The sequence below is a fragment of the Micromonospora sp. C51 genome, from assembly GCF_018070435.1.
Classification (GTDB): Bacteria; Actinomycetota; Actinomycetes; order Mycobacteriales; family Micromonosporaceae; genus Micromonospora; species Micromonospora sediminimaris.
Genome location: NZ_JAGPXQ010000035.1, coordinates 1 through 57671, shown reverse-complemented (window position 1 = coordinate 57671; position 57671 = coordinate 1). Strand labels below are relative to the sequence as shown.

Annotated in this window: 50 protein-coding genes, 1 tRNA gene, 1 rRNA gene and 3 pseudogenes; 16 read left to right on the top strand and 39 right to left on the bottom strand. The window is 70.0% G+C overall.

Translation table 11 applies throughout. The features are described from left to right. Positions 1 to 113 precede the first annotated feature (113 nt). Positions 114 to 1049 (bottom strand): hypothetical protein, encoded by a 936-nt coding sequence (locus KBX50_RS25735; RefSeq protein ID WP_210940255.1) that lies wholly within the window; start codon positions 1047 to 1049, stop codon positions 114 to 116. Positions 1050 to 1930: 881 nt separating this feature from the next. Here KBX50_RS25735 and fxlM point away from each other — a divergent pair. The 10 genes and pseudogenes from fxlM (at position 1931) to KBX50_RS25685 (ending at position 12207) form a co-directional block, all read left to right on the top strand. After that, on the top strand, positions 1931 to 3169 hold the full coding sequence (gene fxlM / locus KBX50_RS25730) for a methyltransferase, FxLD system (RefSeq protein ID WP_210940254.1): 1239 nt from the start codon (positions 1931 to 1933) through the stop codon (positions 3167 to 3169). Between the two features lie 13 nt (positions 3170 to 3182). Further along, positions 3183 to 3329: an FxLD family lanthipeptide gene (locus tag KBX50_RS32995; protein ID WP_281582658.1), complete on the top strand. Its 147-nt coding sequence runs from the start codon at positions 3183 to 3185 to the stop codon at positions 3327 to 3329. Positions 3330 to 3405: 76 nt separating this feature from the next. After that, positions 3406 to 6150: a lantibiotic dehydratase gene (locus KBX50_RS25720; protein WP_210940252.1), complete on the top strand. Its 2745-nt coding sequence runs from the start codon at positions 3406 to 3408 to the stop codon at positions 6148 to 6150. After that, on the top strand, positions 6147 to 7226 hold the full coding sequence (locus KBX50_RS25715; RefSeq protein WP_210940251.1) for a lanthionine synthetase C family protein: 1080 nt from the start codon (positions 6147 to 6149) through the stop codon (positions 7224 to 7226). Before KBX50_RS25720 ends, KBX50_RS25715 begins: the two co-directional genes overlap by 4 nt. A gap of 13 nt (positions 7227 to 7239) precedes the next feature. After that, entirely contained in the window at positions 7240 to 8154 is a 915-nt protein-coding gene (locus KBX50_RS25710) for a thiopeptide-type bacteriocin biosynthesis protein (protein ID WP_210940250.1), read from the top strand. A gap of 55 nt (positions 8155 to 8209) precedes the next feature. Continuing rightward, positions 8210 to 8452, top strand: coding sequence for a helix-turn-helix domain-containing protein (locus tag KBX50_RS25705; RefSeq protein WP_247674423.1), 243 nt, complete (start codon positions 8210 to 8212; stop codon positions 8450 to 8452). A gap of 160 nt (positions 8453 to 8612) precedes the next feature. Then, a complete protein-coding gene (locus tag KBX50_RS25700; RefSeq protein ID WP_210940249.1) occupies positions 8613 to 9635 on the top strand; it encodes a hypothetical protein in 1023 nt (340 codons plus the stop codon). Next, complete coding sequence (locus KBX50_RS25695) at positions 9632 to 10558, top strand: aminoglycoside phosphotransferase family protein (RefSeq protein ID WP_247674422.1); 927 nt, start codon at positions 9632 to 9634, stop codon at positions 10556 to 10558. The genes KBX50_RS25700 and KBX50_RS25695 overlap by 4 nt, the downstream gene beginning before the upstream one ends. A gap of 127 nt (positions 10559 to 10685) precedes the next feature. After that, positions 10686 to 11759: an asparaginase gene (locus tag KBX50_RS25690; RefSeq protein WP_307871068.1), complete on the top strand. Its 1074-nt coding sequence runs from the start codon at positions 10686 to 10688 to the stop codon at positions 11757 to 11759. Then, positions 11752 to 12207: pseudogene (locus KBX50_RS25685) on the top strand (PPC domain-containing DNA-binding protein). The gene KBX50_RS25690 and the pseudogene KBX50_RS25685 overlap by 8 nt, the downstream one beginning before the upstream one ends. 99 nt (positions 12208 to 12306) lie before the next feature. On the opposite strand, the pseudogene KBX50_RS32990 reads toward KBX50_RS25685, so the two are convergent. The 4 genes and pseudogenes from KBX50_RS32990 to KBX50_RS25670 all read right to left on the bottom strand — a co-directional run. Then, positions 12307 to 12502, bottom strand: a pseudogene (locus KBX50_RS32990) (hypothetical protein); the annotation flags it as partial. Positions 12503 to 12698: 196 nt separating this feature from the next. Further along, positions 12699 to 13232, bottom strand: coding sequence for a hypothetical protein (locus tag KBX50_RS25680; protein ID WP_210940246.1), 534 nt, complete (start codon positions 13230 to 13232; stop codon positions 12699 to 12701). A 762-nt stretch (positions 13233 to 13994) separates the two neighbouring features. Then, the gene (locus tag KBX50_RS25675) at positions 13995 to 15317 is read right to left on the bottom strand and encodes a hypothetical protein (RefSeq protein ID WP_210940245.1); all 1323 of its coding nucleotides are present in this window, start codon (positions 15315 to 15317) and stop codon (positions 13995 to 13997) included. Between the two features lie 21 nt (positions 15318 to 15338). Continuing rightward, the gene (locus tag KBX50_RS25670) at positions 15339 to 15710 is read right to left on the bottom strand and encodes a hypothetical protein (RefSeq protein ID WP_210940244.1); all 372 of its coding nucleotides are present in this window, start codon (positions 15708 to 15710) and stop codon (positions 15339 to 15341) included. Positions 15711 to 15846: 136 nt separating this feature from the next. Here KBX50_RS25670 and KBX50_RS25665 point away from each other — a divergent pair, with 136 nt between their 5' ends. After that, positions 15847 to 16629: a transposase family protein gene (locus KBX50_RS25665; RefSeq protein ID WP_210934479.1), complete on the top strand. Its 783-nt coding sequence runs from the start codon at positions 15847 to 15849 to the stop codon at positions 16627 to 16629. Here KBX50_RS25665 and KBX50_RS25660 read toward each other — a convergent pair. Further along, on the bottom strand, positions 16617 to 19160 hold the full coding sequence (locus KBX50_RS25660; RefSeq protein WP_210940243.1) for an NACHT domain-containing NTPase: 2544 nt from the start codon (positions 19158 to 19160) through the stop codon (positions 16617 to 16619). The genes KBX50_RS25665 and KBX50_RS25660 overlap by 13 nt on opposite strands. A gap of 253 nt (positions 19161 to 19413) precedes the next feature. On the opposite strand from KBX50_RS25660, the pseudogene KBX50_RS25655 reads away from it, so the two are divergent. Next, positions 19414 to 19625: pseudogene (locus tag KBX50_RS25655) on the top strand (macro domain-containing protein); the annotation flags it as partial. Between the two features lie 208 nt (positions 19626 to 19833). Further along, complete coding sequence (locus KBX50_RS25650; RefSeq protein WP_210940242.1) at positions 19834 to 20184, top strand: Lsr2 family protein; 351 nt, start codon at positions 19834 to 19836, stop codon at positions 20182 to 20184. 192 nt (positions 20185 to 20376) lie between these two features. Here KBX50_RS25650 and KBX50_RS25645 read toward each other — a convergent pair whose 3' ends face one another. From KBX50_RS25645 to ald, 17 genes are all read right to left on the bottom strand, one after another. Continuing rightward, the gene (locus KBX50_RS25645) at positions 20377 to 21264 is read right to left on the bottom strand and encodes a PfkB family carbohydrate kinase (protein ID WP_210940241.1); all 888 of its coding nucleotides are present in this window, start codon (positions 21262 to 21264) and stop codon (positions 20377 to 20379) included. A gap of 87 nt (positions 21265 to 21351) precedes the next feature. Next, positions 21352 to 21906 carry a GNAT family N-acetyltransferase gene (locus tag KBX50_RS25640; RefSeq protein ID WP_210940240.1) on the bottom strand — a complete coding sequence of 185 codons (555 nt, stop codon included), beginning with the start codon at positions 21904 to 21906 and terminating at the stop codon, positions 21352 to 21354. Then, on the bottom strand, positions 21903 to 23519 hold the full coding sequence (locus KBX50_RS25635) for a helix-turn-helix transcriptional regulator (protein WP_307871071.1): 1617 nt from the start codon (positions 23517 to 23519) through the stop codon (positions 21903 to 21905). Before KBX50_RS25635 ends, KBX50_RS25640 begins: the two co-directional genes overlap by 4 nt. A 229-nt stretch (positions 23520 to 23748) precedes the next feature. After that, positions 23749 to 24024: a hypothetical protein gene (locus KBX50_RS25630; RefSeq protein WP_210940238.1), complete on the bottom strand. Its 276-nt coding sequence runs from the start codon at positions 24022 to 24024 to the stop codon at positions 23749 to 23751. Beyond that, complete coding sequence (locus KBX50_RS32985) at positions 24021 to 24629, bottom strand: hypothetical protein (RefSeq protein WP_247674418.1); 609 nt, start codon at positions 24627 to 24629, stop codon at positions 24021 to 24023. Before KBX50_RS32985 ends, KBX50_RS25630 begins: the two co-directional genes overlap by 4 nt. Further along, entirely contained in the window at positions 24626 to 24961 is a 336-nt protein-coding gene (locus KBX50_RS25620; protein ID WP_247674417.1) for a PadR family transcriptional regulator, read from the bottom strand. Before KBX50_RS25620 ends, KBX50_RS32985 begins: the two co-directional genes overlap by 4 nt. Positions 24962 to 25783: 822 nt before the next feature. Further along, positions 25784 to 26935, bottom strand: coding sequence for a hypothetical protein (locus KBX50_RS25615; protein ID WP_210940237.1), 1152 nt, complete (start codon positions 26933 to 26935; stop codon positions 25784 to 25786). A 90-nt stretch (positions 26936 to 27025) separates the two neighbouring features. Then, a complete protein-coding gene (locus KBX50_RS25610; protein WP_210940236.1) occupies positions 27026 to 27985 on the bottom strand; it encodes a tyrosine-type recombinase/integrase in 960 nt (319 codons plus the stop codon). A gap of 113 nt (positions 27986 to 28098) precedes the next feature. After that, positions 28099 to 28172 (bottom strand) — tRNA-Pro (locus KBX50_RS25605). Positions 28173 to 28435: 263 nt separating this feature from the next. Beyond that, positions 28436 to 29836, bottom strand: coding sequence for a ribosome biogenesis GTPase Der (der, locus tag KBX50_RS25600; RefSeq protein WP_210940235.1), 1401 nt, complete (start codon positions 29834 to 29836; stop codon positions 28436 to 28438). Next, a complete protein-coding gene (gene cmk / locus KBX50_RS25595; RefSeq protein WP_210940234.1) occupies positions 29833 to 30513 on the bottom strand; it encodes a (d)CMP kinase in 681 nt (226 codons plus the stop codon). Before cmk ends, der begins: the two co-directional genes overlap by 4 nt. A gap of 147 nt (positions 30514 to 30660) precedes the next feature. Then, positions 30661 to 31431 carry a pseudouridine synthase gene (locus KBX50_RS25590; protein ID WP_210940233.1) on the bottom strand — a complete coding sequence of 257 codons (771 nt, stop codon included), beginning with the start codon at positions 31429 to 31431 and terminating at the stop codon, positions 30661 to 30663. After that, entirely contained in the window at positions 31418 to 32476 is a 1059-nt protein-coding gene (scpB, locus tag KBX50_RS25585; protein WP_210940232.1) for an SMC-Scp complex subunit ScpB, read from the bottom strand. Before scpB ends, KBX50_RS25590 begins: the two co-directional genes overlap by 14 nt. Further along, complete coding sequence (locus tag KBX50_RS33865) at positions 32473 to 33705, bottom strand: ScpA family protein (protein ID WP_374224733.1); 1233 nt, start codon at positions 33703 to 33705, stop codon at positions 32473 to 32475. Before KBX50_RS33865 ends, scpB begins: the two co-directional genes overlap by 4 nt. 139 nt (positions 33706 to 33844) lie before the next feature. Next, on the bottom strand, positions 33845 to 34768 hold the full coding sequence (locus KBX50_RS25575) for a ParA family protein (RefSeq protein WP_093409734.1): 924 nt from the start codon (positions 34766 to 34768) through the stop codon (positions 33845 to 33847). A 269-nt stretch (positions 34769 to 35037) separates the two neighbouring features. After that, a complete protein-coding gene (locus tag KBX50_RS25570; protein WP_210940262.1) occupies positions 35038 to 36024 on the bottom strand; it encodes a site-specific tyrosine recombinase XerD in 987 nt (328 codons plus the stop codon). A gap of 8 nt (positions 36025 to 36032) precedes the next feature. Continuing rightward, positions 36033 to 37148, bottom strand: coding sequence for an alanine dehydrogenase (gene ald / locus KBX50_RS25565; RefSeq protein WP_210940231.1), 1116 nt, complete (start codon positions 37146 to 37148; stop codon positions 36033 to 36035). Between the two features lie 229 nt (positions 37149 to 37377). Here ald and KBX50_RS25560 point away from each other — a divergent pair, with 229 nt between their 5' ends. Further along, positions 37378 to 37698: a TM2 domain-containing protein gene (locus tag KBX50_RS25560; protein ID WP_307871069.1), complete on the top strand. Its 321-nt coding sequence runs from the start codon at positions 37378 to 37380 to the stop codon at positions 37696 to 37698. A gap of 96 nt (positions 37699 to 37794) precedes the next feature. Here the strand turns inward: KBX50_RS25560 and KBX50_RS25555 are convergent, their stop codons facing one another. The 13 genes from KBX50_RS25555 to KBX50_RS25495 form a co-directional block, all read right to left on the bottom strand. Next, entirely contained in the window at positions 37795 to 38400 is a 606-nt protein-coding gene (locus KBX50_RS25555) for an NUDIX hydrolase (protein ID WP_093409744.1), read from the bottom strand. Between the two features lie 70 nt (positions 38401 to 38470). Further along, on the bottom strand, positions 38471 to 40210 hold the full coding sequence (locus KBX50_RS25550; RefSeq protein WP_210940229.1) for a CTP synthase: 1740 nt from the start codon (positions 40208 to 40210) through the stop codon (positions 38471 to 38473). Positions 40211 to 40345: 135 nt separating this feature from the next. Next, on the bottom strand, positions 40346 to 42616 hold the full coding sequence (locus KBX50_RS25545) for a hypothetical protein (protein WP_210940228.1): 2271 nt from the start codon (positions 42614 to 42616) through the stop codon (positions 40346 to 40348). Further along, entirely contained in the window at positions 42616 to 43740 is a 1125-nt protein-coding gene (locus KBX50_RS25540; RefSeq protein WP_210940261.1) for a glycosyltransferase family 4 protein, read from the bottom strand. Before KBX50_RS25540 ends, KBX50_RS25545 begins: the two co-directional genes overlap by 1 nt. A 159-nt stretch (positions 43741 to 43899) precedes the next feature. Further along, a complete protein-coding gene (gene murJ, locus KBX50_RS25535) occupies positions 43900 to 45534 on the bottom strand; it encodes a murein biosynthesis integral membrane protein MurJ (protein WP_210940227.1) in 1635 nt (544 codons plus the stop codon). 1 nt (position 45535) lies between these two features. Next, positions 45536 to 46402 carry a hypothetical protein gene (locus tag KBX50_RS25530; RefSeq protein WP_210940260.1) on the bottom strand — a complete coding sequence of 289 codons (867 nt, stop codon included), beginning with the start codon at positions 46400 to 46402 and terminating at the stop codon, positions 45536 to 45538. A 175-nt stretch (positions 46403 to 46577) separates the two neighbouring features. After that, a complete protein-coding gene (locus KBX50_RS25525; protein WP_210940226.1) occupies positions 46578 to 47519 on the bottom strand; it encodes a copper transporter in 942 nt (313 codons plus the stop codon). A 27-nt stretch (positions 47520 to 47546) separates the two neighbouring features. Further along, positions 47547 to 48725 (bottom strand): putative cytokinetic ring protein SteA, encoded by a 1179-nt coding sequence (steA, locus tag KBX50_RS25520; protein ID WP_210940225.1) that lies wholly within the window; start codon positions 48723 to 48725, stop codon positions 47547 to 47549. A 118-nt stretch (positions 48726 to 48843) separates the two neighbouring features. Then, complete coding sequence (gene recN, locus KBX50_RS25515; RefSeq protein ID WP_210940224.1) at positions 48844 to 50601, bottom strand: DNA repair protein RecN; 1758 nt, start codon at positions 50599 to 50601, stop codon at positions 48844 to 48846. Between the two features lie 57 nt (positions 50602 to 50658). After that, entirely contained in the window at positions 50659 to 51543 is an 885-nt protein-coding gene (locus KBX50_RS25510) for an NAD kinase (RefSeq protein WP_093409756.1), read from the bottom strand. Positions 51544 to 51714: 171 nt separating this feature from the next. Then, positions 51715 to 52575: a TlyA family RNA methyltransferase gene (locus KBX50_RS25505; protein WP_210940223.1), complete on the bottom strand. Its 861-nt coding sequence runs from the start codon at positions 52573 to 52575 to the stop codon at positions 51715 to 51717. 16 nt (positions 52576 to 52591) lie between these two features. Then, positions 52592 to 52813 (bottom strand): hypothetical protein, encoded by a 222-nt coding sequence (locus KBX50_RS25500; protein ID WP_210940222.1) that lies wholly within the window; start codon positions 52811 to 52813, stop codon positions 52592 to 52594. Beyond that, entirely contained in the window at positions 52810 to 53382 is a 573-nt protein-coding gene (locus tag KBX50_RS25495) for a phasin family protein (protein WP_210940221.1), read from the bottom strand. The genes KBX50_RS25500 and KBX50_RS25495 overlap by 4 nt, the downstream gene beginning before the upstream one ends. Positions 53383 to 53493: 111 nt before the next feature. Here KBX50_RS25495 and KBX50_RS25490 point away from each other — a divergent pair, with 111 nt between their 5' ends. Then, on the top strand, positions 53494 to 53832 hold the full coding sequence (locus tag KBX50_RS25490) for an SCP2 sterol-binding domain-containing protein (protein ID WP_093409767.1): 339 nt from the start codon (positions 53494 to 53496) through the stop codon (positions 53830 to 53832). A gap of 5 nt (positions 53833 to 53837) precedes the next feature. Here the strand turns inward: KBX50_RS25490 and KBX50_RS25485 are convergent, their stop codons facing one another. Together KBX50_RS25485 and KBX50_RS25480 are read right to left on the bottom strand one after the other, a co-directional pair. Continuing rightward, complete coding sequence (locus KBX50_RS25485; RefSeq protein WP_210940220.1) at positions 53838 to 54854, bottom strand: HAD-IIA family hydrolase; 1017 nt, start codon at positions 54852 to 54854, stop codon at positions 53838 to 53840. Next, positions 54851 to 55891: a tetratricopeptide repeat protein gene (locus KBX50_RS25480; RefSeq protein WP_374224732.1), complete on the bottom strand. Its 1041-nt coding sequence runs from the start codon at positions 55889 to 55891 to the stop codon at positions 54851 to 54853. The genes KBX50_RS25485 and KBX50_RS25480 overlap by 4 nt, the downstream gene beginning before the upstream one ends. Here KBX50_RS25480 and KBX50_RS25475 point away from each other — a divergent pair. Next, positions 55796 to 57451, top strand: a complete 1656-nt coding sequence (locus tag KBX50_RS25475) for a hypothetical protein (RefSeq protein ID WP_210940218.1) — start codon at positions 55796 to 55798, stop codon at positions 57449 to 57451. The two genes, KBX50_RS25480 and KBX50_RS25475, sit on opposite strands and share 96 nt — an antisense overlap. 94 nt (positions 57452 to 57545) lie before the next feature. Here KBX50_RS25475 and rrf read toward each other — a convergent pair. Further along, positions 57546 to 57662, bottom strand: a 5S ribosomal RNA gene (gene rrf / locus KBX50_RS25470). Positions 57663 to 57671: the final 9 nt, after the last annotated feature.

Here is a 57671-nt window from a genome sequence, read left to right as displayed (position 1 = left end):
GGTCGACTGATCACCCAAAGCTATGGGGCGACCACGGAGAGGATCAAGAGCTTATATAGCGATAGATATCACTGTGTCCTGGTGTTGCCATCTGCTGTAGTCCACTGGCAGGGTCAGGCAGCCCGGCGTCCCCAACCCGGCCGGACGGCTCCGCCAGCCAACAGCGCCGCTCCTCCCAGGGCGCAGGCTGCGGCCACCCCAGCCGCGACATCGACACCACTCAGGCTTCCCCCGGCGGCAGACGTGCTGACGATCCCAGCCCCGGCGCTTGTCGAGGGCCAGAAGGACGACCAGGTGACCCACTCGTTGATGGATGCGTATAGAGACAGCGCCGCCCATACCTCGAGCAGGACCGCCCCTGCCGGCACCAGCCAACAACGGTCGGCGTACCGCATCGAAACCACGGCGGCGCCGAAGGCAGCCAAGGCCACAAGGACCATGGGCCAGGCCGTGCGCCACATTTCGGCGACCTGGCCGCTGCCGACGGCGACAGGCACCGCCACCACACCAAACAACAGAACGGCGACCGCAACTGCCAATGTCGTCTGGGCCGCCCGCGATCTGCGCCTCGTCCCCCCCGGTAGCAGCGCTAGGCCGACGGCAAGGGCTAGCAGGCCGACCAGCTGCACCAGCGCCATCACCCACTCCCTACCGCTCACCGCCAAGGGCGAACCGCCCGCACTCTCGATGCCCGGCCCGGCAATAACCACACGCTGTCCCAGCCCTCCAGCAGCCTCGGTGCCCCACCAGAAGTCCGCCGCCCAAGCCACAGCCAACAGCCCTAAGCCAATGCTGATCAGTCCCCGTGCGCGTGTGGTGCCTGCCCCGCCCGCCACAGCCACGCAGTAGGACAGGATCACCAATGCGATGCTCCCCAACCGCGACGATTCCCGGTCGTCGAACAGAGCCACAATCACGCAGGCTGCTCCGACCAGACCGAACAGCGGCACCAAGACCCTGGCTGAACGCACACCCGAATACTGGCACATCTTGTGCCTGACCCGAGTAGATGCGGACCGCAGTTCGCGACCGCCCAGCCAGATCGTCACACCTCCTTGGCACTGAACGTTGACCGTTGTCGCGGTCGATGCGGCAAGTCCGGAGAGCATCTGCGCTCGTCGATCAGACTGAGAGCATCGAGGACCTACCCACCGGTGCTGATGGAGCCTCTCGGGCCGAACATGAGTCACGCGACGGGGCCGCGCGGCCCGCTCGAACTGCTCAACTACCTTGATCTACAGGGCAAGGGCAGATCATCAGCACCGTTGCCACCCTGGCGTCGGCCGACGGTCACCGACAGCCGGCAAGTAGATCCCATGCAACTGGTCCCGTCGAGTGGCTCAGCGCCTTCAGCGGTACGCCGTCGGCCGGCACTGTCCGGTGTCGAGAATTGGTGTCGAGGGTGTTCGACATCGGCAGGCAGGCGTTGAGTGGTGATGCGACGAGCGCGGCCCCGGACGGCCGATCGTCGGCATCGTCCACGAAAGGGAGGCCTACCTCATGGATCTTGCACCTCGGGCCCTTGATGATGTCCATGGCGCCGGGGCCGTGATCAGCCCAGAGGCATCTGCGCCAACCGGTGGACCGCCAGCGATCGGATCGTGCGGCCCTTGGGGCGGCAGCAGATCTGAGCGGCCGTAACCCTCGGCTATGCACCTGTCGTCCCGGTGGTGCTGGTCGGTTGGTCGTCGCTTCCCCCGATCGGCGGCCAACCGACCCCGGGCACGCACCAGTTGGGGCGAGGTTCGGCCTGACGTAGCGGCTTCACCGCGACGATCCAGGCGAAGCACCGGCCGACGCGCCCGGCTCCACGAACGCCCGCGCCCCTGCGGCATAAGGATCCGTACCCCCCGAGGCCGTCCTGCCAGCCTCGGATGCAGAGAAAAAGCGGGTCGTACGGATAGCCCGCGAATAGGAGAAGTGAGAGCACATGGGTGTCGACACGGTGAGCAGCGAAGGCCTCCGGAACACGATGGTCGACCAACTGGTCGCTGATCATGAGGCGAAAGGGCTGGTGATGCGGCCGGAGGTGGAGGCGGCGCTGCGGACGGTGCCTCGGGAGGTGTTCACGCCGGGGGTTGCGGTCGAGGAGGCCTATCACGGCGACAGTGCGGTGGTCACGAAGCGGCGCGGTGAGGAGACCGTCAGTTCGGTGTCGGCGCCGTGGTTGATCGCGGAGATGCTGGGTCAGGCGGCCGATGCTCTCGATGGCGGGTTGGCGGGCCGGCATGTGTTGGAGATCGGCTCGGGTGGCTACAACGCGTCGCTGCTGCGCGAGTTGGTTGGTGAGTCGGGGTCGGTGACGAGCGTGGACATCGACCCGGAGGTGACCGAGCGGGCCGTGGCGTGTCTGACGGCGGCGGGGTACGGCGACGTCACGGTGGTGTGCGCCGACGCCGAGCAGCCGCTGGTTCCGGGTCCCTGCTTCGACCTGATCATCGTGACGGCCGGTGCGTGGGACATCCCGGCGGCGTGGACCGCCCAGCTGGTCGAGGGCGGCGTGTTGGTGGTGCCGTTGCGGACGTTCGGGATGACCCGGTCGTGGGCGCTGCGTCGTGACGGTGACCGGCTGGTCAGCCTGAGTCAGCGCCTGTGCGGGTTCGTGGCGATGCAGGGCGCCGGAGCCCACGATGTGCGGTACGTCGACGTGGCCGACGGTGTGCATCTGCGGCTGGATGAGGGTCAGCAGGTCAGCCCGAACCTGGTCGGTGATCTGTTGTCGCGGCCGCGGGAGCAGGCATGGGCGGAGGTGGCCCTGCCGCCGCGGACGGTCCTGGCTGATCTGGACCTGTGGCTGGCGGCGCGGCTTTCCGCCGAGGTGGATCAGTTCGTGGTGCTTGCGGCGCAGCAGGAGGCCGTCGATACCGGCGTCGTCGCGCCGGCGTGGCGGTTCGGTACGCCCGCCGTCCTGCACGGGGCCACGTTCGTCTACCGGTCGGCGCTGCGCTGGACCGATGACATGTTCGACCTTGGCGCGTGTGCCCACGGACCGGACGCCGCCGGCGCGGCCGGGCGGATGGTGGCGCACATGCGGGCGTGGGTGGACGGCGGCGAACCGGCTCCGGTGCTGCATGTCCTGCCCGCACGGACTCCCGACGGCGACCTGCCGGCCGGGACGGTGCTGGACAAGCGGCACAGCCGCCTCGTCCTCACCTTCACCCCCGCATAGGAAGGCACAGCGAGTGGAGACCACGGACCTCGACGAGTTCGACCTGGACATCACGCTGGTGGACGCCGGCCCCGCCGCCGGTGGGTACGCCACCAGCACCGACGACAACTGCGGCTCCGGTAACACGGGCTCCAACGCCTGCTCCGGCGGCAGCAAGTAACCCCTGTCCGCACCCTCTGTCGGGGCCCGGTGTCCGCCGACACCGGGCCCCTTCCCCTTGTTTGCGGTGGTGCAGCGTGTTTCCTGCGGCTGGTGCGGCGCTGATCCGAGTCGCCGCCTACCCGAGCGGTCTGACCCTGCCCGCGTGGCCCGACCTGACCGCGCAGCGACCGGAGCAGTGGCGGCAGTGGCTGACCAGTGTGTGGGCGCTGCCGGGGTTCGCGGCGGCCGTCGCCTGCGCCTCCCCGCACCTGTGCGAGCAGGTCACCCGGGCGGTGACCGGCGAGCCTGCTGATCCGGATCGGTTGCGGCGCCTCGTTGAGTCGATGGTGCGGTATGTGCTGCGGTGGACCGGCCGGGCGACACCGTTCGGCACCTTCGCCGGCGTCGCCCCCGTCGCCTTCGGTGCCCGCACGTCGGTTCGTTGGGGCGAGGCGCACCGGAGGGTTGTTCGGCCGGACGGGCGGTTCATCGCCGCGCACACCGCACGGGTGGAGCAGGACCTGTCGGTGCTGCGCGGGGTGGCGGTGGTGACGAACGCGGTGGGCTACCAGCGCGGTGAGGTGTGGGTGCTGCCCTGCGCCCGTGCCGAGGGCGACCGCCGGTGGGACGTCGAGGTCCGTCTAACCGGGCCGGTGCGGGCGGCACTGCACGCGGCGGCTTCCCCGATCATGTTCGGTGACCTCGCCGCCAAGGTCGCCGGGCCCGCATCCGGCAGGATCGGCGCGGCCGAGCGCCTCCTGGGTTCGCTGGTCGGTGCTGGGGTGTTGCTGTCGGCGGTGCGGCCGGCGATGACCGTCACCGACCCCGCCGCCCACCTGTCCCGCCACGCCCCGCTACCCGACCCGCGTGGCGGTGAGGTCGCGGTGGACCTGCGTGTCGATGTGTCGGTGTCCCTGCCGCCGGCGGTGCTGCGGGAGGCCGGCCGGGCTGCGGCGACGCTGACGGCGGTCGCGCCGCGGATGCGGGGGTGGGTGGAGTACCACCGGGCGTTTATTCAGCGGTGGGGTCCGGGTGCGGCCGTGCCGGTGCGCGAGGTCCTGGCCGTGCTGGGCTTTCCCGCCGGCTACCGCGGCTCCACCCGGCGCGCACCGGCGTTGGTGACCGGCCGGGAGCGGCTGCTCGGGCATCTGGCCCAGCAGTCGGCGCTGGACGGCGGCGCGGAGGTGATCCTCGACGACGACCTGATAGGCCGCCTTGGCGACGGCGATGATCGGCCGCCGGTCCCGCACACCGAGCTGCGGTTCACCCTCGCCGCCGCAACCGGGCACGACCTGGACCGAGGCAGGTTCACGGTGCACGTGCTCAGCGGATCCCGCCATGCCGGGGTGTCCGCCGGCCGGTTCCTGCACCTGCTCACCCCCGCCGAACGGGCCTGTTTCCAGGACGTCTACCGGAACCTGCCGACGGTCCTGCCCGGCGCGGTCGCGGTGCAGGTGTCCGGCCCGCCGCTGGACGCCCACCTGGCCGCGGTTGCCCGCGCTCCCGGGGTGTTGCCCGTCCTGCCCGTCGGTGATTTCCACCCTGACCCGCCGTTCACAGTGGCGGACCTGGCGGTGACCGGCGACGGACAGCGGCTGTGGCTGGTGTCGCGCCGCAGCGGGCGGCCGGTCGAGCCGCTGCTGCTCAACAGTGTGCTGATCCCGGGTCTGCAGCAACCGCTGATGCGGTTCCTGACCGAGATCGGGACCGCGTGGGCGGCACCGTGCGGCAGATTCGACTGGGGCCACGCCGCCGATCTGCCGTTTCTGCCTCGTGTGCGACGCGGAAGCAGCATCCTTCATTCCGCCCGCTGGATCATCGACCAGTCGGTTCTCCCTCGCGGGGTGGCGTGGCCGCGGTGGCGTGATGCCTGGCAGCGGTGGCGCGAACGCCGCCGGCTGCCGCAGGAGATCCTGGTCGGCGCCGACGATGTGCAGCTGCGCCTGGACCTGAACGACAACGCCCACCTGGCGGTGCTACGCCGACACCTGGAGCGGCAGGCTCGCACGGTCGTCACCGAGGCCCCGGGACCAGCCGGCTGGATCGACAACCGGCCTGCCGAACTGCTGCTCACCCTCACCCACACCCCACCGGTCACCCCGCCGCCTCGACCTGCCCGAGAGGTGTGCACGGTGCGGCATCGGCCCGGGCAGTCGTCGTGGCTGGAGAGCCGCCTGTCCGGGCGGGTCGACGACATCGTCACCGACCTCGCCCGCCGGACTGCGCCGCTGCTGCCTGCGGGCTGGTGGTTCCTGCGCTACCCCGACCCGGAACCTCACCTGCGGCTGCGCATTCCCCTGGACGACGCAGGCCAGTTCGCGGTCACCGCCAGGACCATCGCCGAATGGATGCAGCGGTTGGAGGACGACGGTGTGGTGCACGACTACAGCCTGCACACCTACCGGCCCGAAACCCGCCACGGCACCGGACACACCCTCACGGCTGCGGAGGCGGTGTTCGCCGCCGACTCCCGCACTGTCCTGCGGCGGCTGACCGGCGACCGTCAGGCCCGCACCGCCGCCGGCATGATCGCCATCGCCGACGCGTTCACCGGCGACGGCCGGCGCTGGCTCGCCGACCACGTCCCCCACCACCGCGGCTCACGCCTCGACCCCGCCCAACTCGACCTCGCCCGCACCCCGCACCGCGACGGCGACCTGGCGTCGGCGATAACCGGCTACCGGGATCTGGCCGCCGCCGACGGTCACAACCTCGACCAGGTGCTGGCCGACCTGCTGCACCTGCACCACGCCCGCATGATCGGCGTCGACCTCGCCTCCGAACGACACTGCCTACGCCTGGCCCGCACCATCGCCCGCACCCGACCGGCACCGTCATGACCACCGGACAGTCCCTCGCCGACGGCGCAGCCGGCATCGCCCTGCTGCACCTGGAAACCGGCAACCAGGCCGCCGCGTACGCCGCCCTACGCAAGGCCACCGCCCACGGCGTCAGCATCGCCGCCGGCGCCAGCCTCTTCTACGGCGCCCCCGCACTCGCCTTCGTCCTCGCCACCTGCAACGAACCCGGCCTCACCCGCGCACGAACAATCGCCGCCACGGGCACCGCCACCGTCACCCGCCGGAAGCTGCAGGCCGCACACCGCCGCATCGACTCCCGCCAGCAACCCCACTACGCCGAGTACGACCTCATCCGCGGCCTGACCGGCCTCGGCGTCGTCCTGCGCCGCCTCGGCGACCACGTCCTGCTCCGCCACGTCCTGGACTATCTGGTCCGGCTCACCGGACCCGTCGGTGACCTGCCCGGCTGGTGGTGCGCCAACGGACCCCACCGCCACCAGCCGCCCCCACCAGGAGGGCACGCCAACCACGGCATCGCCCACGGCATCACCGGCCCCCTCGCGCTGCTCGCCCTCACCCACCGCGACGGCATCACCGTCGACGGACACACCATCGCGATCACCCGCATCTGCCGGTGGCTGGACACCTGGCAACAGCACACCGAGACCGGCGGCGTCTGGTGGCCGCAAACCCTCACCGTCGACGACCTGCACCGCGGCGCACCGACCCAACACCAGCCGGGGCGCCCGTCCTGGTGCTACGGCACCCCCGGCATCGCCCGCGCCCACCAACTGGCCGCCCTCGCCCTGCACGACACCACCCGCCAACGCCTCGCCGAGACCGCGTTCACCACCTGCGTCACCGACCCCGCACAACTTGAGCGGCTCACGGACCGCAGCCTCTGCCACGGCACCGCCGGCCTGCTGGCCACCGGCCGCCGCATTGCCGCCGACGCCCTCACCCCTACACCCGTCACGGACCTGGCACGCCTGCACCAGAACGCCGCGCCCGCCGCCGACGCACCTTCCGGGTTTCTCGACGGCACCGCCGGCTGCCGCCTTTCCACCGCCGCGACCACCGCCACTGGGTGGGACGCCTGCCTCCTGCTCACCTGAAAGGGGCCCCGTCATGACGCACGCCGCCTGGCAGCACGTGACCATCAGCTACCCCGGCCGCAGCCGCCACGACCGCGAACAGCAGGCGGTAGCGCACCTCAGCCGGGTGCTACCCGCCGCCGAGACCGCCGGCCTGATCACCGCCTGGTGGTTCATCCGCAAAGGACCCTGGCGCATCCGCTACCTACCCACCACCGCACACACCAGCCCTGCGCCGCTGATCGACCTGCTCACCGAGGGATGCGCCTGGAGCGGCGACATCTACGAACCCGAAATCCACACCTTCGGCGGCACCCGAGCGATGGACACCGCCCACACCCTGTTCCACCACGACAGCCGCCACCTGCTCACCTACCTCCACGACCAGCCCACCGACAGGCGGGAACGCTCCCTGGTCCTGTGCACCGCCCTCATGCGCGCCGCCGGGCTCGACCTCAACGAACAAGGCGACGTCTGGGCACGCCTCGCCCACCGCCGCACCGCCGCACCCCACCAGCGGCCCGCACCCGACGCCGACATCTGGGAGGCGTTCACGGGCAAGGTCCGTCACCTGCTCCTCGGCACCGCCCGCACACCCGGCGACTGGCAGGCCGCCTTCGAGAACACCGGCGCAGCCCTGCACCGCCTACGCGAGACGGGACAGCTCATTCGTGGTGTGCGCGCGGTCATCGTCGAACACGTGATCTTCCACTGGAACCGGATCGGGATACCCGCCACCACCCAGGCCACGCTCGCCCACGCCGCCACCGACGCCATCTTCGGCATCCCTCCGGTGCCCCCGGGTGAGTGCTGGCCGGGCCAGGTCAAAGGGCCGCTGCCTCCCGCGGCACCGCCAGCAGACTTCGAGGCGGTTGGTGGAGACGTGTCTGCCTCGGAGAGTGCTCAGCACCGTGAGGCGAGCCAGCCGATGTCGACTGCGATTCGTTAGTGTCGGCTTGCCGTGCCTCGAACACTGCCGCTGCGCCCGGGGCGACAGTCTCCAGATGGGTAGGCAGCTCATGATCGACCGCCAGCAGCTACAGGAAGCGAGGCAGGAGCTCGGCCGCAAGCTCGCCACCTGGCGGAAAACGCGCCAACTCATTCAGGGTGATCTCGCACGGCAGGTCCGCAGCAGCCGCAGCACCGTTGCCATGGTCGAGCGCGGCCATCAGGTGGTGGACCGGGTCTTCTGGCGGCAATGTGAGTCGCTCCTCGACGCCCAAGGGCGAACTCATCGCCGCCTATGACGCCTACCGCCAGCTCGAGACCAGACACCGCGTCGAGAAGGCCGAGGCCGCACGCCGAGCACGCTGGGGAACAGCGATGAACGGGGAAACTATGGCCGACGAACCCGAAGCTGATTTCCTAACCGGGGGCGAGCCCGAACGCGACGATCATCGTGTCGACGTGACCGGCGTCGACATCCAGCGACGCAGTTTGTTGGCGTCGATCGCCGGTGTCGTTGCTGGTTGCGGGCTGCTGGGCCTGACGGTGCACACGGTGGGTCGACGCGTCGGTGCCAGTGACGTCGCCCGCATCGAAGCCGTCACCACGTTGTACCGATCGGTGGACTACGAGATCGGTGGCGGCGCGTTGTGTGCCGAGGTCGGTCGCTTCGCCGAAGCCACCTCCGTCCTGCTCCACCGGGCCGACGCGGGTCGATGGGCCACGAGCCTCGCCACGGCGGTTGCCGGCGCCCGACAGTTGGCCGGCTGGACCGCGTTCGACGCCGGGCGGCACAGCGACGCCGGTCGCCACTGGCTCGCCGCTGAACGCACCGCCGTCACAGCCGGCAACCGACAGCTCGCCGCGCGGATCCGTTACTGCCAGGCCCGCCAGTTCCAGCACCTGCGCCACAACTACGACGCCCTCGCCACCATCCGCCTCGCCTACGACGCCCTCGGCTCCGAGGCCACCCCCGCTCTGCTGGCCATGCTGCGTGGCACTGAGGCCGCCTCCCTGGCCGCGCTCGGCGAGCGCTCCGCCGCGACCACCGCCCTGCAGCACGCCAGTGGCCACTTCGAGGACATCGATCCCGACCAGGAGCCGGCCTGGATGCGCTTCTACGAGCGCGGTGAACTGCTCGCCCAGTACGGTCGGGTGCACCGCGACCTCGCCCGCCACGACCACCGCCACGCCGATGCCGCCGTGGATTGGACCCGCGCCGCGATCAGCACGTTCGGCCCGCAGAATGTGCGCAGCACCGTGCTCAACAAGATCGGTCTGTGCAGCGCGCTCGCTCTGGCCGGCGAACCGGACCAGGCCATCGCCGTCGGCACCGACGTGATCCACCACGAACGGCAACTGACCTCGCGACGAGTCCGAGACCGCGTCCGCAACCTCAGCCGCGACATCCCTGCAGACACCCGCCACAGCGGTCTTGCTGACTTCCGACACAACATCACCCGCCTCCCCCCGGCGGCCGCATGACCGACAACGGCACGAACAGCCCCAAGTCCGGCGGCCGATACGGCCAAGCCACGATGCGGCAGGCCGCACAGCAGATAGCGGCACAACTCGGCGTCGACAGCGACAACCTGCGGCTGCTGCGGCTGACCAACAACGCCGTGTTCGCCATCCCCGACGCTGGCATCGTCATCCGGATCACCCGCTCCCACCGCCTCCATGACCGGGTCGTCAAGGTCGCCGCCCTCGGCCGCTGGTTCGCCCAGATCGACGCACCCACCATCCGACTCGCCTCCGGCCACGAACAACCGATCGCGGTCAACGGGCTTCACGCCACCATCTGGACCTACCTGCCGCCCCAACCGCCCACACCCGAGGTGACCGACCTCGGCGCAGTGCTCCGCACCTTCCACCACCTCAACCCGCCCGACCTGCCACTACCGATGTGGAACCCGGTCGGTGACGCCCGCGCCCGCCTCACCGACGCCGAGGCTCTGTCCGACTCCGACCGCCAGTTCCTCCTCGACTGGTGCGACCAACTCGAACCCCGCGTCGCCGACCTCCACCAGCAGACACCAGCCCGGCTGGTCCACGGCGACGCGCACGTCGGCAACCTGCTCCGCCGCCATGACGGCCGCCCCGTGCTGTGCGACTTCGACGCCACCTGCCTTGGCCCCTGGCAGGCGGACCTCGTCGCCGTCCCTGTCGGTGAGGTCCGCTTCCGCCGCCCCGGCGCCCACCAGCGCCTCGCCGCCGCCTACGGGTACGACGTCACCACCGACCCAGCGTGGCCGACCCTGAAAGTGGCCCGCGAACTGAAGATGGTCGCCGCCGCCGTCCCGCTCCTCGCCTCAGGACCACACATCGCACGCGAATTCGCTGTCCGACTACGGTCCATCCAACAACGCGACGACACCGCACGCTGGATCCCGTTCGCCGACCTGTAGTCCATCGCCGTCCAGGCCAGCCGGATCGGCCCAGATGCGCTGGTCACGAGACGTGCCGCTCGTCGACAACCCGTCCCCAACAGGGTCGCCACATCATCACGATCGCCGTACGTCTTGGAGGAGTTCCGTGCCCTCGACCTCGACAACGTCCGCCCCCAACGTGGTTGTGTTCGGCCTTGGCGGCACCATCGCCATGACCAGCAACACCGGCGGCGCAGTAAGCCCCACCCTGTCCGCCCACCAACTCGTCGACGCCGTACCAGGGCTCGCCGACGCGGGCATCGACATCGAGGTGGTCGACTTCCGGCGACGCCCCGGCGCGTCCCTGACCATCGCCGACCTCACCGAACTCGCCGCCGCCGCAGCCGACGCCCTCGTCGATGGTGCGGACGGAGTCGTGGTCACCCAGGGCACCGACACGATCGAGGAAACCGCCTACCTGCTCGACCTGCTCCACCACCGGCCCGAACCCCTCGTCGTCACCGGCGCGATGCGCAACCCCACCCTCGCCGGCGCCGACGGACCCGCCAACATCCTCGCCGCCATCCACACCGCCGCCTCCCCACACACGCGAGACCACGGCTGTCTCGTCGTCTTCGCCGACGAAATCCACGCCGCCCGCTGGGTCACCAAAACCCACTCCACCAGCGGCGCCACCTTCCGCTCACCCGACACCGGCCCCCTCGGCTACGTCCTGGAAGGCACCGTACGGATGCTGACCCGACTGCCGTACCGGCTGACCGTCCCCCCGCCGAACCTCACCACCCAGGCAACCGTCGCCCTGCACACAGTCACCCTCGACGACGATCCGACCATCCTCGACACCTTCGGCGGCCGCCTCCACGGGCTCGTCGTCGCCGGCTTCGGCGTCGGCCACGTCCCCGAACCCCTCATCGACACCCTCACCACCCTCGCCGCACGCATCCCCGTCATCCTCGCCTCCCGCACCCCCGCCGGACCCACCCTCACCCACACCTACGGCTTCCCCGGCTCCGAACAGGACCTCATCGCACGCGGCCTCATCCCCGCAGGCTGGCTACACCCCTACAAAGCCCGCATCCTGCTACGCACCCTCCTCGCGGCCGCCGCGAAACCCGAGGACATCGCCAACGCGATCACCACCGCCGGCGAACTCACCGAACCCACCACCTGGCCCTGGCCCAACCACCAGCCCACGGGAACCAGCACGACGGATGCATAGCCACGACCTCACCCCCGGCCGCATGATCGGCGTCGAGTTCGACCACGGCGACGACTTCTACACCGCCCTCACCCACGCCTGCCACACCCACGGCATCCGACAGAGCTACATCCCCATATTCATCGCCGGCCTGTCCACCGCGAAAATCGTCGGCACCTGCCACCGACTCGACAACCCCAACGCCCCCGTCTGGTCACACGTCGACCTCACCAACATCGAACCCTCGCCGGCGGCACCATCGCCTGGGGCCACACCACGATTACCCCCACATCCACATCACCATCGGCCTGAAGAACAAAGCGCCACCGCCCACACCAGCCACCTCCTCGACGCCACCGTCCAGTTCCTCACCGAGATGCTCCTCATCGAGATCACCTCAGCCACGATGTACCGACAACCAAACCCTCACCTGCACAACGTGCCGCAGCTAAAGTTCGCCCAAATATGACGACACCGAGCCGCGATCGGCTACGCAGCTTCCGCTCATGGCCGAGTTGAGTGAGTCGGCCATCGTGCGAGAGTCCGGCGGGGCACGAGCACCGGGAAGCTACGGAAAGCACCTCCTGCCGGCTAATTCGCCGTGCAGTCGGTCGGCCAACTCGTCGACCTGCCCGGCCATAAGCTGAACCGCGAGCATCAGATTTACTGCTTAAAAGTTTCGGCCGAACACCGGGATCGAGGCCCAGACTGTACTGTCTGCGTAGCAGATACTGCCAAATAGGCATCCGGTTCTCAACCTCAGACCGAGTCGGTAATTTTTGGGGTTCTACTAGCCGCTACGCCGATGTGGTTCTTGCCGGCCGCACCTCTGGCCTCAGGAAGGCGCTCGGCGAGCCCGTGCATTCCAGTTGCTAAATTTGCTCTTTTGGCGCCAGTCCTAACGCCCTTCAGTGGGTGGCTCTTGCGCGGGAAAATGACAAGTCCGATGCGCGCCGACCATCACCCCGCCGACGCATCATCATCCGTCGGATCTTCAATGAATGCCAGGAATGCTCGGCCAAATCGAGTTACCTTGTCCAACATCACGTAATGAGCAAAGTACTCATTCTCCTTGTCGTATCCGGCTTCAGTGAGTGCGCTGAGGTCAAGCAAAGCCTCGCCCTTGAGTCGTTGGCACTGTATATCTAAAAAGACCAACACGTTGCCGTCGCGCTCGCCTGGAGTCGACGTAGGCGATAGCAATTGAGCGATATCGGCAATGGGCACTAAGACCGGAGACGGACGGGGCGGCTCGTAGCCAATCACATCCTCACGGTACCGTGGGTCCGCGAGAAACTTGAGCAGGCGAAACGAGGCTGGTGGAAGTCGATCAATAAGATCGAAGAAGACGTGGTGGCGGTCCTCGTCCAGATCCATGCCCAGTGCAGTGTTGAGCGCTGCATTACGAAGTAGCTTCCGCTTCTCCTGGCGGCTTCGTGCGGCGATCCGCATTCCCGCCGCCACTGCGTCCAGGAAAGCTTCGCTTTCGGCCAAGTCCTCAAAACTGCCAACGCGCGTTTCTCGAGCTCATGCAGGGTGACTGCCAAGTCGGTCAGCCACTCCTCCATCCGCCGGTTGTATGGACGCGCAAGTGTATCGGCGAGCACGACCCCGAGGGATCCGCCGATACCAGGAATCATAGACACGACAACTTCAGCACTCTTGCCCAGTCCGTGACGACGGTCGCTTTGTGTCGGTGGCTTCAGCTCCATGGCGACTATTATGGGCGACCCTGTCCACAACATCGGCATCCGCCATCGAAGCGAGCAGGCAGCCGCGTCAACGACTGGCCAGGGACCTAGCGGACACCGTCGATGCTGCGTTGACCGGGTCTGGTACCACAGTGCCGTTCCCTGATGGTGATACGCACGCGGGCCTGCCACGAACGAATTCCTACCACAATCGCCGCCGTTTGCGCAGCCAAAGCCTCGCGGCTTCGCCTCAAGTGCCCCATCTACCGCCGACCGTGCGCACAGCGAGGCGGTAAGCGCGTTACCGCCCTCCCACCATGCCGCTCAGTTTCAGCCCTGACCCCTGAGAATGACCGGCACCCGCCGCGCGGGCGGCAGCCGGACCTCTTGCGTCACCCGACCGGTCACCATTGTCACCGCAAGTCGTACGGCCAGCGGAACGCCAACCCGACTGGTTCCCCAACATCCGAAGCCCACGTTCCCGGGCACCGACCCCTAGCCGAACGCTCGAAAAGTGCCGACACCGCTGATCTGGCCACCTCCGCAATCATGAGCGGATGCATGCTCAAAGGCCGCAACCTGTAGGCGGCTGCCGCGCCGGGGGACGTCCCGCGCCGATCTCGCTGGGCAAGCTCCAAGCGGTCTCGTGCGAGCTTCTTCCCCCGGCGTGGAGGGTGCGTGCGCTGGCGTCAAGCCGCCGAATGCTGGTCCCATCGAAGATATAAGTCGCTGAATATGAGCGGAACACCGGCTCCCCATCGGCGGGCCAGCGATGGTCGGATAGGGTCGTTTCCTTCTCTGCCAGGATCGTCCATAGCAGGCACTTCTGGTTCGCAGCGAGAGCCGGGATGAGTGCTTCGGCGGTTACGTGGACAGTATCGGGACCGGTCTCACGAGCGGAGAAGCTCTCGGCCGCCACCATGCCGTCCTTGCCCCATTCAAAGTCGCCGACCCGCTTCAGGCTCACCGCCAAGCAGAACGCCGTTGACGGTAGGAATGTGTAGAGGTGCTTACTGTCGGATTGGTCGCAGTCGTTGGCGACGCCGCCGTAGCGGGTAGTGGTGATGGTAAGAGGACCAGGCAGCGGTGTATCCTGATGGCGGCTTCTGTCGCGGCCCTCCAGGTTCGGCCAGTCCGATTTGTATGGATGGTCGGCGAGCAGTAGGCCGGTAGGGCTCCCGGACTCGGGCATCCATCGGCCATAGAAGTCTTGGCCCTGGGCCCACTGCGCCCACGCGTCCGTGTCGGCGGCGTCGATGAGGTACGAGCGGATCTGCGCCCAAATGGTGTGGTGAGGTATTCCCGCGGCGTCGTCGTCTGGATTCTGTGGCTGCGACCACTGATAGTGGCCTTCCAGGACTAGCCAGGTTACGCCCGCCTCGTTCGTGCAGACGAGCAAACGATCGACCGGTGGGCTGTGTTCGTCCGTGGTTAGCCAGGTGGGGTCGAGGTGGTTGGGGAACGTGACCTCGGCGGGCGCGTACCAGGTGGCGGGGGTGTCGGCGTAGACCCGATTCTCGGTTCGGCGTTGGAGCATCGTCGGATCGAGGTCGTGGCCGTAGACGTCGAGTGGCGTCTCATAGCAGGTTCGTCCGTCGTCTCGCCGCTTTGGGTCGAGGTCGTATCGGTCGGTCATTCGCCCAACGAGTTGCTTGAACGCGATCCAGATGTACTTCTGGGCGTATCCTTCGTACGTCTTGCCGTCGCGTGAGGTGGCGCGCGGAACGTTGCGGTCGATAGCGCCGAGGCGTTCAGGTGTCCACCCGAGTTGGAGCGCCTGCTCGAACAGGATCATGCCGAGATGATCCGCGTCGAGGTCGCTGTCCAGCTTGAAGCTGTGGACCATGGAGTCGACCACGTACCTGCGGAAGTCGTCGAAGTCGGACATTACTGGATGGTGGACGATGCTTTACCGATAGTCAGGCGGTCCGGCCAGTTCCTTGATCTCTGCTTGCGATAGCTGCGGGGCGATCCAATCCGAGGCGTAGGGCGGGTGGACGCGAGTGGCGAGGTCCTTGATGCCCGGCTGCCAGCCGTGTTCAAGAGCGGCGTCGATTGCCCTGCGTGCATAGTCCCGACTGAGGTAGTTCTGTGGCCAATACTTACGGCCGAGGGTGAAGTCCAGTATCGCCTCGGCAACGCCGGTAGCCGCAGTTTTGCTGAGGGTCCGTTGGGCTAGGCCGCAGCCGACGGCGAGCAGGCGCTCCTCGATGTAGTCGTCGCCGATGTCGACGAAGTGGTGCAGTGTCGGCTTGTACAGGTGCGGTGCCGGCTCCAGCAACGCGATGATTGAGCCCTTTTCATCCTGACCCTGCAGGTCAGAGGAGGTGTGCGTAGCCCCGGGATCGATGAGGGCGAGGCTCCAGGTAAGACAGCAAATCGACCAAAACCCGATGCCCCGACCGGGAGCCTCGCCTGTGCTGTCTTACCCGTCCACGATCTCGTTGTCCAGCCGGACCCTCAACCACCTCGCCGACCGCATCCGCCAGCACCGTAACCAGCAACGATCCAGGTGGCGGCGCCTCGACGCGGGACGCCAGGCACTACTCGCCCTTGCCCATCTACGTAACGGCGACACATACACCCGGCTGGCCTGCGGGTTCGCGATCGGCGTCGCCACCGCCTGGCGCTACGTGCAGGAAGCGACCGCCCTGCTCGCGGCATCCGCCGACGACCTGGCCACCGCGATGAAACGCATCCGCATGCTGGCGTACGCGATCCTGGACGGCACCCTGATCCCGATCGACCGGATCGCCGACCAGAAGCCCTACTACTCGGGAAAACACAAACGCCACGGCGTGAACGTGCAGGTCATCGCCGACGCAGCGGGCCGCCTCGTCTGGGCATCGCCCGCGCTACCCGGATCGGCTCACGACCTGACCGCTGCCCGCACGCACGGCATCATCGACGCGCTGACCAGTGCACACGTGATGACCTTCGCGGACAAGGGCTATCAGGGCGCCCACGGCAGCGTGCGTACCCCGTTCAAGCGGCGCCGCTTCCGGCCGAAGCTGTCACGCAGGCAGAAAGCCGTGAACCGCGCCCACGCGAAGATCCGCGCCCGCGGTGAGCGAGCGATTGCCACGCTCAAGACCTGGAAGATCCTCGCCAAGCTGCGCTGCTGCCCACGCCGAGCCACCGCGATCGTGCAGGCCATCCTCGTCCTGCACCACACCGAATCCAACCGCTACACAGGATGAAAAAGGCTCATTGCCTTCGTGGCATTGTCTCGCGTTGGCCGGTGCGAGCAGGTCAACACCCAAGCGAGCGTGAGTACCGCGAGGTGGCGGGTTTCGTCGTTGGCCCCGCGGCTGGCGTCGGACCATGCCCAGTCGATCAGACCGGGGAGGTAACCATTGATCTCGCCTTGGCGGTCGCAAAAGTACGACCAGGCCGCATCCCGTTCGGGGAGTGTGAGGCCGGCGAGTTGGCGGTGTAGCCACTCGGCGTTCAATGGGTGGCCTGGGACGGTAGCTACCTGCAGAACCGTGTTGTTGGCGTGGTCGGCGAAGTCCGGGTTGCGCTGGAGCTCCACCAGAATCTCCACGCTGCGACCGCTGACCGCGTCGGGCTTGCGCCAAGCGACACTGAGTAGAAAGTCGGTGTGCGCGTAAGGGTGGTATTCGTCCGGTGAGATCTGGAGCAGGTCGACCAGCTCGACGGCGTATACCTCGGGGAGGACGGCGGCCAGGGCCTGCAGCACCCCCGCGTTTGCCCACCATCGCTCGGCTAGCCGGGCCACGTCAGCCTTCACCGCGTTAAGGTCTTTTGCCGCGACGAACTTGGCTTGGGCGATGTCACCGAGCCGCTCGTATCCGAATCTGATGTAGTCCGCGCCGTCGATCCGGAGGTCCGCCAGGATGGCCTCCTTTAGCAGACCATTGAGCAGGCTCTGGCTCCATTTGCGGTTTGGAAGCAGCGAGGACGTGATATACGCGACGTCCGCTCTGGGCAACCTATGCCCCTGGCCATGCATGGCGGCGGCAATCTGCTCGACGGCGCGCCGGACGAGCGAGGCCCTGCGGTCGTAGTCGCAGCGCTCCTCGACCGAGAGCCGAATGTCCATCGCATCAACGAAGCTGTCGTAGATCCACGATGTTCCGATGCCCGTGCGCGGGAACCGCCGCTCCCCCCGGGCTTGCAATGCCGTGCAGAGCAGTTTGAGGAACAACGGGTTGGTGAACTCGGGGTCCATCGTCGGGAACGAGGGCCGCTCGATGCCGTACCAGTCGAGGAAGTGTCTGATCGCCTCACGCGGAACTTCCTCGAATCCGGTGTGCTGGACCGCCGGAAGCCTGGCCTGCAACGCGTCCGACAACGTGTCGGCGAGATACTCGGTACGACAGGATAGGACGAGCCGGAGGTGCCGGTACTTGGCTACGTCATCGAGGAAGCTGTTCAGGTATTTATTCCACAGCGCGCGGTCGGTCGGTTCGTTCAGCCCGTCGATAATGATCAGGCCGATTTCGCCGGTGGTTTGGCAGGCGGCGTCAAAAGTGGCCAACAGTTTCCCGGTCGGGCTGTGGAATCCGATGATCCTGCCCAGGTCGGCTTCGATGGGGCCGTGCTCGAACTGCTCGCCGAGCGCGATGATTGTTGGCAGGCCGTCCGCGGCGCGGCTTCTGGCGAGGTCACACAGCAGGTGCGTCTTTCCCGCACCACCCGTGCCGGTCACGAGGATTGCGGTCGCTGTGAAGCTGCGCCATGCCCTACCGTCGCCCAGCTCGTTCAAGCCACCGACGGCTGAACGGATCGCCGAAAGCTGAGCATAGAGACTGCCAGCGTTACCGGTGTAGTAGCGACCCTGGAGGCAGTGCTGCCGGAGCAGGTCGGAGACCTTCTCCAACGGTTCGCGGACGGCCTCTATGGCGGGGATGAGATCGGGCAACGCGCCGTGCGGCCGGCGTGCTTGAAGCGCGGCTTCGGCCACCAGTTCGTCGAGGCGGTCGAGGCGCTCACCCAGCGCCCCGATCGCGGGCTCGAACAGATCTGGACGTTTCTCAGGCGTCGACAGGCCGTAGGTGCCTCGCGCCTTGCGGAGGGCGGCCAACGCGATCCGGATCTCCTGTTCAAACGCCGAGGTGTGAGCGAGGCCATCGAAGACGGCAGCGATCGGGAGATCCACGTTCAACTCGGGGCTGTACCGTCCACCCGCGTCCGCCTCGGCCCGGGCCGCGATTTCCCGGAACCGATCCTCGGAAAAGACGTCCAGATCGAACCAGTAGCGCAGTCGCCCTAGCTGCGAGGGCTGGAGCAAGCAATCGTTCAACTGGGTCTCGCCGATGTACTCGAAGGTCACCGCCCTGCCGGCCGCCGTTGCGGCGGCTTCCCAACTCACGACGTGCTCGTTCCATTTGGTCCACGCGCTCTTCGTCTTAGCGGTGTCGCCACCGGGCCGGTTGTAGGGCAGGAGTATGAAGTACCGCTCAAGGGTGGGCTCGGTCGTCAGGACACGGTGAACGGACTTGTCAATCTGCGTGAACGCGCCATCGTCGAGCGTGAACAGATACTTCGCCTGCCACCCCCAGGTTGCACCGCACGGCAGTTCGCCTCGCCCTTCCCGACCACCATCGGGATTCCCAAATGTGGTGAACGTGGTGCCAGCCGGCCACGAGACCAGGCTGCCAGAGATCATCAGCTGGTTGACGAGTTCCTCGAACCCGTCACGACGCGACCCCGACGGTGCCTTGCCGCGGATCTGATGCCAGTTGATCTCAGGAAGTTGGGTCACGGGGTCTCGCAATCCGACCGACGAAGGGGTACGCAGGCATGGTCTGAATCCACCACTTTAACTGGCGAGTGCACTTCTCCCGTCCGGCGTAAACGCTTGCGCGCGGCGTCTGATTGATTCACCATGCAGCTTACTTCGGCGGCCTTCACGCGCCACCATGCCTGTAGTCTTCAACCACGGTCGGAGACCGCGGCACGGCCGAACGTCAACCCGGCGCCGCCAACGAGGCATCGCCGTGTGTGACAACGAGACCGACGCGATGGCTACCCCGGCGTCTGACCTCGACCCACCGGTGCGGCACATCATCCACGCTGTGGGACCGGTCTGGGTAGGCGGCCGTCACGACGAGGCCGACCTTCTGGCCTCCTGCTACCGAAGGAGCCTGCAGTTGCCGACGAACTCGGCGCCCGCAACGTCACCTTCCCGCCAATCGTCACCGGCGTATACGGCTTCCCCGCCGGCCAGTGTAGAGCCTGATTCCAGGACGCCGCATAGACGGTTCGTACCTGAGTCGCTACTAGCTGCACGTGGGGTGCTTGTCTTGAAGCTTAAGATGCTGGGATCGGATATGGTGACGCGAGGCCGCAGCGGTCATGTTGACGTAGCAAGCGCAGCACAGGTTATTGTGTTTTGACCTTCGTAGGACTATTTGTTCGAAAGGCATGTGCCAGACGTGGCAAAGCAAATTATTCATAAGCTGGTCGATGACTTGAATGGCGGAGACGCGGACGAGACCGTCAAGTTCGCGCTCGATGGTGTGCAGTACGAGATCGACCTCTCGGACGGCAACGCGGCGAAGTTGCGTGAGGTGTTCGCGCCGTACGTCGCCCATGGCACAAAGGTTGGTCGCGGCGGCGTGGTTGTGGGTGGTCGTGCCGCTCGTGGTCAAGGCTCTGCCAGCGCCGACCGCGAGCAGAACAGGGCCATCCGAGTGTGGGCCAAGAAGGCGGGCAAGGACATCTCTGACCGAGGCCGGATTCCGCAGGAGATCGTGGATGAGTACCACGCGAAGGCGGGCCGCTGACCGGCTCGCGGAATCCGTCCAGCGTCCTCTCCATCTCCTGACTGACGTAGGCCCCGGCAGTCGACTCGACGGATGAACGGGATTGAGTTCGCTCACGGCGGGGCGACGGGCAGCAGCAGCCCTGGTCGGTGGTCCAGGCACTACCACCGTTACGTATGCCAGGGACACCGCCTCTACGCACGGGACAGGCGATTACCGTCCGCCGATCTGCACGAACGTAGTCGCGGCGGCAACGCCCTCGGCGACCGCGTGCGGTAGGGGTGCCTGGCGTGCGAGTTGCGCGGCGAGGGTGCCGAGGAAGGCGTCGCCCGCTCCGCTGGTGTCGAGAGCGTTGACGTGTTGCGTGGGTATGAGTGCGGTGTGATCGGGGCTGCTGTAGGCGGCGCCGTGAGCACCGGCGGTAACCACGGCTGCTCGTGGTCCGAGTTTGCGCAGTCCTTCGGCGGCGACTGAGGGATCTGCGTGGTGACGGCCCAGGATTACCGCCGCTTCGGCCTCGTTCGAGACGAACACGTCGAGCGGGGTCAGCGCGGTCGGTCCGAGCCTGGGATGGGGTACCAGGTTGCCGATGAGTCTCCGGGCGTGGTGATGGCGGAAGACGGCATTGACGGCGTCCGGTTGGAGATCGAGCTGGGTCACCACGATCGGTGCCTGTAACTGCTGAAGTCCATCTCGCACGTGTTCGCCGGTAAGTTCGGCCTTCGGGTGGCGGGCGAGGACGATGTAGTTCTCCCCATCGGGGGTGACTTCGATAATTGCGACGCCGGTCGACGCTGAGGGTACGAGATGGAAGAAGGACACGTCGACGGCCGCGTCGTCGAGGGCTCGGGTCAGAAATGTGCCCCACGGATCGTCGCCAGCGGCGCTGACCAGGCTGCTGCGGACACCGGCCATGCGGGCGGCCAGAGCCTGGTTGAGGCTCTTGCCCCCGGGCGTGGTCGTGGCGGGGGCCGAGGCGAACATCGTCCGGCCAGCCACGGGCCGTTGCGGAACCCGAACGGTAATGTCGATGTTGGCGCGGCCGACAAAGGCGACCTGGGGCGGCTGCGGCGGGCGGCCCTGCCCAGGTCGTTGATCCATCATCCGATGGTGGCCAGTTCGCGGCGGTCGCTCCGGTCGTAGGTCCAAGTCACCTTCATGCGATCGGCCGCCCCAGACACTTCATGGTTACGTGTTGGCCGGATTGAGGCGGCGGGCAAGGGCGTGGAGAAGGGGGGCATCATCGGTCGGCTGTACTTCGCCGACCTGCTGCCAACCCCATCGGTCATACAGTTTTCGCGCTGGGGCGGTGGGTTCTGCCAGCAGGATGGCATACTGTTCCGGCCTCTGGTTAAGCAGCACGTCGAGCAGGGCGTGACCAAGTCCTCGACCGCGTCGGTCCGGGTGGACGACGAGTTCGATCACGGCGAATTTCTCTGCGGCAACCAGGTCTGCTGGTGGTTGTGGTGTGCTGGTGCCGCGCCACCAGTGCCCCTCACCGAACGGCAGGCCGAGCGCAAAGCCCACCAAGACGTCCTCGGCGCACGCGGTAACAAGGACAAACCCGGGTGTCTGCTTCTGGCGGTCCGTGCGTTGCAGGAACCGGTGCCGGGTGAATAACGGTCCGCCGTTGTAGGGCGGCTCGGTGTATACCCGCTCGTACAGGTCGGCAGCAGCGGTGATCACCTGTTCGAGGTCACGGTCCTCGTGGCGACGCAGGCGGATGCCTTCCAGTCCCGTCACGGAACGTCCGGTGAGGCGGATGCGGTGAGCACCTCGTGGAGTCCGATGACCGCCGGTCGATGCCGTTGTCCCTCAGGTACCGCGTCGAGTACCGCATGTCCCAGGCGAACAACGAGCGCGGTTCGGCGTGACCGGGGCAGTGCAGCGATGGCCTGTCCCGCATGATTCGCGCCGTCGTTGAGGTGGCCGTCCCTGATCAGGCACATCGCCGCGTGCAGATGCACCTGCGCACGAGCCGCCGGGGTCCAGTCAGGTATGAGAGCCAGTGCCTGCTCCTGCGCCCGCAGCGCATCCTCGGTCTTTCCCAGGTGACTGTGGACGTAGCTGGCGGTGTGCCACAGACGCCGTTGCGGCCACTGATAGATGCTGCCGGTATCGGCGGTAACACCGTCAGGCAGTTTGCCGAACGCGTCCGCGAGCAGCCTGGTGTAGGCGTGTGCGCGCTCTACGTCGCCGGTCAGAGCGCAGGCCTGCGCTCCGGCGCCGAGAGCCTCAGCGGTACCCGGGTAGATTCGCCCGCCGCTGATAGCCAAAGCCTCATCCGCCCTCTCGAGGGCGAGTGTGCGTGACGGGCGTTGGTCGTAGAGGGCATGGACTGCGGCCTGGCCGCGCACCCACACCCGGATAGCCGGATCGCCGCAGGAGTCAGCAGCCACACGACAGGTGCGCCACCACCGTCGTGCGGTCTGAAACTGGCCGGCCTTGGCCAATGACATCGCCATGACCGCCGCGAGTTGTGCCCCCACCCGCGAAAGGTCCCTCTGGCGGCGGCCACGACTAACCGCGAGCGTTTGCTGGAGATCTGCCAGGTCCGCGGCCAGATGCAGCATGAGTGACGTCGGCGCCATCGTGTAGTACGCGCGCCCGTACTCCTCGCCGACCTGCTCCCACTCCGCCACGTCGATATCGGCTGCCTCGTGTCCGGACATCGATGCGGCAAGCCCGGTCCGGATCGCGTCCAGGGCTGGGGCGCCCACACCCGCAGCGAGAGCAGTCAGGGCGTGCTGGAGCAAGCTACGGCGCTGCACTTCGCCCTCCATCCGATCACTGTCACCGCCGCTCGTCGAACCGAGCCAGCGGTTGGGGGTGTCACCCGCCTGAAGCCTGCCGCCACGATCGGACAAGCCATCAATGACCATGCCGAGCTGACCGGCAACAACTGCCCCGGACCCGGCAGTGTGAAGACTTGGTGACTGCGGAGCCACATCAGACCCGGCAGTCGGATCCGCCGGCGTCCCAGGGCCGAAAACCCCCAGCGTCGTCGCCGACAGCAGCGACCGTCCAGAATCACGAGGCCACCGACACGAAGCCACTTCCGCGATCGCCTCAGGGTCGAGGGCCGCCGCCCACCGGGCCTGACGCGCCGTATCAGCCTTCTCCTGCCGGTGCCGTACCTCCAACGACCGGTAATCGTCGTAGCCTGCGATCAACTCGCCGCCGGCCTGGAGCAGCGATTCACACTGCGCCCAGAAAACCCGATCCACGACCTGGCGGCCGCACTCCACGTTCGCCACCGTGCTTCGTGTGCTGTGTATCCGTCGCGCCACATCGTCCTGCGTCAACCCACGCGCCCGGCGCCACCTAGACAACGTCCTTCCCAGCGCCCGCTTCACATCCCTGAGCCGCTGCGGATCCACGAGCAAGCCTCCACCGCCATCGACGATGCGAACAACGCAAGCAAGCCGACACTAGCCCACAACAGCGACAACGATGCTGACCGTCACCACGGCCGCACAAACATCCGAGCCGGCGCCAGGCAGTTGGTCTCGAACGGAGTCGGTTCTCAGCCCAGGAGGCGTCTGGGTATGCTGGCTAGCGGCCATCCCGCTGGCACCGCAAGGGTCAGCCCTTGGTTCCGGCGCCGTGCAAGAAGACCATCGCCGCAATGCTGACCGTGGCCGCGCCGATTGTGGCGACTCCTCCGGCGCCGAGGCCTTTCTCGATGCTTTCTGTCACCGCAGCGGTTACTAGACCAGCCAGAATCCCGATGACGCCAGAGCCGACGAGGGCCACCAGCAGCCAGAGCAGACGCATGGCAAGTGGCATGCCCTCGTCGTCCCTGAGGGGCGTCACGGAGGCTTCAGTCTTCGGCTGCACGTCGAAGATCCCAGCGCTCAAGATCCCACCCGCCCAAGTGTCGCGTCACGAAGCTCGGCCCGCAGAACCCAGGCCCGGTCGACAAGCCGTAGAGCGTAAGCCAGCAGGCTCCATCGGGACGCGCCAGCTGCGGCAATGTCGTACAGCTCGGAGCGGTACTCGTCCCGGTAACGGCTGCGATGTACGGCGGGCAGGACGCGAACAGCAGCGCTAACCAACCGCTCCGCGGAAGGCGAGCGCCGAACCCGCGTCGCTGACGGCGTGCCCGATGGAGTCAGCTCGGCGGTATGCGGGTGCGCCGCCTGGGCCTCTGAAGTCAACTCACACAGCACGTTGACGTTTAACCGAGCAATCAATATGGCCTTCCCACTCTCGGCGGTGGAGTGAGATCCCGCGCAGGCGAGGGCGTCATCGAGCGTCTCGTTCAAGCCCCACGGAGACTCATCAAGTGGCTGACCACGTAAGAGCCGCTGCTCCAGCTTGTCGATACACTTCAAGGCCGACTGAGCAGCCCAGTCGCAGTCGCATTCTTTGTCCAGAGCGCCGTCGCGTAGGAACTGGACAGGTTTGCGTAGCTCCTGGAGAAGTTCGGTCGCTCGTCGCTCGATGGTTGCCATGTCACTCATCCGGCAACCCCGCGAGCGGCCGGACCGAGGCGCAGGCCAGCCATCCGGCTGATCGGCGTACGCGCGGTGGCCAACGCGTGACGGGCGTGTTCAGCGCCATCCGGACTCAGCTTGTAGTAGCGCCGCTTCGGACGACCTTCGATGGCAGGGTCAATGTCTTCCCAGCGAGACTCCAACCAACCGAGACCTTCCAGCCGAGCCAGAATGGGGTGAATGGTGCCAGTCGCCAGCCCGGCCGCCTCACTCAGCTGCAGCCCGTACAGCTCCCGGGTCGGGTTCTCCAGCAACGCGCGAAGCACGAGCTGCGTCTGCACGGTCATCTTCGGAACCATGCCCTAACTCTAGCTAGGGGCTAGCTAGAGTTCAAGTTTGTGCGGGCATTGGCGGCGGGCCGGAGGGTGCTCGCCATGCAGGGTCGCCCTAGCGGTGTGCTACGCGGCGGCAGGACGCCTCGCCAGGCAACTTGGGCCAGCGCGCGGACGACGTCGGTGGGGCGCACGGTAATCGGCTCGTCGGCGGCGGCGTCGAGCGTGGCGTAGTACGCCTCCACGATCTCTCGCAGGATCGCTCCCGGCTTCACGCCGCGAGCCTCCATGCTTGGTGATCCCCCCGCCGGCAGGACCAGAGCGGAGCCACCCGAACCCCGGCGGACGGGCTGGGCCGTAGGGGATGCTCGTCGGACGAGCAGCCACCGAGCAGCCACACGTCGACAAGGGACGGACAAGAACGGAGCCCAACCCGCGTCTCCGCAGGTCAGGCTCCTATGATCTTGCGCGCCCGAAGGGACTCGAACCCCTAACCTTCTGATCCGTAGTCAGATGCCCGGCCTGCCTTATCCAAGCCGTAGGGCAATACTGTGCTCAGCCGCTTGGATCGATACGAGCCTCGACGCTGGCGACCGAAGCGCACGCCAGGTTGTACCCACCGACGGTCAGCCGAATGGCGGCAAAGCTTACACCCGCTGAACGCGCTCGCTGCCGCTCCGCCAGCAGGCTGTAGTATCAGCGCATGCGCACTCAAAGTGCGCACCGATGCGGAAAATCTGTGTCCGAGGGGGGACTTGAACACCGGCTGGCCGGGCGATAGCGCCGATCATTGTTGGTGGTCACCTTCCAGCACTCGGACATGTCCGTCTGACGCACGCCGGCATGGCGCTATCGGTCGCGGTCTTCCAGGTTGAGGCGGTGCCGGTCAGCGAATGCGCGGGCGCGTACCTCGTTGTTGAACGCGGTGTCGATCTCGTCGTCCCGTTCGTCGTCGGTCACGTCGTCCTGCGGGTCGGCGGGCTGCTCGGCGTATTCGTGGTAGACGAGCCAGCAGCCACGTATGCCGTCGAGAAGGTCTTCGAGCATGTCGCGGGCGGGACGACGTGGGTCCAGAGTGGTCAACCGGATCGTCGTGAACTCGGCGTGCGCCTCGGGGTCGTCCGCCGCGTACCGTTCCACGTTCTCGTCCGCTTCCTCGATTTTGTCCCGTAGGTCATCGATGTCAGGTGCTGTGCCCTCGGCCACCGCCATGGCGTCCCGGATCATGCTGGTCACCACATGCGTGGGCGACAGACCGATCTCCATCAACTCCAGCACCGCGGTCGGCGTCGCGTGCGGCAGTGCCTCGATGTCGTCGGCTTCCACCACGATCTCGGTCACGGCGGTCCCGGACAGCTCCGAGGTCACCTCGGCGGCGGCCTGCAGCCAGTGCGCGGCCGCCACGCACGCCGACGTCGGGTCGAGGTGGAGAAACAGTTCGCCGGCGCCGAGCGGGTTGTCGGTCAGGATCTGGTTGGCGGCGGCGACCTGGACCGGCGAGGCGTCTTGCCGGGTGAGTTGCACGGCCTGGATCGAACGTCCCGACAGGTCACCGAGTTCGGCGCCTTCCACCGCGGCGATCTCGGCCTGGACGTCGGTGATGACGGCTGCGGTGAGGTCGGTGTCAGCGGCGGCGTGCAGGCAACGGCCTACGCGGTGGGCGTACTCCTCGACGGGGTCGTAAGCGACCGTCAGCATGCCATCGCCGTCAGGCAGGTTCGGCTTGCTGATGTGCGCCGTCACCGACGCGAACTGGTTGCGGGTCTGCTCTCGTCGCCACCCCTCACTGTTGAGTTCCAGGCTGTCGGCGGCGCTCGCCGGGTGCGTGTAGCAGCGCCACAGCGCTTCGGACAGCCGTGACAACTCGGCTGCCAGGGCCATCCGCTGCCTCCACGTCGCGCTCGCCGGCAGCGTCGCGACCGGAGTCGCGACAGATCCGTAGCCGGTTTCCCAGGTCGCTATCAACTCGCTCCGGCTCTCGTCGACCGCGTACCGCGTCATGGCCTCCCCTTCCGCAAGCTCGCCGCAGCCTACCGGTGACGGCACGGTCATCCACGGCCCCGCGTGGGTGACCGCGCCAGCCGACCCCGCCTATACGCGCTCGCCGATACCCAGTCGCGCCTGCGTCTCCTGTGCCCGCTCGGCTGCGGCGCTGGCGCCGTAGTGGCGGGGCATGTCCTCGGAGGTCCATCCGAGCAGGAGCATCAGGTCACCGGTGTCGCCGCCGGCGCGTTTCCACTCGTGGGCGAAGCTGTGCCGCCACCGGTGGGCGTGCACGTCCGCCACCCCGGCCGCGGCGCCCAACCGTTTGAGCAGGATCTTGATGCCGTTCGGTGTCAACGCTGCGGTGCCTCGTTCGGCCAGCCACAGGTTCGGCAGGGCGGCGCCCTTGTGCTTGTCCCGGGCTCGCAGATACCGCGACAGCGCCCGGGCCGTCTTCGGCCCGAACCGCACCCGCCGATCCTTGGCGCCCTTGCCGTGGAAACGCACCGACTCCGTGTTCAGGTCCACGTCGGCGACCAGAAGATTGCCGACCTCCGACAGGCGTGCGCCGGTGTTGCAGTACACCCGGATCAACGCCTCGTCGCGCAGGTTCGCGAAGCCTTTGCCCTTGCAGGCGTCGAGAAGCTTGCTGGTGTCCTCGTCGCGCATGACCGGGATCAGCTTGCGAGGTGTCTTCGGCTGCCGCACCCGCTGCATCGGCGATCGGTCGATGGCCTCCTCGTCGAGGAGCAGCCACTTGAAGAACTGCTGCAGTCCCTTGTGCTTGTTCACCGCCGTCGACGCGGACCTGGTCTCGATCATCCAACCCTGGAACGCCTCCACATGCGCCCGCGTCACCGCACACGGATCCTCCGCCGCATCCCCGGCGTCGGGATCCCGCGACTGCTCTGCCAGGTAGCGGCCAAGCTGCGCGGCGGCGAGGAGGTAGTTGTAGCGGGTGGTCTCCGGATAGTTCCCGGCCCGCAGCGAGCGGTCCCAGTCGCGGAGGAACCCGGCCCAGGTCCGGGAGAGCCCGACGGTAAGTTTCTGAAGATCCAGTAGTGGCATGACAACCTGCCCGAGTCAAGGAGTCCAACAGCGGCGTGCTAGACCAGGCATCCGTGCCAAGCAATGAAAAGAGGGCTCCCGCAAGTCTCTGACCTGCGGAAACCCTCTCGCTGTCGGGACGGCCGGATTCGAACCGACGACCCCTTGACCCCCAGTCAAGTGCGCTACCAAGCTGCGCCACGTCCCGATTGCCACCACTGGGATCTCCCCGCGACAGCCGGTACAGCTTAGCGCAGGCTCCGCTCCGCTCGCACCGACCCCTCCTGGCACCCCGACCACCCCGGCGCCCCCGGAGCACCGGGCGACTCGTGGCGCAGAGCCGCTGCGGTCGGTACCGCTGGGGCCGCGTCAAAGCTGGCTAGCGTGCAGCGATGACGCACCTTACCAGCGCTAAGGCGTCCTAGGAAACTGGTTAACTCGGGCGGTTCATGTGGAGCGGCGAGCCGAGGGTCAGCCGTGGGCCTTGCCGCGGCCGCCGGGGCCGAGCTTCTTGCGGGGGCGTACCGAGATCTCGATCGGGCTTCCCTCGAAGCCGAACTCCTCGCGCAGCTTGCGCTCGACGAAGCGCTGGTAGCCGGCGTCCAGCGGACCGGTGGTGAAGAGCACGAAGCGCGGCGGGGCCACCCCCGCCTGGGTCGCGAACAGGATCCGTGGTGCCCGACCGCCCCGCACCGGGTGCGGCGTGGCCTGGACCAGTGCGGTGAGCCACGCGTTGAGCTGTGCGGTCGGGATCCGGGTCTCCCAGCTGTCCAGCGCCCGGTGCAGGGCTGCGGCGAGCTTGTCGACCGCCCGACCGGTCTTCGCCGACAGGTTCAGCCGGATCGCCCACGGGATGCGGCGTAGCTCCCGCTCGATCTCCTTGTCCAGGTAGTACCGGCGGTCGGCATCGACCAGGTCCCACTTGTTGAAGGCGATCACCAGCGCCCGGCCGGACTCGGTGACCATGGACAGGATCCGCTGGTCCTGCTCGCTGATCGGCTCGCTGGAGTCGAGCAGCACCACCGCCACCTCGGCCGCCTCGATCGCCGAGGCGGTGCGCAGGCTGGCGTAGTACTCGGTGCCGCTGGCCCGGCCGACCCGCTTGCGCAGCCCGGCCGTGTCCACCAGGTGCCAGGTGTCACCGCCGATGGTGACCAGGCTGTCCACCGGGTCAACGGTGGTGCCGGCGATCGCGTCGACCACCGCCCGTTCCTCGCCGGAGAAGCGGTTCAGCAGGCTGGACTTGCCGACGTTCGGCCGTCCCACCAGCGCCACCCGACGCGGGCCCCGGGGGCGGTACTCCGCCACCTTCGGCGCCTCCGGCAATGCCGCCAGGATGGCGTCGAGCAGGTCACCGGAACCACGTCCGTGCAGTGCCGAGACCGGGTGCGGTTCGCCGAGGCCGAGTGACCACAGCGAGGTGGCCTCCAGCTCGATGTTGGCGTTGTCGGCCTTGTTGGCCACCAGGATCACCGGTTTGGCGCTGCGGCGCAGCATCTTCACCGCCGCCTCGTCGACGTCGGTGGAACCCACCGTCGCGTCGACCACGAAGACCACCACGTCGGCGGTCAGTACGGCGGTCTCGGCCTGGGCGGCGATCGCTGCGGCGCGATCCTTCGCGTCCGGTTCCCAACCGCCGGTGTCCACCACGGTGAACGCCCGCCCGGACCACTGCGCGTCGTAGGGGACCCGGTCGCGGGTGACCCCCGGGACGTCCTCGACCACCGCCTGGCGGCGACCGATGATGCGGTTCACCAGCGTGGACTTGCCCACGTTGGGACGGCCGACCACGGCCACCACCGGCTGTGGACCGGTCTGCTCCTCGGTGTCCAGGTCCGGCTCGCGTAGCTCGACCCAGCCGTCGTCGCTCACGCCACTGACCGTTCGGCCAGTAGTGCCCGCAGGCGCGCCACGACCTCGTCGATGCCCAGCTCGGTGGTGTCGAGCACCACCGCGTCCGGCGCCTGGGCCAGCGGGTCGGCCTTGCGGGTCGAGTCCAGCTGGTCCCGCCGGGCCAGGTCGGCGGCGGTGGCGGCGACGTCGGAGGCGTCCTCGGCGCTCCGCCGCGCGGCCCGTGCCGCCGCCGACGCGGTCAGGTACACCTTCAGGTCGGCGTCGGGCGCCACCACGGAACCGATGTCCCGTCCTTCGACCACGATCCGACCGGCCTTGTTGATCATGTCCCGCTGGCGGGCCACCAGCAGCGCCCGGACCGCCGGCACGGCAGCCACCGCCGAGACGGCGGCGGTCACTTCGGGGCCACGGATGTCGGTCTCGACGTTCACTCCGTCGACCGTCACGCCGTACCCGGCGGGGTCGGTGCCGATGCGCAGATCCACCTCGCCGGCGACCTTCGCCACCGCCTGCGCGTCGGTCAGGTCGACGCCGGAACGCAGCACCGCCCAGGTGATCGCCCGGTACATCGCGCCCGTGTCGAGGTAACGCCCGCCGAGGCTCGTGGCGAGCCGTCGGGAGACGGTGGACTTACCCGAACCGGACGGCCCGTCCACAGCGACCACGCAGCGCCCGGCCGGCACGTTTTCCTCCACCGTCGTCCTCCTCAGCCCGTACCTCACGATCCGTCGGCGACGACCGCGAGCGGTTGACCACACAAGTCCAATGATGCCCGGCGCCGTGCCGTACCACCGGCCGGGCCGTCAGGCAGCCTACCCGCAGCCGTACCCGCGACTGCCGCCTCAGTCACCCACGGCCTTGAACAGGGCGGCGACCTCCGCGTTGGTCAGCCTCCGGGTCCGCCCGGAACGCAGGTCGCCGAGCCGGATCGGCCCGATGGAGGTACGCACCAGCCGGCTCACCGGGTGGCCGACCTCCGCGAGCAGCCGGCGTACGATGTGTTTGCGGCCTTCGTGCAGAGTCAGCTCAACTTGGGCGGTACGCCCCAGACTGTCCACCACCCGGAAGGCGTCGACAGTCACCGGTCCGTCCTCCAGCTCGACCCCGGCCGCCAATCGCTTGCCGAGGTTACGCGGGATCGGGCCGGAAACCTCACACAGGTAGGTCTTCGGCACCCCGTAGGAGGGGTGCATCAGCCGGTGTGCCAGGTTGCCGTCGTTGGTGAGCAGCAGCAGGCCCTCGCTGTCCGCGTCGAGCCGCCCGACGTGGTAGACGCGCTGCTCGACCCGGTTGCCGAGAAAATCGGCGAGCGCGGTACGCCCCTTCTCGTCCGCCATGGTGGAAACCACCCCACGCGGCTTGTTCATCGCCAGGTACACCAGCCGGGTGTCGGCCGCCAGCCGCTCGCCGTCGACATGGATGACCGCCGTGGTCGGGTCGACCTTGTCGCCGAGCTGCGCCACTCGCCCGTTGACCGTCACCCGCCGACGGAAGATCAGATCCTCGCAGGCACGCCGAGAGCCGACACCGGCGGCGGCGAGCACCTTCTGGAGGCGTTCCGGGCCGGTGTAGACGGGGGCGTCGGGGCGGGGGGTGCGGTCATCGCGCGGCATCGGCAAGCTCTTCTACGTCGTCGGGGAGGAAAGGGGCCAGGGGCGGCAGGTCGTCGAGGCTGTTCAGGCCGAGCTTCTCCAGGAACAGGGTGCTCGTCCGGTACAGGTAGGCCCCGCTGTCGGACTCGGTGCCGCACTCCTCGACCAGGCCGCGAGAGACCAGGGTACGGATCACCCCGTCGCAGTTGACACCGCGGATGGCGGAGATACGCGACCGGGTCACCGGCTGCTTGTACGCCACCACGGCCAGGGTCTCCAGCGCGGCCTGGGTCAGCCGGACCGACTGCCCGTCGAGAATGAACCGCTCGACGTAGGTGGCGTATTCCGGTCGGGTGTACAGCCGCCACCCGCCCGCCGCCCGGCGCAGCTCGAATCCGTGGCCGGCGGCGGTGAAGCTGGCGGCGATCTCGTCCAGCATCGGGCCGATCCGCTCGGCCGGCTGCTCCAGCACCTGGGCGAGGACGAGTTCGCTTACCGGTTCGTCGACCACCAGCAGGATCGCCTCCAGCGCGCCGCGCAACTCCGCGTCGTCGAGGTCCGGCGCCGGCTCCGGCACCGGCCGGACCCGCGCCCCCGACCGCCTGCGCCCCCCACCCAGATCCCCCGACGCATCCGGCCCCGGGACGTCTCCCCCCGGGACGTCTCCCACCGAGATGCCTCCCCCCGGGACATCTCTCCCCAGGTCACCCTCTGCCGCACGAACCCCCGCAACCTCCTGCGTCCCCCCCTCACCCGCGCCCCGCCCCTCCACCTCGTCAACCATTTCGATCTTGGACGGGGACCGCCCCTGGAGGGGCACCTGCGCACCAAGATCTGCGGCATCACCTACCCCGACTGACGCGGAGATGGTGGGTGAGGCGGGGGTGTGAGGCGGGGTGGGTTCGGTGGGTGCAGCGGAATCGTCTGCTGCGGCGGAGTCGGTGGATGGGTCGGAGTCCTCTGGTGAGGTGGGAGTGGTGGGTGGGGCGGGAGCGGGGCGCTGCCACGGCGGGATCCAGGCGGCGGCCTGGTCGGCCAGGGAGTCCGGCCGCTCTTCGTTGCTCATCCAGCTCGCTCCTCGGTCGTTCCCATCACCTCAGCCTCGCCGGCCCCAGCACCCCCGGCGTCAGCAACACCACCGCCGACACCAGCACCAGCACCAGCAACAGCACCAGCACCAGCACCAGCACCAGCACCAGCCTGGTCGAATCCAGCATCGGCAGCGTCAGCACCGCGCACACCAGTCTCGCCGAGATCGGCGGCACCAGCGGCACCAGCATCGGCGTCACCGGTGCTCTCGGCGTCACCAGCGCCGCCAGCCGTTAGCGGCCCGCCGTCCGAGAGCGGCCCGGAAGCCGACTCCAACGACGGCCCAGACGGCTCAGCCGGCGACCCGGAAGACGGCTGCGCGGACGGCTCGATTGGCGTGCCGGCGTACTCGTCGATGGCCAGTGCCGGACCACCGTCGGCTGGTCCCGTCCAGCGGACGGTCAACTCCTCCAGCGCCTGCTCCTGGACGAAGGCCACCACACCCTGTCGGTACAACTCCAGCAGGGCGAGGAACCGGGCAACCACCTCCAGGGTGACCTCGCAGTCGGCGCAGAGCAGCGAGAAACTGGCGGTGCCGGCCCGACGCAGCCGTTCGGCGATGATGCCGGCGTGTTCCCGGACGCTGACCCGGACCATGTGCACGTGGGCGACGGACACCTCGGGCACCGGCTTCGGGGTCATCGCCCGGACCGCCAGCTTGAGCAGCCGTTGCGGACCGATTCCCAGCACCAGGTCGGGCAGCGCCTCGGCGTAGCGGGCTTCGAGGGTGACGGCCCGCGGGTAGCGCCGACCGCCGACCTCCTCCAGTGCGGCGATGTGCGCCGCCGCCTCCTTGTACGCCTTGTACTGCAACAGCCGGGCGAAGAGCAGGTCCCGCGCCTCCAGCAGGGCCAGATCCTCCGGGTCCTCGACCTCGGCGGCGGGCAGCAGCCGGGCGGCCTTCAGGTCGAGCAGGGTCGCGGCGACCAGGAGGAACTCGCTCGCCTCGTCCAGATCCCAGTCGTCGCCCATGGCCCGGATGTAGGCGATGAACTCGTCGGTCACCTGGTGCAGAGCGACCTCGGTGACGTCGAGCTTGTGCTTGCCGATCAGTTGCAGCAGCAGATCGAACGGGCCGGTGAAGTTGGCCAGCCGCACGGTGAACCCGGCGCCCTCCGCCGGCTCCGCGGCCTCCGCCGGCTCCGCGCCCTCCGCCGGCCCCGTTGGCGCCGCCGGCTCAGCTGGCACCGCCGGCTGGGCAACGATCGTCGTCTCCCCGCCGGGGTCCGGGACGGGTGGGTCAGCCGCGACCGGCGGCGGGTCAGCCGCAGCGGTCGGGTCGAGGGGCGGGGCGCTCACGCCGACGACGGTAGTCCACGGTCGGGACACCTCGGTTCAGCGCCTCCTACCGCTCGGCCTGCGCGGCGATCACCTCGCGGGCCAGCTGACGGTAGTTGCGGGCCCCCGAGGAGGCCGGGTCGAGCGTGGTGATGGGTGAGCCGGCGACGGTGGACTCGGGGAACTTCACGGTCTTGGTGATCACCGTCTGGTAGACCTTGTCGCCGAACGCCTCGACCACCCGTTGGAGCACCTGACGACAGTGCGTGGTGCGGCTGTCGTACATGGTGGCGAGGATGCCCTCGAGCTCCAAGTCGAAGTTGAGCCGCTCACGCACCTTGTCGATGGTGTCCAGCAGCAGCGCCACGCCGCGCAGGCTGAAGAACTCGCACTCCAGCGGGATGAGCACGCCGTGCGCGACGGTCAACGCGTTGATCGCCAGCAGACCGAGTGACGGCTGGCAGTCGATCAGGATGTAGTCGTACTCCTTGCGGATGCTCTTGAGCACCCGGGCCAGAGCCATCTCGCGGGCGACCTCGTTGACCAGCTGGATCTCGGCGGCGGAGAGGTCGATGTTCGCCGGCAGCAGGTGCAGCCCGGCCACGTCGGTCTTGATGAGCACGTCGTCGGCGGTGACGTCGTCCTGCATGAGCAGGTTGTAGACCGACAGGTCCAGGTTGTGCGGATTGACGCCCAGCCCGACGGAGAGGGCACCCTGCGGGTCGAAGTCGACCAGGAGCACCTTGCGGCCGTACTCGGCAAGTGCGGCACCGAGGTTGATGGTCGTGGTGGTCTTGCCGACCCCGCCCTTCTGGTTGGCCATCGCGATGATGCGGGCCGGCCCGTGCCGATCGGTGGGCATGGGTTCCGGAATCGGCTTGCGCATGGTGTAGGCGGCCGGGTCCGCCGGGCCCAGGTCCGAGCCGAGGGCGTTCTGCTGCTCGCGGAGCTCCGTTGTCCAGGTCTCGGCACGGTCACCGTTGCCAGCCATGTCCTCGATGCCCCCTCCCGACGACCGTGCGGCGTCGGAGCCGCCCGACGTCCTTCGCGGTGCCGCTGCGCACCCCGGTCCACTCGCCGCGAGGGCCGCGCCATGCCGACTGTACGCCACCGGCCAGCAGGGCGTTCGGCACCCGCTCGGCGTGTCGGCCGGCAGCACCGACCACCAGCAGGTCAGGCCGTCAGCACCCGGTCGGCGCCGGGCTGCGACCACACCAGTCGGTCACCGGCCGAGCAGGTACGGCAGGCCACCGTCGACGGTCAGTTCAGCGCTCGGGGATGTGCGGTGGCGTATACCTCGCGCAACCTGTCGACGGTGACCAGTGTGTAGACCTGGGTGGTGGTGACCGAGGCGTGGCCGAGCAGTTCCTGCACCACCCGCACGTCGGCCCCACCGTCGAGCAGGTGGGTGGCGTACGAGTGGCGCAACGTGTGCGGCGACACGGCCTGGGGGCCCTCGGTGGTCAGCCCGGCCCGCTGCGCGGCGCGGCGCAGGATGGTCCAGGCGCCCTGCCGGGTCAGCGGGCCGCCCCGGGCGTTGAGGAAGATCGCCGGGGTGCCCCGGCCGGCGGCGGCCAGCCCCGGTCGGGCGCGCACCAGGTACGCACCGAGCGCCCGCAGCGCGTACCCGCCGATCGGCACCAGTCGGGTCCGGCCGCCCTTGCCACGCAGCACCGTCACCCCGTCGTCGAGGTCCACATCGTCCACGGCGGCACCGACAGCCTCCGAGATCCGCGCTCCGGTGCCGTACAGGAACTCCAGCAGCGCCCGGTCGCGCAGCGCCAACGGGGCGGTGTCCCCCGCCGCGTCGACCGGGCCGGCGGTCTCCAGCAGGGCGACCACGTCGTCGACCGGCAGCGCCCGGGGCAGCCGTCGGGCTGAGGCGGGGGGCCGCACGTCACGGCTCGGGTCGGCGCCGGCCAGGCCCTCGCGTAAGGCGAACCGGTGCAGCCCGCGTACCGCGCTGGCGGCGCGGGCCGCCGAGGAGACCGCGAGCGGCGGGTGACCGTCGGCGCCGGAGCGCAACCGGGCCAGGTGGCGTTCGATCTCCCCGGTGGAGACGGCCGACAGGTCGGTCACCCCGGCGGTGGCCAGCGACCCGAGGTAACGGTCCAGGTCCCGACGGTACGAGGCGAGCGTGTTCGCGGCCAGTCCACGTTCGACGGTGAGGTGGTCCAGGTAGCCGCGAACGGCACGGCGCAGGGCCGGCGCGGGCTGCTCGCCCCCGCCGGCCCCGCCGTCGGTCAGCCGGTCGGTCAGGCCAGCACCTCGGTCAACGGCAGGGTGGGCAGGCCGTGCGCCTCGGCGACCGGACCGTAGACGACCTGCCCGTCGTGGGTGTTCAGGCCCAGCGCCAGCGCCGGGTCGTGCCGTGCGGCCTCGCGCCAGCCGTGGTTGGCCAGTTCGAGGGCGTACGGGAGGGTGACGTTGGTCAGCGCGTAGGTGCTGGTGTTCGGCACCGCGCCGGGCATGTTCGCCACGCAGTAGAAGATCGAGTCGTGTACCCGGTAGACCGGGTCGGCGTGGGTGGTGGGCCGCGAGTCCTCGAAGCAGCCGCCCTGGTCGATGGCGATGTCGACGAGCACGCTGCCCGGCTTCATCCGGGAGACCAACTCGTTGGAGATGAGCTTCGGCGCCTTCGCGCCGGGCACCAGCACCGCGCCGATGACCAGGTCCGCGTCCAGCACCGCCCGCTCGATCTCGTACGCGTTGGAGGCGACCGTCTGCAGGTGGCCCCGGTAGATGGCGTCGGCCTGCCGCAACCGCCCGACGTTCTTGTCCAGCAGCAGCACCTCGGACTGCAGACCCAGGGCGATCGCGGCCGCGTTCATGCCGGAGACACCGGCGCCGATGACCACGGTCTTGGCCGCGTACACGCCGGAGACGCCGCCGGGCAGCACCCCCCGGCCACCGCCGGTACGCATCAGGTAGAAGGCGCCGACCTGCGGGGCGAGCCGTCCGGCCACCTCGGACATCGGGGCGAGCAGCGGCAGCGAGCGGTCCGGCAACTCGACCGTCTCGTAGGCGATGCCGGTCACCTTGCGGTCGATCAGCGCGTCCGTGCACTCGCGGGAGGCGGCCAGGTGCAGGTAGGTGAAGAGCACCTGCCCCTCGCGCATCCGGTGGTACTCCTCGGCGACCGGCTCCTTGACCTTCAGCACCAGGTCGGCGGCGTCCCAGACCTCGTCGGCGCTCTCCAGGATCTTGGCGCCGGCGGCGGCGAACTCCTCGTCGGTGATGCTCGACCCGAGCCCGGCGCCGGCCTCGACGAAGACCTGGTGACCGCCGCGGGTGAACTCGTTGACGCCGGCGGGCGTGATCGCCACCCGGTACTCGTGGTTCTTGACCTCGCGTGGGATGCCGACCTTCACGATGCAGACACCTCTCTTCGGGGCACGTTCACCCCGACTGCGCGGCGCCACGGCGGCCCCATTGCCGCCCCGGTCAACCGGTCCCGCCGGCGGCAGTCTAGGCGTGACCGCACGTCAGCGGAGCCTGCACTGTGACACCTGCTCGCCGTGGCCGTTGACGATGTGTCAGGTGTGAGTACCCGGGCCGGCGGTGGACGTCACATCAGCCGTCAGGACAGTCTTCGGCACCATCGTCCCATCTGGTGCACACCGGTGCGGACAGCGCGTTAGTGGATCACTATTGTGTCGCCTCATGACTACTCCTCCCATTCCGCCCGGGTACCCCCAGGGCGTTTCTGACAAGAGCAAGGTCGTCGCGGGCGTCCTGCAGATCGTGCTGGGCGGCTTCGGCGTCGGCCGGTTCTACATGGGCGACACCAAGACGGGCGTCATTCAGCTGATCGTCACCCTCGTGACCTGCGGTATCGGCAGCATCTGGGGCCTCGTCGACGGCATCCTGATCCTGGTGAACGGCGGCGTCGACGGACAGGGCCGGCCGCTGCGCGACTGACCCACGAGACCACGCGGGGGCCGGGCGGTGTACCGCCCGGCCCCCGCGTCGTGTTCCACAAGACCGCGTCGGAGCAAGCCCAGCCTTTCGTACCGGTCAGCGGGGCAGCGGGGCGTCCGCCCGGCGCAGCCCCGACCAGCCGGCGTCGCGGGCGCGGGCGGCGGCGAGCAGCCCGGCCACACACGGTCCGTTGCTGATCTCCCCCGCCAGCACCATGCCGACCGCCTCGTCCAGGTCGATCCGGACGATCTGCAGGTCGGCCTCCTCGTCATGACGGTCGTGTCGCTGCTCCACCGGCACCTCGCCGAGATCCCGCGCCAGGAAGACCCGGACCAGCTCGTCGGTGAACCCGGGCGAGCTGTGCACGTCGACCAGCACGTCGAGCCGGCCGGCGGTGAGGTCGACCTCCTCGGCCAGCTCCCGCGTTGCCGTCACCGACGGGTCCTCCCCGGAGACGTCGGTCAACCCGGCCGGCAACTCCCACAACCGCCGGCCCACCGGCTGACGGTACTGCCGGATCAGCACCACCTGACCGGCGTCGTCAAGCGCCACCACCGCCACCGCGCCGACGTGCCGGACGAGGTCACGCGCGGCGGTGCCACCGCCGGGCATGGTGACCTCCTCGGTGACCACCTCGAAGATCCGGCCGCGGTAGCGCAACTCCCGCGAGCACACCTCGTAGCGGTGCTCGACGGCGCTCATCGGCCCACCACCGGGTCACCCGCGCCGGCCTCGGCCCGGGTCGCCCCTTCGATTCCTGCGGACCGTCCGCTCACGAGGCCGAGGCCGCCTTCGTCGCGGCGCCGTTGCGGACGGCCCGCTCGGCGGTGGCCCCGTCCAGATCGACCGGGAGCTGGTCGGCGTGCGAGTACGTCACCGCGGCGTGGACGAAGGCGGCGAACAGCGGGTGCGGCCGGGTGGGGCGGCTCTTGAGTTCCGGATGCGCCTGGGTGGCCACGAAGAACGGGTGCAGATCGCGGTCCAGCTCGACGAACTCGACCAGTCGACCGTCCGGCGAGGTGCCCGAGATGTGCAGCCCGGCCTTGGCGAGCTGGTCGCGGTAGGCGTTGTTCACCTCGTACCGGTGCCGATGCCGCTCGCTGACCTGGGTGCTGCCGTACGCCTCAGCGACGATCGACCCCTCGGTGAGCGTCGCCGGGTACGCGCCCAGCCGCATGGTGCCGCCCAGGTCGCCCTTGCCGGCGACGATGTCCTGCTGATCGGCCATGGTGGCGATGACCGGGTGTACCGCCTCGGCGTCGAACTCCAGGGAGTTGGCGCCGTCCAGGCCAGCCAGGTGCCGGGCCACCTCGATGGTCATGCACTGCAGGCCCAGACAGAGCCCGAGCAGTGGAATGCCGTTCTCCCGGGCGTACCGGGCGGTGCCGATCTTGCCCTCGATGCCCCGGACGCCGAAGCCGCCGGGGATGACGATGCCGTCGACCCCGGCCAGGGCGGCCGCCGCACCGGTCGGGGTGACGCAGTCGTCGCTGGGCACCCACCGCAGCTGGACCCGGGCCCGGTGGCCGAAGCCGGCCGCCCGGATCGCCTCGCTGACCGACAGGTACGCGTCGGGCAGGTCGACGTACTTGCCGACCAGCGCGACGGTGATGGTGTGCCGGGGCTGGTGCACCCGCTCCAGCAGGTCGTCCCAGCCCTCCCAGTCCACGTCCCGGAAGGAGAGGTTCAGCCGGCGCACCACGTACGCGTCGAGCCCTTCCCGGTGCAGCACCTTCGGGATGTCGTAGATGCTGGGCGCGTCCGGCGCGGCGATCACCGCCTCGGCGTCGACGTCGCAGTAGAGGGAGAGCTTGTGCTGGAGCTTCTCCGGGATGTCCCGGTCGGAACGGCACACGATGGCGTCGGGCTGGATACCGATGCTGCGCAGCTGGGCGACCGAGTGCTGGGTGGGCTTCGTCTTCAGCTCCCCGGACGGGGCGAGGTAGGGCACCAGCGAGACGTGCAGATAGAAACAGTTGTCGCGGCCCAGGTCGTGGCGTACCTGCCGGATCGCCTCCAGGAACGGCAGCGACTCGATGTCACCGACCGTGCCGCCGACCTCGGTGATGACCACGTCCGGGGTACGGCCGTCGTCGTCCGGGTCGGCCATGGCCAGGATCCGGGACTTTATCTCGTTGGTGATGTGCGGGATCACCTGGACCGTGTCCCCCAGGTACTCACCGCGCCGCTCCTTGGCGATCACCTCGGAGTAGATCTGGCCGGTGGTGACGTTGGCCTTGCCGGACAACGACCGGTCCAGGAAACGCTCGTAGTGGCCGACGTCGAGATCCGTCTCGGCACCGTCCTCGGTCACGAAGACCTCACCGTGCTGGAACGGGTTCATCGTGCCCGGGTCGACGTTGAGGTACGGGTCGAGCTTCTGCATCACCACGCGAAGCCCCCGCGCGGTCAGCAGGTTGCCGAGACTGGAGGCGGTGAGCCCCTTACCCAGCGAGGAGGCGACGCCTCCGGTGACGAATATGTGCCTGGTCGTCCGTGCTGAAGGGGCCAAGGCCTGCTCCCGTGTCGTCCGTCGCGGTCGTGCAGACCGCCGAGCCGATCAGCGAAGTGATCACGCGATCCACGGGATTCCACGGTAACACCTCCCCAACGGCCGGCCGGTGCCGCACCCGGTACCGCCGCCGAGTCACCCGGTCGCGACCTCGGCCGACGACCGTGCGCCCGGCCCGTCACCGCCCGGCACGGCACCGGTTGACCCGCCATCGGCCGGCCCGCCGCCGTCCGGCCCGCCGCTCTCCGGGCCGCCATCGTCCGGGCCGCTACCGTCCGGCCCGCCGCCGGCCGGGCGGTCCGCCCCCGGCTGGGTCCGGTCCGCCGAGTGGTCGAGCACCCGCAGCGCCGACAGCGCCGCCAACGGCACCACCACGGCTGCCGCAGCCCCGGCCACGTCCAACGCCGCGGCGCTCAACAGCCCGCCGATCACCGCCGCCACCGCGGTGCCCGCCATTGCCGCCCGGATCGCCGGGTAGATGCCGAACAGCCGCATCAGCCCGCCCCAGGGTTGCAGCAGCGCGAACCAGACCAACAACGCGCCGGCCAGCGCCAGCACCGTCAGCGGACTGTTGACCAGCGTGTCGAAGCTGGCGGCACTGGACCGCTGCACGGTCAGCCCGCCGGTACCGTCGCCGAGCGCGGCCAGGAACCGGCCGAGGCTGCCCCGCTCCCCCGGTGCCCGACCCAGATCCACCACCGCGAACCCGACCGTCACGGCCAACCCGGCCATCGCCGCCCAGGCGAGCCGGGTCAACGTCAGCCAGCCACCCGCGCTGATCGCCGCCGCCACGCTCACTCCAGCGGTCAGGGCGATCGCGCCGATCGAGTCGGCACCCAGATACGCGCTGCCGACGATCACCACGGCGGCCCCGCCCACCACGACCATGACGGTCGGGCGCCAGCCACGGCGCACCCGCTGGGCGAGCCAGCCGGCGCTGAGCAGGGCGGCGGCAGCGAAGACACCGAGGCCGACGGTACCGAGGCCGGCATAGCGGCCCCCCTCCAGCGCGGAATAGCCCACCACCCCGTTGAGCTGCAACCGGGCGCCGGTCACGACGTCCAGGCCGACGGCCAACGTGGTCAGCCCGGCCACCGCGCCGAGCGGACCCAGGGTGGCGCGATAGCCGGGTGTCAGCCGAACCAGCAGCGTCGCGGCAGCCAGCAACACGGCGGTCAGCCCGGCGAACGAGGCCGCCGGATACGCGAAGCGCCACCACGGCGCGGCCTCGGCGACCAACGCCGCCGGTATCGCGAGCGCGGCGGCGACCAGCAGCACCTCCACCGTCGCCACCACCGGACGCGGCACCGGTTTCGGTCCGTACGGCCCGGCGTGCCGGCGGGCCCGGCGCAGCAGCGGCAACACCGCCACCGCGAGCGCCACCTGAACGACGGCCAGCAGGGTGAAGAACCCGCCGGCCACCTTCCGCTGCGCGGCGGCTTCCCGGTCCGCGTCCGCCGGCTCGGCGATCGCGGCGGACAAATCAGCCGGCCGGCCGTCGACCGACTCGGCCGGCCGGCCGAGGAACGGCCGATCCGGCATCGGACGACCCAGGACGGCCAGCGCGGTCGGGGCCAGGTCGATCAGTTGCAGATAGCCACGGCGGTCCGTGCTGGGCGAGGTCAGCCAGCCCTCCTCCCAGCCCGGACCATGGGCAACGGCCACGTGCAGCCGGGACGGCAACTGAGTGTCGGAGACCCCGGCGACGATCACCAGCGATCGCGGCGGCCGGCCGTCGAGCACCCGGGCCAGTTGCGCGTCGGCGGCTCGGGCCGCCGCCGCCCGTACCGCCGGGTCGTCGCCCTCCACCGTGCCGAGGTCGACGATGCTGAGCACGCAGGAGCCGAGCAGCCCGGCGGGATCCGCCGGCAGCGTCGGCGCGTACCTGTCGACCCGACCGAACGGTCGAGCGGCGGCCACCGCCGCGCCCGGCCCGACCGCCACCGAACACCGCACCGACTCCGACAACGCACCGGGTACCGTGCCCCACGGCAACCGCTCCTGGTTGTGCACGGCAACGCTCTCCTGATCCGGCAGGTTCGCGCCGATGCCGTCCGGCTGCTCCACCGTCACGTCGACGGGCGGACACTGCCCGTCCACGCCGCGGCTGCCGGGCCAGGCGGCGAAGCTGCCCGCGCCGAGAGTCAGCCAGCCGTCCACGGGACAGGTGGGTCGATGTGCGGACCGCACCGACAGCGACCCGATCGAGCCCTCGCGGGCCAGCCGCCACAGCGTCGGCGTACGCTCCGCGTCCACATCGTCCCAGCGCAGCCCGGCCACGCCGACGAGAACCACATAGTCGGCGCTCTGCCGGGCCGGCGGGCTCTGCGGGCGGGCGGCCAGCGCGGTGACCCCGAGCGCCACCACCACCAGGGTGAGCAGGATCGGAGCGATACGGCGCAGCATCACCGGCGTCCCGTCGACGGGGCGTCTGCGTCCGGTGTCGCCGGCCCGGCCGGGCCGGGTGCCAGCTCGGCGTAGAGCGCGAGCAGTTGGGTGCGGGTCTGCGCCTCCGTCGGCCAGGTCAGCGCCCGCGCCGCGCCGCGCCGCGCCAGTTCGGCGCGGCCGGCCTCGTCATCGAGCAGGCGGCGTACCGCCGCGTCGACCGCGTCCACATCACCCGGCGGCACCAGCACCGCCGCGTCACCCACCAGCTCCGGCAGCCCACCCACCGCGGTCGCCACCAGCGGTACGCCGGCCCGCAGCGCCTCCTGCGCGAACAGTTGACGGGCCTCCCAGTCGCTGGTCACCACCGCGAGGTCGGCGCCGGTGAGCAGGTCCGCCACGTCCGTGCGGTGCCCCAGCAGGGTGACCGGTGCGCGGGCGGCGCTGATCCGGGCGGCCAGCGGCAGGTAGGCCGGTCCGCTGCCGGCGATCACGACAACCGGCGGCGGGGTGCGCTCCCGCCATCGGGCGGCGGCGTCGACCAGGACGTCGTACCGCTTCTGCGGATGCAGCCGGCCCACCGACAGGATCAACGGCTGGTCGGCAGCGACCGCGAACTCGGCCCGCACGGCGGCCCGGCGACGGCGCGGTGCGGGCGGTTCCGGCGCGGCGACCGGGGCGAGCCGGGCATCCCCCGCGCCCAACGCGACGGCCCGCGCCACCAGGTCACCCGAGGCGCCGAGGGTCACCCGGGCGTTCCGCGCCACGATCCGCTCCACCAACCGGGACAGGGCGCCGCGTACCCCGCCGGCCAGCACCGCGTTGTGCCAGGTGACCACGAGCGGGGCCGCCGGCCGGGCCAGCACCGCCACCAGCCCGGCGCGCAGCCCGTGCGCGTGCACCACGCTGACCTGCTCGGCGGCGAGCAGTCGGCGCAGCACGCCGACGGCGCGGGCGTCGCCCGGGGTGGGACTCGCCGGGATCTCCACGGGCCGGAACCGGGCACCGGCGGCCACGAAGTCGAACTGCTCCTGGGTCGCCGCCGGCCCGCAGACCAACACCGGCTGCCCGGCCGCAGCCAGCCCTCGCGCCACCGACCGGACATGCTGACCGACCCCGCCGGTGCTGGAAGCCAACAGCAACATCACCGTCCCCGGCTGGTCTGGAACGGCCGCCGGCCCATTCGTCGCGCTCACCGGACCCACTCTCCGTCCGCGACTGCGGGGCTCGCAAGCTCACTCCTCGCGCTCACCGAACCAACACTCCGTTCGCGACTGCGGGGCTCGCAAGCTCACTCCTCGCGCTCACCGGACCGCCTCCTCCTTCCGGTCGCCTGGCCGGGCCCGGCGCAGGCGTCGACCCAGGCCGGTCAACAGTGGCCGCAGGTCCTGCCGGTCGACCAGCCACACCACGGCGAGGAACACGACAGCGACCAGGACTCCGGACAGCATGCCCTGCATCAGTGCCGTCCACCGCGCCGGGGTGTCGCCACCGGCGCCCAGCAGCCGTAGCATCGCCACCGCCGCGACGGCGGCCGCACCACCGGCCAGCAAACCGGCAGCGCCGGCCCGCCCGGCGCCGGCCAACGCCTCCCGGCCGGCCGACCGGGCCACGGCGACCAGCAGCAGCACGCCGAGCAGCAGCATTCCCGCCGAGTTGGCCAACGCCACCGCCAGCACCCGGTCGGCCACCGGGAGCAGCGCCGACAGCGGAAGCAACGCCAGCGGTACCGCCAGCCAACCGGCGGTGATGGTGGCGGTCGCCGCCCGCGTCGCGCCCCGGGCGTACAACGCGCGGGACAGCACCGCGAACAGCCCGTACCCGAGCAGCCCGGGCGCGTAACCCGCGATCGCGGCGGCGGTCGCGTCGCTGTCGAGCGGGAAGAACCGGCCGATCGGGCCGGCCGCACCGACCAGTGCCGCAGCGCCGAGGAAGCTGCACAACAACACCCCACGCAGGGTCGCCGACAGCACCTTCCGGTAGGTCCGCTCGTCCGCCCCCGCCGCCGTGGCCAGGGTCGGGTACGCGGCGGTGGCCAGCGGCACCGCCAGCACCGCCCAGGGCAGCAGGTAGAACGTCTGTGCCAGGTTGAACACCTGGAACGCCTCGGTCCGGCCGCTGGAAAGCCGGTAGAGGATCACCGCCAGCGCGACCTGTTGGGCGGTGACCGTCACCACGCCGGCCACCGCCAGCCCGCGTACCCGGACCCGGGCGTCGGCCGGGAACGCGTACCCGGGGCGCAGCGTCAGGCGCAGCCGACGCAGCGGGATCAGCAGCGACAGCGACAACACCACCACGCCGAGGGTGGTGCCGACCGACAGGATCAGCTCACCGCCGCGGCCGGCCTGCGCCACGCTGGCGCCGGTACCGGCGGCCCCGGCGAAGACCAGGTAGACGACAACCACCGTGAGGCTGGACAGCAGCGGCGCGATCACCGGCCAGGCGAACCGCCGGTGCGCCTGGAGCACGCCGGTGAGCACGATGCCGATGCCGTACAGCGGCAGTTGCGGCGCGAAGACCCGCAGCATCCGGGCGCCGGCCGCCAGTTCCTCCGGTGACCGGCTGTCACCGAGCGCGGTGATGATCGGCCCAGCGCCCAGGGCCACCAGCACCGCCAGCGGCACGAGCAGCGTCACCGTCCAGGTGAGCAGGGCGCCGGTGGTGGCCGCGACCGCCCGCCGGTCCCCCGCCGCGACCGCGCCGGCGAGCAGCGGTACGACCAGGCTGGCCAACGCCCCGCCCGCGACGATCTCGAAGATGATGTTCGGGATGGTGTTCGCCAGGACGTACATCGCGCCCAGGTCGCTGTCCTGCACCACCCAGGTGAACACGGCGGTACGCCCGAACCCGGCCAGCCTGCTGACGACGGTGAGTACGGCGATGAGGGCGGCCGCTCCGGCCAACCGGCCGGCGCCGGCGAGGGGGGCCGGTCTGGTCACGTCAGTCGGCGCGTCGGCCCAGCGCGTCGAGCTCACGCAGCCCCGGCGTGCTCGCGATGACCTTCGTGAAGCTCACCTTCTCGCTGGCGGCGGTGAGCCCGGCGAGGACGGCGAGCAGCCCGGCCCGGCCGACCGGGCCGGTGCGGGCGGCCAGCGCCACCCCGAGCACCGCGCCGAGGGCGTTCGCGCCGCTGTCACCGAGCATCACGTCCTCGGCCAGGTCCGCGGGGAGCAGCCCGGCGGCGGCACCGGCCGCACCCGAGGCGATCCCCCCGTGCCGGCCACCGCTCAGTGGCGCACCGAGCAGCAGACCCGACTTCAGTGCCCGTCCGGGACGCAGGTCGAGCAGGTTGACCAGGTTCGCCGTGCCGGCCACCACCCCCGCGCCGAGCAGTACGTCGACGCCTCGTCCCCAGGTGCCCTGCCGGTGCCGACGACGATGCCCGGCCACGCCCGGGTCGGCGGCGAGCAGGGCGGCCGCCCCCAGACCGGCTGCGCCCACCCCAACGATCTTGACAAGGCCGGCGGTGACCCGGCCCTGCCGCAACGCGGCCAGATGCCCGGCGAAACCCTTTGCCGCCTTCTGCTCCGGACGGGCACCGACCACGTCGTCGTAGAGGCCCACGGCACCGGCGCCAAGCCCGGCCACCAGGGTGGCCGCGCCGGCCGGCACGCTCGCCGCCCCGCAGGCCGCGGCACTTGAGGCCCCCAACGCGAGGGCCGGGCCGGCGGCCAGGGTCACGGTGCGTCCCCGGAAGTTGGTCCGTTCCAGGGTCGGCGCGGGCGGTGAGGTACGGATCTCGCGCAGCGCGTACCGGGCGGCGACCGCCCCGATCCCGGCCACCAGGAGTCGACCGAAGACCGTCACGTCGCCGTCCCGCTCACTCACGCCATCCCCTCCCGCCGGCCGGCGGACATCGTCGGAATCGGGCACCCGGTGCCCCGTCAGGCCACTGAACCCTTGCCGGCCCGCACCGCTCGGCTGGTGCGCACCCGCGCCGACGCTGCGACGGGTCGGAGCGTGCGAAGTGGGTGAGAAGGGTTCACTGCGGCAGTCTAGGCACCAGCGAGGCGGCGCTGTCACCGACGCCGAAGTGACCGGCCTTACGCTCGGCGAGCTGCTGCACCAGCGCCAGGGTGGTGACCAGTTGCCCCTGGACCGTGTTGGCGTTGTCGATGGTCGAGATGGTCTGGGCGAGCACCGCGTCGCCCCGGACGAACGCCACCAGATTGCCGCCGGCCGAGCCGTTGCCAGCCACCACGATGCCCCCGGTCCGGTCGAACTGCTCGGCGATCTTGACGACGGATTCGTCCTTCTTGGCGGAGTCCTTGTCCACGTACGGCTGCCCGCTGACCACCACGACGGCCTCGGCCGGCGCGGTGATCCGGTCCGCGGTGGTCAGGTAGTTGGCGTTGCCGTACGCGGCCAGCACCGCCCGCCGGTCGGCCTCGGTGACCGGCTCCGCTCCGGCGGGCTGGTCCAGCAGCACGGTGGCCAGCAAAGCGCTGGAGGTTTCGACGCCGTGGCCGTTGCCGGGCAGCCCGGCGGTCGGCGCGTTGGTGGGCCGGGCCGCGGTGACCGCCAGTTCGAGCAGGTCGTTGTTGTTCTCCGGGTTGATGAACTTGTCCTGCAGATCGATCCGCCCGGTGACGTCGGCGCCGGCCAGCTGGAGCATGTTGAGCACACCCTCGGTGTGATCGCGACCGGTGGGCAGGCTGAGCACCAGCACCCGCTTGCCGCTGAGCGTGCCCGGCAGCATCACCTGGGCCATCTCGGCGGCGAAGTCCTCCTCCAGCTCCAGTTCCCGCTGCATGTTCTGGACCGCCTGGCGCATCTGCTGGTTGTCCTTGCGCAGCTCGTTGACGGTCTCCCGGAGCGAGTCCGCTACCGGACCGTTGAGCGCGGCGGTACCGACCACCAGGCCGATCGCCAGGGCGAGGAAGACCGCGGTCAGGGACACCACGTGGTACCGGAAGTTGATCACGCTTGCAGCCTCTTGATCGGTCGGGGGCTAGAAGAGCTGGCCGAGCTGGAACACAAAATTGTCCCACCACTCGGAGACCACGCCCAGGTACGCCTTACCGACGGTGGAGACGGCCACCGCCGAGGCCATGGCGGCGAGTGCCGAGAGGATCAGGAGCAACAGGGACGACCCGGAGATGCTCTGCCGGTACAGCCGGCTGACCCCCTTGGCGTCGACCAGCTTGCCACCGACCTTGAGCCGGGTGAGAAACGTCGACGCCATGCCGCCGCGCCCCTTGTCGAGGAACTCCACGAGCGTGGCGTGGGTACCCACCGCGACGATCAGCGAGGCGCCCTTCTCGTCGGCCAGCAGCATGGCGAGGTCCTCGCTGGTGGCGGCGGCGGGGAAGGTCACCGCCGGTACCCCCAGGCCGTTGACGCGCGGCAACCCCGGCGCCCGCCCGTCCGGGTACGCGTGCACGATCACCTCGGCGCCGCAGCGCAGCACGTCGTCGGTGACCGAATCCATATCGCCGATGATCATATCTGGGGTGTAGCCCGCCTCGACCAGGGCGTCGGCGCCCCCGTCGACGCCGATCAGCACCGGCTTGAACTCCCGGATGTACGGGCGCAGCACGTCCAGGTCGGCCTTGTAGTCGTAGCCCCGGACCACGATCAGACAGTGCCGGCCCTGCACCTCGGTGGCGATCTCGGGCACGCCGACGCCGTCGAGCAGCAGGTCCCGCTCCTGCTTGAGGTAGTCCATGGTGTTGGCGGCGAACGCCTCCAACTGCACCGACAGGCCCTCCCGGGCGTCGGTCATCGCCTTGGCCACGCTCTCGGCGTCCTGGCGACTGCCGTGCGCCACCGGGTCGTCGTTCAGGTAGACGGTGTTGCCCTCGATGCGCACCGTGTCGCCCTCACGGATCCGCTCGAAGATGCCCTCACCGAGATCGTCGAGCAGCGGGATACCCGCCGAGATCAGCACCTCCGGCCCGAGGTTGGGGTAACGGCCGGAAACCGACGGCTTGGCGTTGAGCACCGCGCCGACACCGACCGCGACAAGCGAGTCGGCAGCGACCCGGTCCAGGTCGACGTGGTCGATGACCGCGATGTCGCCGGGGCGGAGCCGGCCGACCATCCGCTTCGTGCGACGGTCGAGGCGCGCGGTGCCGAGGATCTGTCCCGGTTCCGCGTTCCGGGCCCGGCGCAACGTGGGTAGACGCATCGTGACCATCCTGGCATGTGAGGCAGGCGAATCTGTCGCGACATGCCTGAGCAGGGCCGCCTACCCAGGGAAACACACATGGGCGAAGGCCGGTGTGCCTCCGCTCACAATCGCGGTCTCAGGACCGCCGTTCCCTGGCCGCTACGGCCAGGAGTTCCTCGGCGTGAGCGATACCCAGATCCGAATCCGGCAAACCCGCAAGCATCCGGGCGAGTTCCCGGGCCCGCTCGGTGTCCTCCACCACCCGCACCCCGCTGGTGGTGACCGCGCCGCCGGTGTCCTTGGCCACCACCAGGTGCCGGTCGGCGAAGGCGGCGACCTGGGGCAGATGGGTCACCACCAGGACCTGGTGGCTGCGGGCCAGCCGAGCCAGCCGCCGGCCGATCTCCACCGCCGCCTGACCGCCGACCCCCGCGTCGACCTCGTCGAAGACCAGCGTCGGCGGGCCGCCGGAGCCGGCGAAAACCACCTCGATGGCGAGCATCACCCGGGACAGCTCACCGCCGGAGGCCCCCCGTTGCAGGGGCAGCGACGGCGCACCGGGGTGCGCCAGCAGCCGCAACTCGACCTCGTCACCGCCGTCGGGCCCGACACCGACGTCGACCCCGTTGACCGGCAACGTCGGCTCGGTCCGCCCGGCGGGTCGGGGCAGCACCGCCACCTCGATCCGGGCGTGTGGCATCGCCAGCCCGGCCAGCTCGACGGTGACCTGATCGGCGAACCGTGCCGCCGCCTCCTGCCGGGACAGCGACAGCCGGCCGGCCAGCTCGGCCACCTCGCCGGCCAGTCGGGACGCCTCCCGATCCAGCTCGTCGAGCAGCTCGTCGGAGTTGTCCAGCTCGGACAGTCTGGTCCGGGCCCGCTCCGCCCAGGCGATCACACCGTCGACGTCGTCGGCGTACTTGCGGGTCAACGCGCGCAACGCGGCCCGCCGCTCGTAGAGCGCCTGCAACCGAGCCGGGTCGGCGTCCAGGCCGGCGAGGTATGTGGACAGCTCCACCGAGACGTCAGCGACCAACGTGGCCGCCTCCTCCAGACGGACGGCCAGCTCACCGAGCGCCGGATCGGTGCCGGCCTGCGCCTCAAGCGTGCGCCGGGCGGTGCCCAGCAGCGTCGAGGCGTCCGGGGTGTCGTCGGTGGCCTCCAAGCCGCCGGCCACGCACTGATGGGCCAACTGGGCCGCGGTACGCAGACCCTCCGCGTGCTCCAGTCGCTGCGCCTCCGCCTTCAGCTCGTCGTCCTCGCCCGGCTGCGGATCCACCCGGGTGATCTCGTCGAGCCCCAACCGGAGCAGGTCGGTCTCCTGATGGCGTTCCCGCGCATTGCGCCGCCGGTCGGCCAGGTCGTCGACCACCCGACGCCACCGGGTGAACGCGTCCCGCGTCGCGTCGAGCAGCTTCTCGTGCTCGGGACCGGCGAACCGGTCCAGCGCGGCCCGCTGTTCGGCCGGTCGCAGCAGCCGCAGCTGGTCGGACTGACCGTGTACGGCGACCACCTGCTCACCGACCTCGCCGAGCATCGACACGGGCATGCCGCGGCCACCCAGATGGGCCCGGGACCGGCCCTCCACCGTGACCGTGCGACTCAGCAGCACGCAGCCGTCCTCGTCGGGCTCACCTCCGGCGTCGGTGATCCGGGCGTGCACCGTCTCCGCCACCCGGCCACCGAGGCGCAGCCGGCCCTCGACCACAGCCCGACCGGGCTCGGCGCGCACCCGGCCGGCGTCGGCCCGGCCACCGAAAAGCAGGCCGAGCCCCGTCACCACCATCGTCTTACCGGCACCGGTCTCGCCGGTGATGACGTTCATGCCGCCGGTCAGCGGCAGCGTCGTGTCCTCGATGACGCCCAGTCCGGTGATGCGTAGCTCCTCCAGCACAGCAACCGACAGTAGACGCGTGGCCCGACACTTGACCAGCCGGCGCGGCCGGCAGCCTCAGCGGCGGTTGCCCCGCCAGCCGTGCACCGGAAGGTCGAACTTGGCCACCAGACGCGCGGTGAACGACCGGTCCCGCAGCCGCACGATCCGCACCGGCAGGGTGCCCCGCCGCACGGTGACCCGGGCGCCCGGCGGCAGGTCGTAGACCCGCCGCCCGTCACAGCAGAGCACGGCCAAAGTGGTGAACGGGTCGACGGTGATCGTCATGGTGGAGGTGGGGGCCGTCACCAGCGGGCGGCTGAACAGCGCGTGCGCGCTGATCGGCACCAGCAGTAACGCCTCCACCTCCGGCCAGACCACCGGCCCGCCGCCGGAGAAGGCGTACGCCGTGGACCCGGTGGGCGTGGCACACACCACGCCGTCGCAGCCGTACCGGGACAGCGGTCGCCCGTCGACGTCGACGAGCAGTTCCAGCATCTGGGCCCGCTCGCCCTTCTCGACGCTGATCTCGTTGAGGGCCCACGACTCGATGGTCGGGCCACCGTCGAACTCCGCCGTCACGTCGAGGGTGAGCCGCTCATCGACGCTGTAGTTGCGGCTGACCACGTCACGGACCGCCTCGTCGAGATCGTCGATCTCCGCCTCCGCGAGGAAGCCGACCTTGCCGAGGTTGATGCCGAGCAGCGGCACCTTCGCCGGCCGGGCGAGCTCCGCGGCGCGCAGGAACGTGCCGTCCCCACCGAGTGCGAAGACGATCTCAGCGCCTTCGGCCGCCTCCGGCCCGGTCACCGGCACCACGCCCGGCAGGTCGAGATCCTCGGCCTCCTCGGCCACCACCCGCACCTCGAACCCGGCGGCGATCAGGTCCGCAGCGACCGCACGGGCATGCTCGGTGCTGCGCCGACGGCCGGTGTGCGTCACCAACAGGGCCGTGCGGGTCACCGCGACGACCCCCCGGAAACACCGCGCTGATGGTTCGCTCGCCGAGACCAGCTCACGCCGCTGTGCCAGCCGGTTCGCTCGCTCCGCTCGCTCACGCCACCGCCTCGCTCCGCTCACCGGCGGCGCGAGCCGCCACGCTGCTGTGCCAAACGGTTCGCTCGCTTCGCTCGCTCACGTGGCCACCTCCTCCGTCACCTCGTCCGGTCCGTCGCCGGACGTCACCGGGCCACCTGGCCCGGCCGCCACCACGGCCCGCACCCGCTCCGGGTCGACCGGTGGCGCGTCCCGGCGTAACCATACGAAGAACTCGACGTTGCCGCTCGGCCCCGGCAGGGGGCTGGCCGCGAGATCCGCCAGCCCCAGCCGCAGCGTCGCGGCTGCCGTGGCGACGTCCAGCACCGCCTGCGCCCGAAGCTCCGGATCGCGCACCACGCCACCGGCGCCGACCCGCTCCCGGCCCACCTCGAACTGCGGTTTGACCATCAGCGCCAGGTCACCGTCGGCCCGGGTGCAGGCCGCCAGGGCCGGCAGCACCAGCCGCAACGAAATGAACGACAGGTCGGCGACGGTCAGGTCGACCGGGCCGCCGATCGTCTCCGGGGCCAGCGTCCTGACGTTCGTGCGTTCGAAGACCCGTACCCGGGAATCGTTGCGCAGCGACCAGGCCAACTGGCCGTAGCCGACGTCCACCGCGACCACCTCGGCGGCCTCGGCGCGCAGCAGCACGTCGGTGAAGCCACCTGTGGAAGCGCCAGCGTCCAGGCAGCGTCGACCTTGCACCGCCAGCCCGGCAGGGGCGAACGCGGCGAGCGCCCCGGCCAGCTTGTGCCCGCCCCGGGAAACGTACTCGGAGGTCGGGTCGGCGCCGCTGACCAGCAACGGATCGGCGGGATCAACCATCGCGGCGGCCTTGCGGGCCGGCACCCCACGCAGCTGCACGCGGCCAGCCTCCACCAACGCGACCGCCTGCTCGCGGGAGCGGGCCAGACCGCGTCGGACGAGTTCGGCGTCCAACCGGTTACGCCGTGCCATGGGTGGACGCGCCTCCTCAGGCCTGGTCGATGGTGGCCAGCGTCTCCCGCAGCGTCTGGTACGCGGCCTCGTACTGGGCGATCTGGTCGGCGGGTCCGAGCGTCGCGGCGTTCGCGATCGCCTGCATCGCGGCCTCCACCGCCGGATGCCCGTCGTCCTGCCCGCCCTCACCGGTCCAGCGCTGCGGCGGTGGACCCGGGCGCGGACCCGGCGGCGGGCCGGGCCGCGGCGCGGTCATACAGCACCGTCCGGACGCGGCGGTGCGGCCTTGGTCGGTCGCGATACCGGTTCACCATCGGCGGTACGCACGACCGTTCCGGATGCCTTCTTGGCCACGGTCTTCTTCGCGACCGCCTTCTTGGCCACCGCTTTCTTAGCGACCGCCTTCTTCGCGACTGCCTTCGTCGGTGGGGCCGCGGCGGCGGTCGATGGCGTCCCAACGGAGGGGGTCTCGACGGACTCGGGGGACGCCACCGGGCCCGGCGCGGCGTCGCTGGTGGGCGTACCGGAAGCGGCCCGGAGCTGGCGTTCCAACTCGCGCACCCGGCGGTCCAGTTCGGCGACCTCCTCGGCGGTGGCCAGGCCCACCACGCCGAGCGCCCGCTCGACCTCGAACCGCACCAATTTCGTCAGGGCCTCACGGTTGGCCGCGCCGGTCGACCGCAACTCCTCGGCGAGGGTCTGCAACTGGGCCGCCGTCGCACCTGTCGATCCCATCGCCCGGCGCACCGCGTCCTGTGCTTTCTTCCGGGGCGCCTCCGTCAGGCCCATGGCCAGTTCGAGGTAGGTACGCCACGCGTCCTGCATGCCTGAGTCCTTTCGCCCGACGGCTGTGCAGGTGTCACGCTACCGGGCCGTCGGAAGCGTCCTGTGGGGTACGGTGCCGGGAGACGACGTGGTGTGGCGAGGAGGCGATTGGTGGCCACGGTGGACGAGTGTCGGCAGGCGTTGCAGGATCTGGCCGCCCGGCTCGAGCGCAACGCGGAGACCGTACGCGATCGCGTGGACCTGGATCGCACCCTGGCCTGCCGGATCACTGATCTGGAGACCGCCTTCCACGGCCGGCTCACCGGCGGCAGGCTGGTGGAGCTCGCCGACGGTGACGACCCGAAAGCGAAGATCGCGATGAGCACCACCAGTGACGACCTGCTGGCCCTGGTTCGCGGCGATCTCGACGTCACCCGCGCGGTCGCCAACCGCCGCGTGTCGATCAAGGCGAACCCGTTCGACCTGATGAAGCTGCGCAAACTGCTCTGACCCGGTCAGGGCGTCAGGCCGAGCTGCTCCAGCGCCTTCGCCGCCTCCGGGGAGGCCGGCCGGATCGGGCCGGTGGGATGACTGCGCCAGGCCACCGCGCAGAGCGCGGCAAGCGCGTCCAGCGCACGCCCCGAGCCGGACAGCTGCCAGTCGTCGGCCCCGGTGATGGTCACCTGCCAACCACCGTGGTCGGCGTCCGACGCCGGCACCCGTACCACACCGTCGGAGTCGAAGAGGCCGGTCAGGTCCCATGAGACGTACGTCGGCCGCCGCTCTGCGGGCGCGGCGAGCAGCTCGGCGGCGTCGCTGACCCCGGTGAGGACCAGCAGGCTGTCCAGACCGGCCCGGTTGGCGCCCTCGATGTCGGTGTCCAGCCGATCGCCGACGACCACCGTACGACCGTTGTCCGCCCGCCGGGCGGCGGTGGCGAACAGCTCCGGTGCCGGCTTACCGACGATCTCGTCCGGGTCCCGGCCGAGCGCGGTGGCCAGCGCGGCCACCAGTGCGCCGTTGCCCGGCAACGGCCCACGCCCGCTGGGCAACGTACGGTCGGTGTTCGTGGCCACCCAGGTCGCGCCGGCCCGTACCGCCACCGCGGCCTCGGCCAGATTGGCCCAGCCCACCTGCGGGCCGTACCCCTGGATGACCGCGACCGGGGCCTCGTCGGCAGTGGAGACCGGCTTGAGCCCGGCCTCGCTGATCTCGGCCCGGAGCGCCTCGGCGCCCACCACGAGCACCGGCGCGCCCGCCGGCAGCCGCTCACCCAGCAGCTGGGCGGCTGCGGCGGCGCTGGTGAGCACCTCATCCGGTCGCGCCGGCACACCCATCCCGGTGAGCAGGTCGGCCACGTCGGCGGCGCGGCGCGAGGCGTTGTTCGTCGCGTACGCGACGGCTCGGCCCTCACCGTGCAGCCGGGCGACCGTTTCGACCGCGCCGGGGATCGGCTGATCGATCAGGTAGATCACTCCGTCCAGGTCGAAGACGACCAGGGCGTAACCGTCAACCAGCCGGTCCCCGCTCATCGCTGCCGTGCCCCCGGTTCCTCGGTCCCGTCCGCCTCGCGTCGGTCCGCACTGAGTTCGGCGACCTCCGGCGCGGCCTCGTTGTCCGCTGCCACGTCCTCGGCCACGCCGCCGTCGGCCGCATCGCGCCGACCGTCAGTGGCCAACGTGTCGACCGGCTGATCGCCGGCAAGCTGGTCGTCGGCGGACTGGTCGTGCGCCCGCTCCCCGACCGCCGCGTCGTCGCCGTTCGACTGCTCGACGGCGGCCGGCTCCGCGCCGGTGGTCGCATCGTGCTCGGGCCCGTCGGACGCCAGGTCACTGCCGACCGGGTCATCCTGGTCGGACACGTCGGCGGTGGTCGACGGGCCGGCGTCCGGGCTGGTCGGTACGGCACCGGGGGCACCAGGACCAGCAACCAGTTCCTCGGTCACCTCGTCCTCGTCGTCGCCCTCGATGACCACACCGTCGAGTTCGAGCAGCCGCTCGGCCGCGTCGGTCTCCGCCTCGGTGTCCACCTCCGCCGCGCGGGAGAACCACTCCCGTGCCTCGGCTCGCCGCCCGACGGCCAGCAGCGCGTCGGCGTACGCGTACCGCAGCCGTGCCGTCCACGGCTGAACGGTGTCGCTGGTCAGGTCGGGGACCTGAAGCATCGCCACGGCCGCGTCCCGCTGGCCGAGGTCGCCGCGCGCACCAGCGGCCACGATCAGCAGTTCGGTCGCCACCGCCGGGTCCAGCTTCTCCTGGTCGGCACCCCGGAACAGGTCGATGGCACGCTCGGGACGGCCCAGTGCCCGCTCGCTGTCCGCAATCACGGCGAGGTGGCTCTGCGCACCGCTCATCCGGTGGTACGTCCGCAGCTCGGCGATGGCCGACTGCCACTCCCCGGCGTGGTAGGCAGCCAGGCCGACTGCCTCCCGGACTGCGGAGATCCGCGATGCGAGCCGGCGAGCGGCCAGTGCGTGCGCGAGCGCCTCGGCCGGGTCCTCGTCGATCAGTTGGCCGGTCGCCACGAGGTGCCGGGCAACGGTGTCCGCGACCGGCTTCGCCAGCGACAGCAGTTCGGCGCGGACGTCCTTGTCCAGGTCGGTCGCGACGATCTCGTCGGAAAGCGCCGGCGCCTCCGTACGACCGTCCTCGGCCGCACCAGGTCCGTCCCGGTCCTCACGCTGCCCGAAGCGACGCTCGCCGTCCCGGAATCCACCGCTGCGGCGCTCGCCGTCCCGGGATCCAGCGCTGCGGCGCTCGCCGCCACGGTCATCCGCTCCACGACGGAATCCGCTCTCGCGGCGCTCGCCGAAGCCACCCGCTCCACGAGCGCGGTCACCGCCACGGAACCCGCCCTCACGACGCTCACCGCCACGGAAACCACCCTCGCGACGGTCGCCCTCGCGGAAACCACCTTCACGACGGTCACCGCCACGGAACCCGCCCTCGCGGCGCTCCCGGAAATCGCCGTCCCGGCGCTCACCGCTGCGGAACCCGCCCTCACGACGCTCACTGTCGCGGAAACCACCGTCCCGACGGTCACCACCACGGAAGCCACCCTCGCGACGCTCCCCGTCGCGGAAGCCACCCTCGCGACGCTCCCCGCCACGGAAACCACCCTCGCGGCGCTCCCGGAAATCGCCGTCCCGACGGTCACCGCTGCGGAACCCGCCCTCACGACGGTCACCCTCGCGGAAACCACGCTCGCGACGCTCCCCGCCACGGAAACCACCCTCGCGACGCTCGCCACCACGGAAGCCACCGTCACGGCGGTCACCACCACGGAACCCGCCCTCACGGCGGTCACCACCACGGAACCCGCCCTCGCGACGCTCGCCACCACGGAAACCGCCCTCACGACGCTCACCATCGCGGAAGCCACCGTCACGGCGGTCGCCGCCACGGAACCCGCCCTCGCGACGCTCCCCGTCACGGAAGCCACCGTCACGGCGGTCGCCGCCACGGAACCCACCGTCACGGCGGTCGCCCTCGCGGAAACCACCGTCCCGACGGTCACCACCACGGAAACCACCGTCACGACGGTCACCACCACGGAACCCGCCCTCGCGACGCTCCCCGTCACGGAAGCCACCGTCACGGCGGTCACCGCCACGGAAACCACCCTCGCGACGCTCACCACCACGGAACCCGCCCTCGCGACGCTCCCCGTCACGGAAGCCACCGTCACGGCGGTCGCCGCCACGGAAACCACCCTCGCGACGCTCACCACCACGGAACCCGCCGGAGCGTTCGCCGCTATCGCGTCGGAACCCGCCGTCGCGACGGTCGCCATCGCGACGGTCGGCGCCGCGGAAGCCCCCAGTGCCACGGTCCCTGTCGCCGGAGCCGTCGCGGCCGCCGAAGCCACGGTCGCTGCGCTCGCCTCGGAACCCACCGCCCGAGCGGCCGCTGTCGCGGAAGCCGCCCTCGCGACGGTCGCCGTCTCGGCGGAAGCCGCCGGACCTGGGACGGTCGCTGCCGTACCCGCCGGCGTCGCGTCCGCCGTCGCGAGAGCCTCGCTCCTCTCCCCGGTCCTGGCGCGACGGGCGGTCGCCGCGGCGGGGTCCGCCGTCGCGATCCGCCGACCGACCCTCGTGGCCCCGGGGGCGGTCGCCGCCCTGAGGTGCTGAACTCACAGGTACATCCTTCCTGAGTACGCCGTATCAACGACGCAACGCAGTCGAGGGCCAACCCGATTCCGGGTGGCCCTCGACTGTGACGTGTGTCCGGCGGTGTCCTACTCTCCCACACCCTCCCGGGTGCAGTACCATCGGCGCTGGAGGGCTTAGCTTCCGGGTTCGGAATGAGACCGGGCGTTTCCCCTCCGCCATGACCGCCGTAACCTTATCA

Bases quoted from the DNA above. Each gene is read 5' to 3' on its own strand.
- KBX50_RS25540 (WP_210940261.1), bottom strand. From the start codon at position 43,740: ATGTTGCTGTTGGCTTCCAGCACCGGCGGGGTCGGTCAGCATGTCCGG.
- KBX50_RS25645 (WP_210940241.1), bottom strand. From the start codon at position 21,264: ATGGATCAACGACCTGGGCAGGGCCGCCCGCCGCAGCCGCCCCAGGTC.
- KBX50_RS25675 (WP_210940245.1), bottom strand. From the start codon at position 15,317: ATGTCCGACTTCGACGACTTCCGCAGGTACGTGGTCGACTCCATGGTC.
- KBX50_RS25710 (WP_210940250.1), top strand. From the start codon at position 7,240: ATGACGCACGCCGCCTGGCAGCACGTGACCATCAGCTACCCCGGCCGC.
- KBX50_RS25705 (WP_247674423.1), top strand. From the start codon at position 8,210: ATGGGTAGGCAGCTCATGATCGACCGCCAGCAGCTACAGGAAGCGAGG.
- KBX50_RS25590 (WP_210940233.1), bottom strand. From the start codon at position 31,431: ATGCCGCGCGATGACCGCACCCCCCGCCCCGACGCCCCCGTCTACACC.
- KBX50_RS25555 (WP_093409744.1), bottom strand. From the start codon at position 38,400: ATGAGCGCCGTCGAGCACCGCTACGAGGTGTGCTCGCGGGAGTTGCGC.
- scpB (WP_210940232.1), bottom strand. From the start codon at position 32,476: ATGAGCAACGAAGAGCGGCCGGACTCCCTGGCCGACCAGGCCGCCGCC.
- KBX50_RS25715 (WP_210940251.1), top strand. From the start codon at position 6,147: ATGACCACCGGACAGTCCCTCGCCGACGGCGCAGCCGGCATCGCCCTG.
- KBX50_RS32985 (WP_247674418.1), bottom strand. From the start codon at position 24,629: ATGAGTGACATGGCAACCATCGAGCGACGAGCGACCGAACTTCTCCAG.
- KBX50_RS25615 (WP_210940237.1), bottom strand. From the start codon at position 26,935: ATGACGCGGTACGCGGTCGACGAGAGCCGGAGCGAGTTGATAGCGACC.
- fxlM (WP_210940254.1), top strand. From the start codon at position 1,931: ATGGGTGTCGACACGGTGAGCAGCGAAGGCCTCCGGAACACGATGGTC.
- KBX50_RS25620 (WP_247674417.1), bottom strand. From the start codon at position 24,961: ATGGTTCCGAAGATGACCGTGCAGACGCAGCTCGTGCTTCGCGCGTTG.
- KBX50_RS25695 (WP_247674422.1), top strand. From the start codon at position 9,632: ATGACCGACAACGGCACGAACAGCCCCAAGTCCGGCGGCCGATACGGC.
- KBX50_RS25575 (WP_093409734.1), bottom strand. From the start codon at position 34,768: ATGGCTGGCAACGGTGACCGTGCCGAGACCTGGACAACGGAGCTCCGC.
- KBX50_RS25495 (WP_210940221.1), bottom strand. From the start codon at position 53,382: ATGCAGGACGCGTGGCGTACCTACCTCGAACTGGCCATGGGCCTGACG.
- KBX50_RS25500 (WP_210940222.1), bottom strand. From the start codon at position 52,813: ATGACCGCGCCGCGGCCCGGCCCGCCGCCGGGTCCGCGCCCGGGTCCA.
- KBX50_RS25485 (WP_210940220.1), bottom strand. From the start codon at position 54,854: ATGAGCGGGGACCGGCTGGTTGACGGTTACGCCCTGGTCGTCTTCGAC.
- KBX50_RS25545 (WP_210940228.1), bottom strand. From the start codon at position 42,616: ATGCTGCGCCGTATCGCTCCGATCCTGCTCACCCTGGTGGTGGTGGCG.
- KBX50_RS25505 (WP_210940223.1), bottom strand. From the start codon at position 52,575: ATGGCACGGCGTAACCGGTTGGACGCCGAACTCGTCCGACGCGGTCTG.
- steA (WP_210940225.1), bottom strand. From the start codon at position 48,725: ATGCGTCTACCCACGTTGCGCCGGGCCCGGAACGCGGAACCGGGACAG.
- KBX50_RS25610 (WP_210940236.1), bottom strand. From the start codon at position 27,985: ATGCCACTACTGGATCTTCAGAAACTTACCGTCGGGCTCTCCCGGACC.